The 57,671-nt window shown below is 65.5% G+C and carries 41 protein-coding genes and 1 pseudogene (2 of these 42 only partly in view); 11 read left to right on the top strand and 31 right to left on the bottom strand.

All coding sequences use genetic code 11. The features are described 5' to 3' along the window. Positions 1-1,713 carry the 3' portion of a tannase/feruloyl esterase family alpha/beta hydrolase gene (locus tag OKW35_RS26090; RefSeq protein ID WP_429553559.1) on the top strand. The gene continues 48 nt to the left of window position 1, outside the view, so the window shows 1,713 of its 1,761 coding nt (coding positions 49-1,761); the start codon falls outside the window, past its left edge; its stop codon occupies positions 1,711-1,713. Between the two features lie 33 nt (positions 1,714-1,746). On the opposite strand, the gene OKW35_RS26085 is transcribed toward OKW35_RS26090, so the two are convergent. The 22 genes from OKW35_RS26085 to tssA form a co-directional block, all read right to left on the bottom strand. Next, the gene (locus OKW35_RS26085; protein ID WP_429553558.1) at positions 1,747-3,204 is read right to left on the bottom strand and encodes a serine/threonine-protein kinase; all 1,458 of its coding nucleotides are present in this window, start codon (positions 3,202-3,204) and stop codon (positions 1,747-1,749) included. Between the two features lie 40 nt (positions 3,205-3,244). Next, positions 3,245-4,123: a c-type heme family protein gene (locus OKW35_RS26080; RefSeq protein ID WP_184066283.1), complete on the bottom strand. Its 879-nt coding sequence runs from the start codon at positions 4,121-4,123 to the stop codon at positions 3,245-3,247. Positions 4,124-4,209: 86 nt separating this feature from the next. Further along, a complete protein-coding gene (locus OKW35_RS26075) occupies positions 4,210-5,199 on the bottom strand; it encodes a hypothetical protein (RefSeq protein ID WP_429402935.1) in 990 nt (329 codons plus the stop codon). 165 nt (positions 5,200-5,364) lie between these two features. Further along, positions 5,365-5,916 (bottom strand): hypothetical protein, encoded by a 552-nt coding sequence (locus tag OKW35_RS26070; protein WP_429402933.1) that lies wholly within the window; start codon positions 5,914-5,916, stop codon positions 5,365-5,367. Between the two features lie 53 nt (positions 5,917-5,969). Continuing rightward, positions 5,970-6,896 carry a hypothetical protein gene (locus OKW35_RS26065; protein WP_429402932.1) on the bottom strand — a complete coding sequence of 309 codons (927 nt, stop codon included), beginning with the start codon at positions 6,894-6,896 and terminating at the stop codon, positions 5,970-5,972. Between the two features lie 21 nt (positions 6,897-6,917). Next, positions 6,918-7,523, bottom strand: a complete 606-nt coding sequence (locus OKW35_RS26060; RefSeq protein ID WP_429553557.1) for an OmpA family protein — start codon at positions 7,521-7,523, stop codon at positions 6,918-6,920. A 160-nt stretch (positions 7,524-7,683) separates the two neighbouring features. Further along, a complete protein-coding gene (gene tagF / locus OKW35_RS26055; protein ID WP_184066297.1) occupies positions 7,684-8,400 on the bottom strand; it encodes a type VI secretion system-associated protein TagF in 717 nt (238 codons plus the stop codon). Then, positions 8,397-11,942, bottom strand: a complete 3,546-nt coding sequence (tssM, locus tag OKW35_RS26050; RefSeq protein ID WP_429553556.1) for a type VI secretion system membrane subunit TssM — start codon at positions 11,940-11,942, stop codon at positions 8,397-8,399. Before tssM ends, tagF begins: the two co-directional genes overlap by 4 nt. Before the next feature lie 46 nt (positions 11,943-11,988). Further along, positions 11,989-13,278, bottom strand: coding sequence for a type VI secretion system protein TssL, long form (tssL, locus tag OKW35_RS26045; RefSeq protein ID WP_429553555.1), 1,290 nt, complete (start codon positions 13,276-13,278; stop codon positions 11,989-11,991). Positions 13,279-13,301: 23 nt separating this feature from the next. Next, a complete protein-coding gene (gene tssK, locus OKW35_RS26040) occupies positions 13,302-14,636 on the bottom strand; it encodes a type VI secretion system baseplate subunit TssK (RefSeq protein ID WP_429402929.1) in 1,335 nt (444 codons plus the stop codon). 20 nt (positions 14,637-14,656) lie between these two features. Further along, positions 14,657-16,402: a type VI secretion system-associated FHA domain protein TagH gene (gene tagH, locus OKW35_RS26035; RefSeq protein ID WP_429553554.1), complete on the bottom strand. Its 1,746-nt coding sequence runs from the start codon at positions 16,400-16,402 to the stop codon at positions 14,657-14,659. 31 nt (positions 16,403-16,433) lie between these two features. Then, positions 16,434-18,425 carry a type VI secretion system Vgr family protein gene (locus tag OKW35_RS26030; protein ID WP_429553553.1) on the bottom strand — a complete coding sequence of 664 codons (1,992 nt, stop codon included), beginning with the start codon at positions 18,423-18,425 and terminating at the stop codon, positions 16,434-16,436. A gap of 1 nt (position 18,426) precedes the next feature. Continuing rightward, entirely contained in the window at positions 18,427-18,816 is a 390-nt protein-coding gene (locus tag OKW35_RS26025) for a DUF4280 domain-containing protein (RefSeq protein WP_018422989.1), read from the bottom strand. A gap of 23 nt (positions 18,817-18,839) precedes the next feature. Next, positions 18,840-21,626, bottom strand: coding sequence for a type VI secretion system ATPase TssH (gene tssH / locus OKW35_RS26020; RefSeq protein ID WP_429353335.1), 2,787 nt, complete (start codon positions 21,624-21,626; stop codon positions 18,840-18,842). 4 nt (positions 21,627-21,630) lie between these two features. Next, positions 21,631-22,710, bottom strand: coding sequence for a type VI secretion system baseplate subunit TssG (gene tssG / locus OKW35_RS26015; protein WP_429348781.1), 1,080 nt, complete (start codon positions 22,708-22,710; stop codon positions 21,631-21,633). After that, positions 22,695-24,590 carry a type VI secretion system baseplate subunit TssF gene (gene tssF / locus OKW35_RS26010; protein ID WP_429553552.1) on the bottom strand — a complete coding sequence of 632 codons (1,896 nt, stop codon included), beginning with the start codon at positions 24,588-24,590 and terminating at the stop codon, positions 22,695-22,697. Before tssF ends, tssG begins: the two co-directional genes overlap by 16 nt. A 4-nt stretch (positions 24,591-24,594) precedes the next feature. Continuing rightward, positions 24,595-25,107, bottom strand: coding sequence for a type VI secretion system baseplate subunit TssE (tssE, locus tag OKW35_RS26005; protein ID WP_429553551.1), 513 nt, complete (start codon positions 25,105-25,107; stop codon positions 24,595-24,597). After that, positions 25,100-25,936, bottom strand: a complete 837-nt coding sequence (locus tag OKW35_RS26000) for a type VI secretion system accessory protein TagJ (protein WP_429402924.1) — start codon at positions 25,934-25,936, stop codon at positions 25,100-25,102. Before OKW35_RS26000 ends, tssE begins: the two co-directional genes overlap by 8 nt. Before the next feature lie 95 nt (positions 25,937-26,031). Continuing rightward, positions 26,032-26,520 (bottom strand): Hcp family type VI secretion system effector, encoded by a 489-nt coding sequence (locus OKW35_RS25995; protein WP_184066354.1) that lies wholly within the window; start codon positions 26,518-26,520, stop codon positions 26,032-26,034. 45 nt (positions 26,521-26,565) lie between these two features. Next, positions 26,566-28,062, bottom strand: coding sequence for a type VI secretion system contractile sheath large subunit (gene tssC / locus OKW35_RS25990; protein WP_184066364.1), 1,497 nt, complete (start codon positions 28,060-28,062; stop codon positions 26,566-26,568). A 25-nt stretch (positions 28,063-28,087) separates the two neighbouring features. Further along, the gene (tssB, locus tag OKW35_RS25985; protein WP_018422997.1) at positions 28,088-28,594 is read right to left on the bottom strand and encodes a type VI secretion system contractile sheath small subunit; all 507 of its coding nucleotides are present in this window, start codon (positions 28,592-28,594) and stop codon (positions 28,088-28,090) included. A gap of 87 nt (positions 28,595-28,681) precedes the next feature. Then, positions 28,682-29,713: a type VI secretion system protein TssA gene (gene tssA, locus OKW35_RS25980; RefSeq protein WP_429553550.1), complete on the bottom strand. Its 1,032-nt coding sequence runs from the start codon at positions 29,711-29,713 to the stop codon at positions 28,682-28,684. Between the two features lie 784 nt (positions 29,714-30,497). Between tssA and OKW35_RS25975 the strand changes: the two genes are divergently transcribed. Genes OKW35_RS25975 through OKW35_RS25965 form a run of 3 tightly spaced genes read left to right on the top strand, consistent with a single transcriptional unit; the run spans position 30,498 to position 32,938 of the window. After that, the gene (locus tag OKW35_RS25975; protein WP_429553549.1) at positions 30,498-31,274 is read left to right on the top strand and encodes a hypothetical protein; all 777 of its coding nucleotides are present in this window, start codon (positions 30,498-30,500) and stop codon (positions 31,272-31,274) included. Positions 31,275-31,308: 34 nt separating this feature from the next. After that, positions 31,309-32,103 carry a PP2C family protein-serine/threonine phosphatase gene (locus OKW35_RS25970; protein ID WP_187616313.1) on the top strand — a complete coding sequence of 265 codons (795 nt, stop codon included), beginning with the start codon at positions 31,309-31,311 and terminating at the stop codon, positions 32,101-32,103. Between the two features lie 34 nt (positions 32,104-32,137). Then, on the top strand, positions 32,138-32,938 hold the full coding sequence (locus OKW35_RS25965) for a glycosyltransferase family 2 protein (RefSeq protein WP_429553548.1): 801 nt from the start codon (positions 32,138-32,140) through the stop codon (positions 32,936-32,938). On the opposite strand, the gene OKW35_RS25960 is transcribed toward OKW35_RS25965, so the two are convergent. The 3 genes from OKW35_RS25960 to OKW35_RS25950 all read right to left on the bottom strand — a co-directional run bounded on the left by OKW35_RS25960 (position 32,935) and on the right by OKW35_RS25950 (position 41,534). Further along, complete coding sequence (locus tag OKW35_RS25960; protein ID WP_429553547.1) at positions 32,935-37,494, bottom strand: beta strand repeat-containing protein; 4,560 nt, start codon at positions 37,492-37,494, stop codon at positions 32,935-32,937. The two genes, OKW35_RS25965 and OKW35_RS25960, sit on opposite strands and share 4 nt — an antisense overlap. 81 nt (positions 37,495-37,575) lie before the next feature. Then, complete coding sequence (locus OKW35_RS25955; RefSeq protein ID WP_429553546.1) at positions 37,576-39,249, bottom strand: ShlB/FhaC/HecB family hemolysin secretion/activation protein; 1,674 nt, start codon at positions 39,247-39,249, stop codon at positions 37,576-37,578. Between the two features lie 20 nt (positions 39,250-39,269). Further along, on the bottom strand, positions 39,270-41,534 hold the full coding sequence (locus tag OKW35_RS25950; RefSeq protein WP_429553545.1) for a CHAT domain-containing protein: 2,265 nt from the start codon (positions 41,532-41,534) through the stop codon (positions 39,270-39,272). Between the two features lie 277 nt (positions 41,535-41,811). On the opposite strand from OKW35_RS25950, the gene OKW35_RS25945 reads away from it, so the two are divergent. The 3 genes from OKW35_RS25945 to OKW35_RS25935 all read left to right on the top strand — a co-directional run bounded on the left by OKW35_RS25945 (position 41,812) and on the right by OKW35_RS25935 (position 46,143). Then, on the top strand, positions 41,812-43,773 hold the full coding sequence (locus OKW35_RS25945) for a protein kinase domain-containing protein (protein ID WP_429553544.1): 1,962 nt from the start codon (positions 41,812-41,814) through the stop codon (positions 43,771-43,773). A gap of 37 nt (positions 43,774-43,810) precedes the next feature. Further along, a complete protein-coding gene (gene mltA, locus OKW35_RS25940) occupies positions 43,811-45,463 on the top strand; it encodes a murein transglycosylase A (RefSeq protein ID WP_429553543.1) in 1,653 nt (550 codons plus the stop codon). Between the two features lie 86 nt (positions 45,464-45,549). Beyond that, entirely contained in the window at positions 45,550-46,143 is a 594-nt protein-coding gene (locus OKW35_RS25935; protein ID WP_429553857.1) for a ParB-like protein, read from the top strand. A 199-nt stretch (positions 46,144-46,342) separates the two neighbouring features. Here OKW35_RS25935 and OKW35_RS25930 read toward each other — a convergent pair. Beyond that, positions 46,343-46,728: pseudogene (locus tag OKW35_RS25930) on the bottom strand (type VI secretion system baseplate subunit TssG); the annotation flags it as partial. Between the two features lie 721 nt (positions 46,729-47,449). Next, positions 47,450-47,746, bottom strand: a complete 297-nt coding sequence (locus OKW35_RS25925) for a hypothetical protein (RefSeq protein WP_090806660.1) — start codon at positions 47,744-47,746, stop codon at positions 47,450-47,452. Between the two features lie 771 nt (positions 47,747-48,517). On the opposite strand from OKW35_RS25925, the gene OKW35_RS25920 reads away from it, so the two are divergent. From OKW35_RS25920 to OKW35_RS25910, 3 genes are all read left to right on the top strand, one after another. Then, positions 48,518-49,810, top strand: coding sequence for a cation:proton antiporter (locus tag OKW35_RS25920; RefSeq protein ID WP_184064721.1), 1,293 nt, complete (start codon positions 48,518-48,520; stop codon positions 49,808-49,810). A 411-nt stretch (positions 49,811-50,221) separates the two neighbouring features. Beyond that, positions 50,222-50,500, top strand: a complete 279-nt coding sequence (locus tag OKW35_RS25915; RefSeq protein WP_018423012.1) for a DUF1488 family protein — start codon at positions 50,222-50,224, stop codon at positions 50,498-50,500. Between the two features lie 17 nt (positions 50,501-50,517). Further along, positions 50,518-51,309, top strand: a complete 792-nt coding sequence (locus tag OKW35_RS25910) for a phosphate/phosphite/phosphonate ABC transporter substrate-binding protein (protein WP_429553542.1) — start codon at positions 50,518-50,520, stop codon at positions 51,307-51,309. Between the two features lie 33 nt (positions 51,310-51,342). Here OKW35_RS25910 and OKW35_RS25905 read toward each other — a convergent pair whose 3' ends face one another. Genes OKW35_RS25905 through OKW35_RS25890 form a run of 4 tightly spaced genes read right to left on the bottom strand, consistent with a single transcriptional unit; the run spans position 51,343 to position 57,141 of the window. Further along, positions 51,343-53,412 carry an acetyl/propionyl/methylcrotonyl-CoA carboxylase subunit alpha gene (locus tag OKW35_RS25905; RefSeq protein WP_429553541.1) on the bottom strand — a complete coding sequence of 690 codons (2,070 nt, stop codon included), beginning with the start codon at positions 53,410-53,412 and terminating at the stop codon, positions 51,343-51,345. 52 nt (positions 53,413-53,464) lie between these two features. Beyond that, complete coding sequence (locus OKW35_RS25900) at positions 53,465-54,250, bottom strand: enoyl-CoA hydratase/isomerase family protein (RefSeq protein WP_429353317.1); 786 nt, start codon at positions 54,248-54,250, stop codon at positions 53,465-53,467. Positions 54,251-54,299: 49 nt separating this feature from the next. Then, positions 54,300-55,907 (bottom strand): carboxyl transferase domain-containing protein, encoded by a 1,608-nt coding sequence (locus OKW35_RS25895; protein WP_187610722.1) that lies wholly within the window; start codon positions 55,905-55,907, stop codon positions 54,300-54,302. Between the two features lie 52 nt (positions 55,908-55,959). Then, positions 55,960-57,141, bottom strand: a complete 1,182-nt coding sequence (locus OKW35_RS25890; protein WP_184064705.1) for an isovaleryl-CoA dehydrogenase — start codon at positions 57,139-57,141, stop codon at positions 55,960-55,962. 247 nt (positions 57,142-57,388) lie between these two features. Here OKW35_RS25890 and OKW35_RS25885 point away from each other — a divergent pair, with 247 nt between their 5' ends. After that, a protein-coding gene (locus OKW35_RS25885) for a TetR/AcrR family transcriptional regulator (RefSeq protein WP_184064702.1) crosses the window boundary here: on the top strand, positions 57,389-57,671 show its beginning. It continues 500 nt past the right edge of the window; the window shows 283 of its 783 coding nt (coding positions 1-283); the start codon lies at positions 57,389-57,391; the stop codon falls past the right edge of the window.

Raw genomic sequence — 57,671 nt, 5'->3', positions numbered from 1 at the left:
TGGGTGGGGGCGTGCTGTGTGCTGGCGCTGTGCGCCATGTGGAGCCACGGCGCGTACGCGGGTTCGTCAGCAGGACAATGCCAGGGCGAGGCATGCAAAAGGCACGAGCCACCACCCCGATCGAAACTCAGCTGTCCGAATCTGAATGGATTGACCATCCGCGCCCGTGAGATCGGTCTGCCGACGACAGGCGCCGTCGTCACCTCGACGACCCAGGTGGCGGCGAGCGGCAGCGGCGCGACGGCTACCGGATCGTACTGCCTCGTGGCCGGCGCGATTCATCCGGTCGATCCATCCGCGCCGGACATCCTGTTCAACGTCGCGTTGCCGGACCAGTGGAACGGCAAGATCCTGATGCTCGGCGGCGGGGGTTTCGACGGCTCGATTCCCGCCATCACAGGTAATGTGCCGAGCGCGCCGGCGGCTCTGCCGGGACCGTTGTCGCGCGGCTACGCGGTGTTCGCGAGCGATTCCGGGCACGAGGCGAGCAACGGTTCGGTGAACGGCGCGTTCTCCGTCAACGCCGAGGCCTACGACAACTTCATGGGCGAAGCGCTGAAGAAAACGCATGACGCCTCGCTCGTGATCATCGACGCGCATTACGGCACACATCCGTCCAGGGCGTATTTCGCGGGCGGCTCAACTGGCGGGCGCGAGGCGCTGACCGTCGCGCAGCGCTGGCCGCGCGACTGGGACGGCATCATCGCGTTCTATCCCGCGTACGACTTTACGACGCTGAGCCTGCAGCAATTGCGCGTGACCGAAGGCTTCGCAGCGCCCGGCGCGTATCTCGACACAGCGCAGCGCGCGCTGCTGCTCAACGCGGTCATGCAGGGCTGCGACGGACTCGACGGCGTGGTCGACGGTCTCATCAGCAACGTGCAGGCGTGCAATGCGACGTTCAACCCGGCGACGGCCAGCGTCGACGGCAAGCCTTTGCGTTGCGCCGGCGGTATCGCGCGCGGCGACACGTGCCTGTCGGACCGGCAGATCGCGGCGCTGAACACGATGAACACGCCGCTCGTGTTTGCGTACCCGCTCGAAAGCGGCGAAACGCTGTATCCCGGCTATAACGTGTATGGCGCCGATCTCGGGGTGGGCAGCAGTTCACCGCTCGAAGGCACCGTCACGACGCTCGCGCTCGGCACGACGCAGCCGTCGTATCCGCTGCAAAGCACCGCGATGTTCGACGGCCAGATCGCCGACGACTTCGTCCGCTACACGGTGATGGACAACCCGGACGCAGACTCGCTGCAGTACAACCCCGCGATTGCCGGTCGATGGTCCGGCCGCGTCAGCATGCTGTCGGGGCTTGACGCGACCGATGCGAACCTGACGCCCTTCATGCGGCACGGCGGCAAGCTGCTGATGGCGCACGGCACCGTCGATCAGACCGTCAGCACGCGGGCAACCGAGATTTACTATCAGCGCATGCTGGTGACGATGGGCTTTGGCGCGGTCGGCTCGTTCGCGCGCTTCTATGAGATTCCGGGGCTGCAGCACGCGGTCGGCACCGAGTTCAATGCGTCGTGGGACTCGCTGACGACGCTGGAGAACTGGGTCGAGCACGGCACACCGCCGGCGCATCAGGTGGTCACCGATACGGAGGGTGTGCCGGGACGCACGCGGCCGCTATGCCAGTATCCGGCGTGGCCCAGCTATAACGGCGCGGGCGACGTGAATAGCGCGAGCTCGTTTACCTGCGTGCAGTGAAGCCGGTCAGGGAGAGGCTTGCCGGTCGCGGCGCTAACTGGATGAATCGACATCGTGCCGGAATCGACGGCGTTGCGCGGGGTCGGTGATGCAGTCCTCGACCCGCTGGACGAACTCGTCGAAATTCGCGGCGTGCCGCGCCTCGCGACTGGCGATCATCTTCGCGATCGGGCCCAGATAGACGGCCAGTTTAACGGCGACGGCATCGATGCCGGCCTGATCGATCGCACTGTCTGGTGTCGTGCCTGCGGCGCTCGCGGGCGATACAGCCGATACCTTTGCGGCAGCCGTCGCGACGCGTGAGCCCGGCGATGACGAGGTCATCATCGACATATCGGGCAAGCCAGCCGTCAGCCGCGCGAAGGCCTGCTCGAATTCGAGCCGCGCCGTGTCCGGCAACGCCGCCGCCAGCTGCGCGCCGAGCGTCGGCAGGTCGTTCGTCTGGGTGGCCGCGCGTCGCACCAGCAGGCTCGCGAGCGGGCCCATCTGGGTCGCGAGTTGGCGTTCGATGCGCGCGAGCATCTCGGCCGGCCAACTCGGCGGCGCCGAAGGCACGGGCACAGGTGCGGGGCCGACGCCCGTCGCATGCGCTGGCAAGGAGGCGGACGCTGACCAATACGCGGACGGCGTCACGATAGTCCGGTCATCGTCGGCCGCCGCCAGTGAGACGGCCAACGACCTCAAGCTCGCGAGCCATTGCGCGGCCGAACCGAAGCGGTCGTCCGGCCGCCTCGCGAGTGCTTTCGCGACCATCGCGTCGAGCGCCGGCGGCAACGCGGAGACGATTTCCGATGGCCGGGCCGGCGCATCTTTGATGATCTTCTGCCTGATCGTGGCCGGCGAGCCGACGAACGGCTGGCGGCCGGTCAGCATCCGGTACAGCACGACGCCGGCTGAGAACAGGTCCGCGCGGGCATCCACCGATTCGCCCTCGAACTGCTCGGGCGACATGTAGCTCGGCGTGCCGATCATCCACCCGGACGAGGTTGCGGATGAGCCGATGCGCGCGACGCCAAAATCGGCGACCTTCAGAAGCCCCGCCGCCGTGACGAGCAGATTCGCGGGCTTGATATCGCGGTGCACGACGCCGGCCTCATGCGCATACGCGAGCGCGGCGAGCAGTTGCGTGAGCCAGTGGAAAGCGTCCGACAGAGGCAACGCGTGGCCCGGCACCAGCAATGTATCGAGGCCATGCCCGGCGACGTACTCCATCACGATATAAGCCGTATCGCCGTCTTCGCCGAAATCGTGGACCGTGACGATGTTCGGATGCGCGAGCCGACCGGCCGCGCGTGCCTCGTTGCGAAAACGCAGCAGCATGTCGCCACTCGTGTCCTCGCCGGCGAGCAGTTCGCGACGCACGGTTTTCAGCGCCACCGGTCTTTCCAGGTGCGGGTCGAACGCGAGATAGACGACGCCCATGGCGCCCGTCCCCAGCACGCGGTCGATGCGGTACTTGCCAATGCGCGTAGGCGTTGCTTCGTTGCTCATTCGGGTTCCGGTCGAGGGGCGCCTGGCCGATCACGCCAGCTTACGCCCCCAGCATCCGCAGCGCTTCGACGAGACTCGTTTTCATGCGGTTGAACGAGACCGCGAGCGAGGCGATTTCGTCGCCGCCGCGCGTCGAAAACGATGCGGTGTCGAGCTTGCCGAGGCTGACTTCGTCGGCCGCGCGCGACAAAGCCTTGAGCCGCTTCGTCACGAGGAAATGCACCATCAGGTTCAGCGCGATCAGCACGCATCCGAACACCGCGGCGAACGACAGCATGAACGTGCGCCAAACGCTGTGCGCCTGTCCCAGCGGCAGCGACATCGGCACGGACACGACCTGCGCGCCGATCGTTTCATGCAGGGGCCAGTTGAAGCCGTTCGCCGGCCCGTATTTGTCGATCATCGTGCGCGGCGCCGCGCTGGGCGTGCTGTGGCATTCGAGGCACGCGGCCGAGTCGATGCGGGTGGGCCGCGCGATGTACAGGCTGGGGCCCGACGGCGTCGCGCGTTCGCCAATCAGTTCGGGCAATTCGGGGTGGTCATGCAGGCGCCGGATCACATCGGTCTCCCAGTCCGTGGCGCGGTCGCGCGGGTTGGTCGGATCGAGCATCGCGCTCTTGTACGAGAAGCCCGGAAACTTCTTCTGGATCGCGAGCAGGCTCTCGACGGCGGAATACGCGGGAATCGACTGCGGGACGAACGCGTATTTGATCTGCGTGGAAAGCAGCGGCGTCACCTGATCGGACGTGTAGTTCTGCGCTGCGGTAGCGGCTTCGATCATCAGGCTCGCTTCGCGCACGGTTGTCTGCACCGCGTTTTCCTGCAACACCCGGTCGGCCACGAAACCCGCCGCGGCGAATCCGGCGGCGAACACGACGAGGAAGGCGAGATTGAATTTCAGAGTCAACGACAGGTTCATGGCTGCTCCACGCGAATGGTGTGCAAGGGCGTCAACGCCTGGTGGTGCATGGTACGTCAATGCGCGTCGGCGTCGTCCGGCGTAGGTTAGTTCCGGTATAGCCAACTGGGGACGGATTCGGGACGCACCGCCGGCGGCGCTTGCGCGGGCCTTTTGTGTGGCTCGCTCGCCGGGCGTGGCGGCGGCGGATGCAAAATCGGCCGCCATTCCGGCAAAACGTCCAGATGGGCGTCGACCTGCGCGCGAAAGGCCGCTGTTTTCAGGCGCGGCACGAAGCGTTTGACGAAGGTGCCGCGCTCGCTGACGCTGCTCGTGAGCCAGTCGGAGACGTCGGCGTAATCGACGGCGCGCAGTGGCGCGGCAAGTTCGTGCCTGCTCGCGAGCCGTCCCGCCATCCCGACCAGCGCGTCCCGAAAGCCTGGCGGCATCGTGCCGATGAACTCCGCGGATGGCCGGGCTTGCGCGCGCAGGGGCCCGTCGGCAAGTCGCTCGAGGTACTGGCCCGCGTGCAGGATTTGCCTGGGCGCCTGGGCAGGGGCGCGAACGACGACGATCGCGTCATCCCCGGACTCCGCGAAGATTGCGGCGCGCTCGCCGGTGGTCATCGCGACGACCGACCACGGACCATTGCCTGAAGGTTTGATGTCGAGGCCGTGAAGTTCGATCGACAGCGGCGGTTGCGCGCCTGCGCTCACCTTGCAGCCAACCTTGAGCCAGCCGCTCAGCATCGTGATTCGCAGCGGTCTCGCCGCGGCGTTTTGCGACGTCGACGGCGTTTTGAGCAGTATTTGCGTTTGCGGCCCGAGCGCGATCAGCGTCCCCGCGCCGTCTTCGAGTTGCGCGGATTTGCCGGCGTCGGTTTCGATGATGTCGTCGTCGCGCAGCCTGGCGCCCTCGCCCGTCCGATACAGCGAGGCGCCGCGAATCACCGACACGGGACTCTCGGCGAACGAGACGACGACGTCCGCGTGGACGAGCGGCACCGCCGACGCAAACAGCGCCAGCGCGCCGCCCGCGCGTGCGCGCAGGAAGGCTGACGCCAGCATGACGAGGAAACGGTGAGCGGATGGCATCATCGGGGTCCGTTACGTCGGTGTCTGCGGTACTGTTTATCGTAGACGGTCCGATTCGTCGAGGGGTTCACCGACGAAGGCCGACACACGGCGTATTTCCCCAATCGCGGCGCGCGGCTTTCAAAAAGACGCGCATCGCGTTGTTTTTTGCGGACCGCCGCGCTTGCCTCAATTCGCAAACGTCGCCAGCTTGAACGTGCATGCAGTCGCCCCCGGCATCAGAAGCCCCTGCTCCACGCCAACGGGCACCTGACTATTGCCCGGCCCGTACAGCCAGTAGGTGAAGTAAAGCGCTCCCGCATGGCTGACCGCCAGTCGTTCCAACGCCTGGAACGGCCCCGAATTGATCTTGCCCAGCTGCGGCACGAGGTTGATATCGGTCGAACCGCCGAGCGTGTGCGGAATGGCGTGCCCCCGGTGATAGGTCCCGCCGTTGGCGAGCGGATGTCCGCGCATCCGCGTCGCGATTTCCTTGCGCGCCACCGTACTCTTTCCCTGACTGATTCCCCACGCTGCAATGAGGCGCTCGGTCGTCATATCAAACAGATATGAAAACTGGCCGACGGAACTTTCGAGCAATTCGCACGATGCCACGCGCCGAACATAATCATCAGCCCACAGGGCGACCAGCAGCGGGGCCACCTCGTCGCTAAACGCAGCGGTCGCATGCGCGTGCGACAGGCGCGGCAAAATGCGGTTGAGTTCTGCGTAATCCGTCATGCGTCACCTCGACAGCGTGTGTCGCGCGATTCGCGCGGCTCGCTTCGTCCTTGCTATCCGCTCGCTCTCGCGACCGCCTCCTGCAAGCGCCGCCGCACCTTGCCGACATCGACGCCGCCAGGTCCCGGCGTGTCGCTGATCGGCATATAGCGCGCAGGCGTATGCAGCAAATAGGCCTGCATCTCATCGATCACGATCCGGTCGCTCGGGTCGTAGCCGAGATTCTCCAGTTGCCGGGTCAACTCCGCGCGTTCCTCGAAGCTCAATACCTGCCACCAGAACGCGCGGCACGCATGTGCGTATGCGCCGTCCGAAAAGTACCGCCAATGGCCTAATTCGTGACTGAGGATCGCGGCCCTGACGGTGGCGTCGATCATCTCGCCGCCTGGCGCGCGACCCAGCCCGGGAATGGTGATCAGAAAATCGTGTGCGTTCGTCGCTTTCGAGATCCCCTGCTCCTCGCGAATCAAACGCCATCGCACGAGAATCGTCTGCAACGTGCGCTCGCCCTGGTTCAGCACCACGCCCTGCTCGCGCGCGAGTTCGAAAAAATGCGCCAACTCCTCCGTGCTGAAGTTGTTGCCCGCCGTCAGCCCGGCGGGGTCGGTGCCAAAGCGCCGCGCGTGAGCCGCGATGGCCGCCGCCGACACCACGCGGTCGCGCGGCATATCGCGGCGTTCGAGCAATGCCACCACGCGCGCGAACATCGCACCCTGTTGCTCGAGGCTGGCCGCCTGCATCACATGGAGGCCGGGTTGGTCCGTCACGGTGAACAGTTGCAGGCGCGCATCGGGGGCCAACGCGGCGGCGAGCCGGGCAAGCGGCAAGCGCACCGCTCCGGTATCGTCGCCGACGGCCGCGGGTCTGTCGGCGGCGTTGTTCGAGTCCTGCGGACCCGCGGCCAGCGCGATCGTGGTGACGCACGCGAACAGCAGCGCCGCGCCCGTCGCCACGTTGCAATACACGCGATAACGTGTCATCGGCGGCAACCTCGAAAGCGCCTAATCCGTGACCGTGACGATCGTCACCCGACGGTTCTCGGGCGCCGTCGGATTGCGCTTGTTCAACGGATCGGAAGAACCTTTGCCGAGCGACGATAGCCGCTCCGCCGAGATACCGTCTTTCTGCGTCAGATATTCGACCACCGCGGCCGCACGGTCTTCGGAGAGCTTCATGTTGGCATCGGGCGACCCGCGAGGATCGGCATGCCCTTCGACGCGAAACCGGTACGCCGCGAGTTTCTCCGACTGCAATGCACCGGCGACCTTGTCGAGCGCGGCCTTCGCGCTGTCGGTGAGCGTGGCCGAATTGGTGGCGAACGTGATCAGGATTTGCGCGGCGGGTTTTCTCGCGGGCGCGGGGGGCGGCGCGGCGGACGGCGGCTTGTTCGACAGCACGAAGCCGCGCGTCACGACGTTCTCGCCCGACTCGCTCGACTGGTCGGGCTCGAGCGCGCGCGTCACCGACTGCTCGTTGATGTCCTGCTCGTTCAGGACCGGTTCGGCTGCGCGCGAGGCCGTGCACAGCAATGCGAGCAAGCACAGCGTGGCGGACAGAACGCCGCCCGGAATGCGTCGTGCGGAAGACGGATGGGTCAGGCGTGACATACGGCGATCTCCGCAGAATGGAGTTGCGGTGAGGCCGCCAGCGCCCCTTTACGGACCGTCGGCGAACACCGGCGGGAACCGGCGTATGACAGCCTCATCCTTTAAAGACGAATGATGGGAAGTCAATTTGAAACGCTTACCCTTACCCGCGGCGGCGACCTCAGTGATGCCGTTGCTGTGCGCCCGGGTTCGAAATCACGTCGATCACCGAATCCCACTCTTGCGTGCCGACGTCGAGCAGACTCGCGAACTGCAAGCCGGTCGTCGTGCCCGCGGAAACTCTCGCCGAAGCCGGCACGGCCGGTGATCCGTCGCTCCACCAGAGCGCGTGTCCCATGGCGACGGTCTGTTCGAGCAAGGCGGCGAATCCGCCGTCGGCTGCATCAGGGATGGCGAGCCGCCACGGCATCGATGCGCGATCCCGATTGAACAGGCTCTCGGCTCGCAATGCCGCGTCGAAAGCATCGAGGGCGAATTCCTGCGTCAGTGTCGACAATGCGAGCGCCACCAAGCGGTCATACCATCCTTGCGCATCGGCCAGTCGCCGTGCGAGTTCGGCGCCTTCGATCGCCTCAGCGATCGTGAACGGAAAATAGCGTCCCACACGGTCCACGCCCGGCGTCAGAACGCCCGCCCACGCGCTCGGGCCATACAGACCCGCGCCCAGCGCGAAACACCACACCGGGGCATTCAGATACAGTTCCAGCCACTGCGCGCCAAAGCGCTGCCGAGAGAGCAACATACCTTCCTGCAAGCGCTCATCCCAACGCGTGACGAACTCGACTGGCAAGCGCCGTCCCACGAAGTCGCCATGCGTGCGCACCTTGCCGAAGAAGCCGGGCCCGGATGTCGGCTCCTGCGCAAGCTCGCCGCTCATAGCCGATCCGGACAGCGGAACTGCTCGAGCATGGCACGGCGAAACGGATTCACGATGCTGCTGGCTGCCAGTTCGAACTCCGCGCGCCGGCCATCCGAGTCGAAGCTCAGGCGAAAGCGGTCGGGTTGCGCGGTGGGTTGCAGACGCGCATCGTCCATCAGATGCAGCAGTGCCCACGGTCCGTCGGCACGCGCCGCCGGTGTGCTGCCCGGCGGCGTGAACTCGACGTGCGCCTGGCCGGTGCCCTTGCCGCTCGGCCACTGGAACACCATCGATTGCGGCGTGTCGGGTTTGACGACCATTTGCTGCCCATCGATGTCGAGCGTGAACTGGGTAATCGATGGATCGATGCTGAGCGGCTTCACCGTGAAGCGCACCGACACGTCTCGGCCGCCGGCCCGGAAGAACGCGTCGCGGATCTGCGCGGCGCGCTGGAACTGGCCGAGCACGTCGACCGGGATGCCGAGCGTATCGACGCCGCTGCGCCATTTCCACTGCGGTCCCGACATGTCGACCATCGTTGCCAGATTCTTCTGGAAGAAATCGTCGATCAGGCCGCCTGGGCTCAGCAGCCTGCCGAAATCGTCGGGCGCGACGTCGCGCGTCGAGCCGCGCACGAGAGGATAGCGACCGTCGAGCGCCTGCCGGCACAGTTGCGCCACGTTCGCCTGCCACAACGCGTTCAGGCGCGCCCGCTCGCCGCCCACCATCAGCGACCCCGCCCCGCTCGCGACGCTGGTGGCCACCGTCGCGAGCGGCGGCGGCGCCCCCTGGGCCACCAGCTTGAGCTTGTTCAACGCATCGCCGGGCGGCGGCGGCAAGCCCTGACGGCGCGCCGAGTCCGCGGCCTCCAGATAGGTCGCGGCGTCCTTCAGCGCGGCGAGTTGCGCGTCCAGCGGAGCCGGGCCCGGTGCGCCGGGTTTGCCGGCCAGTTCGTGCAGCGCCTGGAAATGCGCGTCGACCGGATTGAGTTCGGCCGGCGCGGGCAGTGCCGCGTCTTCCGGCTGGTTGCCGAGCGCGCTCTCGAGGCGCTTTTTGGCCGCATCGAGCTTGTTGGTCAACGCGGCAACGCCCTGCTCCGTCAGCGAACCGCCCGTTCTGGTGCTGCCCAGCGTGGTTTCCTGCGCCGCGGCCAGCATCAGCGAGCGCAGCGGCGAGTCGGGCGCCGCGAGCACATTCGCCACGCGTGCCCCCTGCTGCACGCCGTCGAACGGCACCACGTCGATATCGTTGAGCAACGCGTCCCACTGGCGGATGTACTCGTCGTAGTAAAGCCGGGTGATGCCCGCCTTCAGATCCTCGATACCGTTCGGCGTCAATACCGATTCCTGACGGCCGAGCACCCAATCGTCCTTCGCGATATCGATCACCGCCGCGTCGCGCAACTGGCCGAACTTCTGATAGCCGGCCCGCGTGTACGCGCCTGAAACACCGCGCGTCAACGGCGCGCCGCTCTTGCGCACGAGCACCAGCGCGGCATTGCGCCCCGCCGCGTTGGCGACGCTGAACTCCGGCAGTCTGCTCTGTTCGAGATCGCGTTTGACGCGGTTGAACAGACGCTGCGTCAGCGGCATTTTGGCGAGCGTCGCGCGCGCCTGCGCGATCAGATCCTTGTCGAGCGGCAGCGACGCATCGAAGCGCGCCGGCTGGAACAGCGCGGCGAGATGGCCGTCGAGATCGTTGCGCTGATCGTCGCTGGCATCGCGCAACGGCCCGCGGCGCCAATCGACATCGGCCCACAAGCGCACCGAGTCGGCGTCGAAGTGCAGTGAATCGCCCAGCATCAGATAGGCGCGCAAGACTTCATACTGGAAGTCGGGATTGTTCGCGTCACCGCGGCGCAGTTCTTCTTCCATGCGGCTCACGACCAGAGGCAACAGCGTCTGACGCAACAGCCGCCGATAACTGGTCTGCGCTTCGAGGCCGAGCTTGTCGCCCTGATAAAGGCCGAGGCGCGACAGCCACGGCACGCTCCTGTCGCGGTCCGCGTAACCGCCGGGAAGGTCGCGCGCGGCATTGAGCAGCGGCAGCAGCGCAAGCGGGTTGTCGCCCGGCTGGGTGGTCTGCGCGAGCTTCTGCAACTCGGCAACGTGCTGTCGAACATCGGCGACGTAAGCGCGATTGCGTTGATAGCTGACGAAGAACAGAACCAGCGCCAGCACCGTGACGATGCCGATCGCCGCCAGCGCGGCGCGCTGAAACCAGGCGCGGCGCCGCTCCAGCTTCTGGTTCACGCCCGCGAGTCCGGCTTCCTCGAAGATCACGCCGCGCAGCAGCCGCGTGATGAAGTAAGCGCGCCCGCTCGCCGGGTCGGGCAACACGACCTGTTGCTGGAAGCCGAGCGCCGAGGCGACCGCGCTCATCACGCGATCGATCGGCCGGCCTTCCTGGGTGCCGCTCGTGAAATACACGCCGCGCAGCAACGCGGACTCCTCGAAGCGCGAGGTACTGAAGGTTTCGTCGAGAAAGCTTTTCAGTACGGCTTGCAGACCCGCGAACTGCTGCGGAAATCCATAGACGAGCGCACGCCGGCGCACATCGGTCTCGCGCTGCATACGGTTCAACACGCGGGCTTGCAGCTGCTTTTCCAGCACGTGGAATTCGGCGGGAAATGCGGCCAGTGCGTCGTCCGGCGAGCCTCGCTCGGTGAACGGGAACGTCATGCCCCAGACCTGTTCGCGCTCGTCGCGGCCGAGGTCGTCGAAGAATTCCGCGAAACCCGCGAGCAGATCGCATTTGGTCACGATCACGTAGACCGGAAAACGCATGCCGAGCTTGCCGTACAGTTCCCTGAGACGCTCGCGCACGGCTTGCGCCTGCTGCGCGCGTTGCGGGTCGGACAGTTGCAGCAGGTCGCGCGTCGACAAGGCCACGATGACGCCATTCAGCGGCCGGCGTGGCCGATACTTGCGCAGCAGTTGCAGGAAGCCGGCCCACGCGGCCTGGTCGGCTTCGGCGAAACTATCCTGGGTGGTGAAGCGGCCCGCGGTATCGAGCAGCACCGCATCGTCGGTGAACCACCAGTCGCAATTGCGCGTGCCGCCCACGCCGCCGATCGACTGCTTGCCGAGCCGCTCGGCGAGCGGAAACTTGAGTCCGGAGTTCAACAGCGCGGTGGTTTTGCCCGTGCCGGGCGCGCCGACGAACATGTACCACGGCAACTGGTACACGTACTGACTACCGAAGCGCCCCTTGACCCGCGCCTTGCGCAAGGTCGCCATGGCGGCTTCGAAACGCTGCTTCAACGCGGCGATGTCGGCCTCGGATTCTTTCTTGCCGGGCGCGGGCTCGGCCGGTCCCTCTGCCACCACGCGAGTGAACTGGATGTTGGCGAGACGCACCGCGATCCAGCGCACGCTCCAGTACACCGCCCACACCAGCAGCAACACGATGATCACGGCCCAGCGGCTGCTGTTGCTTTCGAGCGGCTCATGACCCGCGTACGCGACGAGCGGCCCCTCGACCCACACGATCAGCGACAGTGCGAGCACGCCGAGCAACGACAGCACGATGGCTCGTCTGAGCCAGCCAAAGATTTTCATACCCGGCTCCTCTGTGCCACCCGCGACGGACTCATCCCGTAGGCCTTCACGATGCCGCTCCCGGCGCCAGCACCGTGATATCGACGCGGCGGTTGCGCGCGCGATTCGCGGCGGTGTCGTTCGGTGCGATCGGCTCGGCGTCGCCGCGCCCTTCGGCGCTGAAGCGGGCGGGGTTGCCGGCCCGCGACACGAGCATGTCGCGCACCGCTTCGGCGCGCGCCTGCGACAGATGCCAGTTCGACGGGAAGCGCGCGGACAAGACTCGCTGGCTGTCCGTGTGACCCGCGACCACCACGTTGCCCGGCACTTCCTTCAACGCGTCGCCGATACGCTGGATGAGCGGGACGAAACCCGCGGCGAGATCGGCGCTGCCCGAGCCGAACAGGCCGTCGCCATTGATCGTGACGACGGTCCTGTCGGGCAACTCCGAGACACGCACGAGGCCTTGGGCAATTTCAGGCGCGAGGAACTGCGATAGCTTCGGCGCAGGTTTGGGCGCGGCCGCCAGTTTCGACGCAAGCACGGGAGCCGGCGCGACGCGGATGCCGTGCAGCGCTTCGAACACGCGGTCGGACATGTCGTTGAGCCTGAAGCTCAACACCAGATTGACGATCACCAGCACGAGGCAGGCGATTGCCGCCGCCACCCACAACGGCACGAGTTGCAGCAACGGCTTGCGTTCGACCTTGACCGGCAGCCAGTGCGGCGACAGATCGCGTTCGGCCGCGCCGCGCTGGCCGCGAATCATCTGTTCGAGGCGTTCGCGGATCGTGTCGAGTTGCGTGCGGCCACCATCGATCAGACGGTAACGTCCTTCGAAACCGAGGCCGAGAATCACGTAGATCAATTCGAGCACATCGATATTGCCCGCGAGGTTCTGCGCGAGACGCTGCAGGATCAGGAAAAAGCGCTCGCCACCCGAGGCCTCGTTGTGGAATGTCACCAGCAAGCTGCGGCTGCCCCACAAGCCCGCCCCCCATGGCGTGCTGGCGATCGCTTCGTCGAGGAACGTGCACAGGCAATAGCGCGAGGCGCCGAGCTTCTCGTCATCGATGCCGTTGGCGCGGCCTTGCGTCTCGAAGCTGCGCACCATTTGCATCAGCTGGTTGCGCAGGTCTTCCACATTCGGATGGGTCGGCAACTGCCGCAACGGCAGCGCCAGTTCGATCAGCGGGTTGGCCGCGCGCAACAGCGGATTCAGACCGCCGCCGCCGGGCAGCATCGGCGCGGGCGTTGCCGCGGCCGCCATGAACGCCGCCCGCGCGCCGCCCGGTGTCGGAATCAGAATCGTCGCGCCGGGATCGTCGGCGGGGCCACGCGGTTCGTCTGGACTCACGATGAACTTCCTCAATCAATGCATCAGCGGCGAATTGCCCAGAACTCCATCGTCAGTCCGGGAAAGTCACCGGCGACGTGCAACGCCATGCCCGCGGAATTCGCGAACTGTTTCCACAGTTCGTTGCCGCGATCGAGTTCGAAGTAGGTAAAGCCCGCATGGAACGGCAGTTGCCGGGGCGCCACGGGCAACGCGCGCAGGCCGACGCCCGGCAATTGCAGATTGACGAGATCGCGAATGCGTTCGATCGGGCCGATCTTCACCTGTGGCGCGAAGCCGGTCAGGATGTGCTCGGCCGGCATTTGCGCGCGTACCGCGAGCACGAAGGTGGCGCCGGCAAACAGCGTCTTGTCCGGCACGATCGCCACGCGCAAGCCGAACTTGCGCTCTTCGAGCGGGATCGCCACGGCGTGCGGGTCCATCACCATGCTCAGCGACGCGCGAATGTCGTCGATCACCGGTGCGAAGGTTTCGCGCAACCACTCATGGCGATACACCGGATACGCCGGCGGCCGCTTCGACGCCTGGCTGAAGGTCGCCAGCTCGCCGGCCAACTGCACCGCCGCCTGGTACAGCGCCTCGGGATGCAGACCGGTCATCGTCGAGAGATGCGCGGCCAGCGGCTCGTGGCGATTGATCAACTGCAGCAACAGGAAATCGGCCACTTCCGCGACACCCGTCACGCCGGGCTGTGCAAGGCGTCCGGCCAGCGCTTCACCGCGTTGATGCAGAAGGCCCACGAGGTCGTCGACGAACGCCGCGAGACGGCGCGCCACCCGATAGTCGAGACACGGCGGGCTGTAGTCGTTTTCGAGCACGACGCGGTTGTCGGGCAGACGCTCGAGCACGCGCGCGACGCCGAGCGCGGTGTAGGCATTCGCCACTTCGGGGGCGAGCGCGAGACGCACGCGCAGTTTGCCGATCTGCAGCAACGCCGCGCCGGCATTCGGATCGTTGCTGTCGCTGACGTCGAATTCGGTGACACGGTGTCGCGCGAAGTTCTCCTCGCTGGCGTCGTTGCCGGTTTCGGCGACACCCGGCCTGCGCACCGGCAACGCCAGTTGGACCAGCATGTTGCGGGTGCCTTCGGGAATCTCCAGCGGCTCGGGCAAGTCATCGTCGGCGGGCAGATCGAACGGTGTGCCGTCCGGCATCACGCCGGAGCACGACAGCAGCGCGAGCTTGCCGAGCTTGAGCAGCGACTCGTCGATCTCCAGCGCGGTAAAGCCCCAACTGTACGGACGCAGGCCGGCGGCGCGCGTCTCCAGTTGCCGCTGCAGATAGCGGTCGTGCTGCTGCAAATGCTGGGGCTGCAGAAACATCCCCTCCGACCAGATGACTTTGCTGTTCCAGGACATGTTGTCTCGTTCAAACGTTTCTAGGTGGGATCGGCGGGATGCTTCGGCTGACGCTCGCGGGCCGCGCGCAGTTCGTCGATCTGGGCCTCGTATGCGTCATTGAACGCCTGACCGAAGAGCTTCTGGAAATCATCGTCGGCTTCGCGCGCGACGGCGCCCTGCAATACGACGAACAGATCCCACAGTTTCGCCTTGCGGTTGGACAGCACTTTTTCGAGCGCACCGGAGTCTTTCAGCTGCGCTTCGATCGAAGCGGGCTCGAAGCGTCCGAGCACGTGGGCGAGCGCCGCGCGCATGCCGGCGAGCACCGCGAGCTCGTGCGCCTCGATATCGTCGAAGGCGCGCCTGAGCGCCTCGTCGGGCGGCAGATAGCCGGCCGAGCGGCCAGTCAGCATCTGCGCCAGCGCGCTGTCGACGTCCGGGAAAAACTTGAGCGGATTGTTGTCGCGCGCGACGATCATCGTCGTGTCGAGACGGGCTTCGCGTTTGGTCATCGAGCGCGCGCGCAGCACGCCCATCGTGCCGCGCAGCGCGTCGCGCAGCATCGTGCCGATCAGACGCGCGAACTCCGCTTCGGGCAGGTTCGGCGCGCGCGACGGATCGAGGCCGAGGCCTTCGAGCAGCGCCTGCAGGGTGGCTGGGTTCTGGCTCGCGAAAGTGGCGGCGGCCGGGTGGCGAACCGGGGCCGGCTGGGCGGTCGGCGCCGGCACGGCAGGCGCTGACGTGATTGGGCCCGCGGACGGAGCCGGCTGCTGAAGCTGCTGCGCCACAGGCTCCAAAGCGGGCTGCGCAGCGGACGACGGCCCCGGCGCCGCGCCAGGCACAGCCACCCGCGCGGTGGCGGCCTGCGGCGCGACCACCGGCACGACCACCGGCACCACGGGAGCCAAAGGGGTCGGTGGCGCAAACTGCGTCGCCGGCGTTGTCGGTATCCCGAACAGATCATCGAACGGTGTCGCCGCCGACCCTGCCGCGCCGGGATCGAGCAATCCCGGCGGCAAGCCGGTCGGGCCGCCCAAAGGCGCGGCCGCCGGCGCGGGCGCAGTGGGCCACCCCGGCAACTCGTGCGCAGGATGCGGCGCGGCCGGCGAGCCGCTGCCCGGCTGCCCGGGCGTTTCCCATTGCGCCAACGCATCCGCGAGCGGGTCGTAGTCCGCCGGAATACCCCCCGTGGGTGTGGCAGGCCGGCCGGGATCGGGCCGGGACGCTTGCGGCGCCGAAAACGCCTGCAACTCCGGCGACACATGATCGCTTTCCGAGCCCGCAAAGCCCGGACCCGACGAGACCCGCTGCGGTTCACCGAAGCCCGGCTGCCCGAGCGGATCGAGCGCGCCCATCTGCAACGCGTCGCCTTGCGAATCGGCCGGCAACGGTCCACTGAGCACCTGCGCGGCACTCAGCGGATCACGCCCGCCCGTCAGACCGCGCACGCCGGCCGCCTGCTCGCCGATCGACACCTCGAGCAGATACGGACCGATCAGCAGACGGTCGCCGTCCGCGAGCCGCGCCTCGCGCGTGCCGCCCAACGCGCGCTGATTCAGCACGCTCGGATTGCTGCCCAGATCGCACAGCAGATAATCGCCGCCGCGAAACTCGACGCGCGCGTGAACGCGCGAGATCGCGCGTTGTTGATCGGGCAGCACCAGCGTGCAGTCGTTGGCCCGGCCAATCGTGCCGCCGGCGGGGCCGAACGCGATCGCGATCGGCTCGGCCAGCGTCTCGTCGTTGAATCGCGCAACCCGCAGCGAAAGAATCGGATAGTTCACTTGGCTCCCCACGAGCGATCAGGTGCATCACTCACGATTTGATTTTTTTGGTTCCGTCGTCGGCGTCTTTGGGCGCGCTCGGCGCGGTCGGTGACGAGCCGCTGCCGGAGCCCGCCGAGCCGCCCGAATTGAGCAGGATCGGTGTGCCCGACACCGCCACGCTGACCGGCCCGACCACCACGAAGGCGCCGCCCGCCTTCAGCGTAATGCTCGCGCCCGCTTCGATCACGATGTTCATGCCCGCCTTGATGTGGATATTCATGCCGGCGTCGATCGCATAGTCCATGCCGACCTTTTCCTGCAACTTCTGCCCGACCTTCAGCGACGCGTTGCCATCGACCTGGGCGTTCTGGTCGCCCGTCACGGCGTCGTGGCGCGCGCCGGTGATCGCCACGAACTCGTTGCCGGTCACTTTCAGATGCCGGTCGTTGCCGACGTTACTCAGCATGTCGTTCTTGACCCAGGTCTCGTGGTCCTTCTCGGCGTGGAAGAACAGTTGCTCGCTGCCCTTGTCGTCGTCGAAACGCATTTCGTTGAACCCGCTGCCGCCCTTGGTCGAATTGCTCTTCAGCGTCGAGAACATCTGATTGGCCGGCAGTTCGTACGGCGGCATCGTGTTCGCGTTGTAGACGCAACCGGTCACGAGCGGCCGGTTCGGATCGCCCTCGATGAACTCGACGACCACCTCCTGACCGATCCGCGGCAAGAAGAACGTGCCCCAGCGTTTGCCGGCCCAGCTCTGCGACACTCGCACCCAGCACCGCTTCATGCGCGCGTCGGCATCGGCCGGCGGAGCGAACTGCTCCCAATGAAACTGCACCTTGATGCGGCCATATTTATCGGTGAGGATTTCTTCGCCGTCCGGGCCGACCACCATGGCGGTCTGCGGGCCCGCCACGACCGGCTGCGGCGTCAGCCGCTCGGAGCGGAAGTGGTTTTCCTTGCGCAACGCGCTGAACGCGCAGTCGAAGAGCGGCAGCGAAGGATCGTGGCGCACCGTCGACACATAGACATCCGAATTGATCTCGTACGCGGCGCTGACCACCAGATACTCGTGGTTCTGCGCATCGCAGGCGTGATTCTCGAGCTTGAACTGCCCGCCCGGCCAGATGCCGCGCGCGCTCGATCGGCCCGAAATGCTGTCGTTGCGCGCCTGACGGATCTCGATGCCGACCTTCGCATAGCGGTCGCCATCGCTCGACTGCGCGTGGCCGCTCAGATGTTCCTGCATCGCGTACACCGGCGGATCGTAGACTTTCGGCCGCGTCGCGCGCGACAGCAGGCCTTGCTGGTTGCTCAAGGTGGGCTTTTCGAAATCGTAGTCGTTGACTTCGTACTTGCCGGTCTGCAATTCCGCGCCCGAACTCCACGCATACACGCATTCCTTCTCGTTCGAAGGCTCGTACCACGCATCGTACGAAATCGACGCATAGTGTTCGATCGGTCCGTGAACGTCGCTCGAATCGGTCAACACCAGCGTGTGCTTGCCCCCTTTGTGCTCGAAGTAGTAGTACATGCCCTCGTGCTCCATCAGGCGGCTCACGAAGGCGAAATCGGTCTCCCGGTATTGCGCGCAGTGCTGCAGCGGCGGATAGGTCGCCTGGCATTTATTGCTGACGTCGATGTTGTAGTCCTGCAGCACGCCGGTCACGATATCGAGCACGCTCTTTTCATGGAAAAAGCGGCTGTGCGACGCGCGCGTGAGCAGCCACAGCCGCGGACGCACCACCGCTTCATAGCGCGCCATGCGGTTGCGGGTGTTGTCGCCCGGTGCGACGATCCGGAACGCCGTGACGATCCCGTTGAATTGCCGCTCGCCGTCCTCTGGCAACGACAGCGCAATCGAGATGTCATGCCCGAGCAGATCGCCGGCCTGCAGATCGTTGCGCTTGCCAAGCAGATCGAGCCGCCATTCGCTCAGGCGCCCCAACTCCTCGGTGCCGCTCAGATGCAGAAACAGCAGGTCCTCGCCGGCAGGCGCGCAACTGACGGTGACGTGTCGGTTCGGGTTTTGCGTGGTCATGTCACGGAATCATCGTCTTGACTGTCGCCGGATTGACGATCGTGACCACGCCGCCCCAGTTGCACATGCAGGTCGACACGTTGTCGAGCGACGGCTGGTTGCCGAGCAGCACGGTCGGCGCGCCCGGCGTCCACGGCGTCATGGTGGCCGGAATGCACGGCATCGGCGTCAGCACGCCCAACGCCGCCGCCGTCGCGGCGGCGACGGTCGGATTGGCGGGCGAGCTGCACACGCCGAACGGCATGATGTTGACGAGCGGAATGTGATCCATGATGTTGGCCGCGGGCGGCCCTTCGCCCATCACCCGGTTGACCGGCAACACCACGAGCGTCGAAGGCGCCGCGCCGAACGAACATTGCAGCGTCGCGCCCATGCTGACTTGTTGCGGCATAAGAAGGCATCCTCCGCTTTCGATCAATCGAACGTATAGAGAAATTCACCGTCGCGCGCGCCGATCTGCACTTTCGTGACCGGGCTGCCGTTCATCATGCGCGTCAGAAACTCGGTGCTGATACGCGGCAACAGCGTGTTGGTCAGGATTGCGTCGATCATGCGTCCGCCGCTTTCGAGTTCGGTGCAGCGGCTGCCGATCAGCTTCACGACGTCGTCGTCGTAACTGAACGGAATCTTGTGCGACACGCGGATGCGTTTCTCGATCCGGCCGAGCTGCAGCCGGATGATCGCGCCGAGCATCTCGTCGGACAGCGGAAAGTACGGAATGACCACGACGCGCCCGAGCAAGGCCGGCGGAAACACCTTCAGCAACGGCTCGCGCAGCGCTTTCGCAATACCCTCCGGCTCCGGCATCAGCTCCGGGTCCTTGCACAGGCTCGTGATCAGATCCGTGCCGACATTGGTGGTCAACAGGATCAGCGTGTTCTTGAAGTCGATCACGCGGCCCTCGCCGTCTTCCATCCAGCCCTTGTCGAACACCTGGAAGAACAGCTCGTGGACGTCGGGATGCGCCTTCTCGACCTCGTCGAGCAGCACCACGCTGTATGGACGGCGGCGCACCGCCTCGGTCAGCACGCCGCCTTCGCCGTAGCCGACGTAGCCGGGCGGCGCACCCTTCAGCGACGACACCGTATGCGCTTCCTGATACTCGCTCATGTTGATCGTGATGACGTTCTGCTCGCCGCCATACAGCACCTCGGCGAGCGCCAGCGCGGTCTCGGTCTTGCCGACTCCGGAGGTGCCGGCGAGCATGAACACGCCGATCGGCTTGTTCGGATTGTCGAGACCCGCGCGCGAAGTCTGGATGCGCCGCGCGATCATCTCCGTCGCATGAGCCTGGCCGATGATGCGCCGGTTCAGGTTCTCCGCGAGCTTCAGGACGTTTTCGATTTCGTTGCGGACCATCCGGCCCACCGGTATGCCGGTCCAGTCCTGCACGACGGAGGCGACCGCCTGCTGGTCGACGGTCGGCAGGATCAGCGGATCTTCGCCTTGATGCTGCGCGAGCTGCGCCTGCAACTCGCGCAGTTCGGCGAGCCGCGCTTCGCGCGTCGCGGTGTCGCTGGCGGGGTTGTCAGTCGCGCCGGTGGCCGCTGTTTCGTCTACCGTTCCGTTCGCAGCTTCGTTCGCTTCGTTCGCTTCGTTCGTGCGGCTGGCTTGCGCCGCGCCTTCCACCTTGCCGGTCTCGCCGCGCAGTTGCGCGCGCAGCGCGAGAATCCGCGTCACCAGTTGTTTTTCTGCCTGCCAGCGGGTGTCGAGCGTGGCGAGACGCGCCTGTTCGGCGGCGAGCTTTTCCGCCGCGGCGGCTTCACGCTCCCGCGTGTCGACGCCCACCGCGTTTTCCCGGCCGATGATCGCCAGTTCGGTTTCGAGCGCGACGATCCGCTTGCGCGAATCGTCGACCGCTGCGGGCGTCGCATGCTGGCTGACCGCCACGCGCGCGCAGGCGGTGTCGAGCAGGCTGACCGCCTTGTCGGGCAACTGCCGCGCCGGAATATAGCGATGCGAAAGACGTACCGCGGCTTCGAGCGCTTCGTCGAGCACCTGCACCTTGTGGTGCTGCTCCATCGTCGAGGTGACGCCCCGCATCATCAGGATCGCGCGGGTCTCGTCCGGCTCGCTGACCTGCACGACCTGGAAGCGCCGCGTCAGTGCGGGGTCCTTCTCGATGTGCTTCTTGTATTCGGCCCACGTGGTCGCGGCCACCGTGCGCAGCGTGCCGCGCGCGAGCGCCGGCTTCAGCAGATTCGCCGCGTCGCCGGTGCCGGCCGCCCCGCCCGCGCCGACCAGCGTGTGCGCTTCGTCGATGAACAGGATGATCGGCTTTTCCGAGGCCTGCACTTCCTCGATCACCTGCCGCAAGCGGTTCTCGAACTCGCCCTTCATGCTCGCGCCCGCCTGCAACAGACCGACGTCGAGCGTGCGCAACTGCACGTCGTGCAGCGACGGCGGCACGTCGCCCGCCGCGATGCGCTGCGCGAAGCCTTCGACCACCGCGGTTTTGCCGACGCCCGCTTCGCCCGTCAGGATCGGGTTGTTCTGGCGGCGGCGCATCAGGATGTCGATCACCTGGCGAATTTCCTCGTCGCGCCCGACGATCGGGTCGAGCTTGCCATTGCGCGCCTGTTCGGTCAGATCGGTGGTGAAGCGCCGCAGCGCTTCCTGCTTGCCCAGCGCGGCGGCCGGCACCGGGCCGCCCGTGGTGTCCGCGTCGCCGCCTTCGCGCTGCGCGCCGCCCGCCCGAAAACCATCGCTCGCGCTCAGCGCCGCTTCCGGCGACTCGCGCAGCAGGCCGTGAAATTCGTCGACGAGCGAATCGAGCTTGATGCGCTCGAACTGACGCGAGATGCCGTAGAGCCCGTTGCGCAGCGACGGCGTCTTCAAGAGGCCGACCACCAGATGGCCGGTGCGCACCTGCGACTCGCCGAACATCAGCGAGCCGAACACCCAGCCACGTTCGACCGCCTCCTCGACTTGCGACGAGATGTCGGTCACCGAAGCCGAACCGCGCGGCAGACGGTCGAGCGCTTCGGTCAGATCGCGCGCCAACGCGGAAGGCTCGAGCCCGTAGTGTTTGACGATGCGGTGCAGGTCGGAGTCCTGCAGTTGCAGGATCTGGTGGAACCAGTGCGACAGCTCGATATAAGGATTGCCGCGCAACTTGCAAAACACGTTCGCGCTCTCGATTGCGCGGAATCCGAGCTTGTTCAGCTTGCCGAACAACGCTGCCCGTTTGATCTCGGCCATTTTTCTATTCCCTCGATGATGTCGATGGCGGCGCCCCCGCGGACGCCTCGCGGGCCGCCACGGCAATCCGTGAACGGCCGTCCGGGCCGGTCGGCCGCAACACCAGCTGCCGCTGATCGCCGCGCGCCGGGTGGCCGAGCGTCCACGTGGTGTAACCGAGCCGCGTGTGGCGCCCGAGCTTCAGGCGTGGCACGTCCTCCTGTTTCAGCACCAGCCGGAGATCCCAATCGAGCCCGTCGCGCGCGTAATTGCGCACCCAGTCGACGAGGCGCTTCAGACTCTCGCCGCCCGGCAGGAAGCGCTCGTAATCAGCGCGGCTCAACGGTCCGATGACGATGCGGAATTTATGCTGGCAATCCCAGACGCGCGCGCCGAGCAGCGTCGACACGCCGAGCGCGGCCGAACCGTCCGGTGCGCCCAGGCGCAACAACGAATTCGCGGGCAGCGTCATCCAATGGCCGACCCACTGTTCGATGTCGACCGGCAGGTTGAAAAAACGCGCCAGCACGAGTTTCAAACCGGCGGCCGGACGGGTCGGGCCGCCCAGCAATCCGGCGAAGTGCAGTTTGGCGAAATCGGGCACCGCGTCGCGCTCGCGCAGCGTCGGCTCGCCCAGCCCGAACACGCTGCCGACATAAAAGGAAAAGCGATCGCGCCCCGGACGGTCGAGACTCACGGCCGGTTGCGCATTGGCCCACGCGCGATAGAACAGCGACACCATCCGGTGGTGGAAGACATCGAGAAAGCGCGCGAAGGTCGGATCGTTCGCGTTGCGGGCGCGGTCGCGAGCGTACTCGGTCAGATGGGTGGGCAACGGACCGTGCGGCCCGAGCAGGCCGAAGAACTTGACCGCGAGGCGCGCGGCGTGATGCTCGCCGGCCGGGGTGAAGTCACCGAGCGTCGTCGGATGGAAAACCAGTTCGGGCTCCTGCACGAAACGGATCGCATCGTCGCGCGGCTGCATCGACTCGCCGACGCGCGGCTTGTCCGCATACGCATTCTCCAGCAGCCGCACGACCTGGAAGAAGTCGAAGCGGCGCGCATCGTCTTCGAGCCGGCGCAACAGTGTCAGAGCGTCCGGCATTGTCCGACCCTCGCTGGCCAGCGCATGATCTCGCCGCGCGACAGCGTCTTCACGACGGTCTCGGTGAACGAGTTGATCGATACGTATTGCGCGAAATATTGCGCGAGCACGGCACCGAGCAGAAACGCGCCGGCGCCTTCGAACGCGGCTTCGTCGAGCGTCAGCGTCACTTCGAGACCGCGGCCGAATACGATCGGTCCCGCGCCCGGCAAGCGTCGCGTCACCGAGCGCGAATCGATCGAGCGCACGCCTTCGATCAGCCGCTGACTCGCGATCTCGTCGGCGGGACAGTAGAGACTCAGCAGATCGCGCAGCGCGCGGGCGCCCTCCTGTGCATCGTTATCGAGCAGCGACGAGTAGTTCAACGACAGGTGACTCAACAGCCGCCACGCCACGGCCCCGTGCGCATACGACGGCAGCGGCCGGCTCGGGCCGCTCACGCAGCGCACGCTCTGCACCGGCGCTTCGACATCGAGCGTGAAATCGGCGGGGCCGACGCCGACCGGCATCGTCAGTGGCAGGTCGCGATTCGTGCACAGCACCTGCAAGCCGAGTTGCCGCAGGTCAGCGCGAAACGGCGCATTGCTCGCGTCCACCAGCGCGATGAACATCTCGCTGCCGAGGTAGCTCGTGCGCGGGCCGCGCTCATGCTGACGCGCCGACGGCAGACGTTTTTCGCGGCGCACCTGGTAGTACGCGCCGGCGCGATAGGTGGCGCCGAGATCGCGCGCGTGATAGAACGGCTCGAAGCGCTGCTCGCCGCCGGCGCCCGCGCTATAGCCGGTCGCACTCTCGATCTGATAGATCTCGAAGTCCATCGGCCGGGTGCGATCGGCCACCACGTGATATTCGAACTGTTCGTCCGACAGCGCGATGCGATCGGTACGCCGCGGAAAGAGATTGATCGCGGGCGTGCAATGCAGCGCGAAATTATTGGCATCGAGCGATTGTTCGAGCAGCGGATCACCGCGTTTGAGCAACACGATGACTTCGATTTCGGTGTCCGCGCAACGCCGCAACGCCGCGTGCAAACCGTCGATGGCGAGAAACATGAAGCGCTGCGGAAACGCGAAATACTCCTGCAACAGCCGGTAGCCCTGGAACGACTGCCGGCTGACCGGCAGCAATGCTTGATCGTCGGCAAACCCGAGCGGCCGCAGCGCGCTCGCCGGCAACTGCACATGCCAGGACGCCGGACGTTTGGCCGGCATCACGACGACGCCGCTCACCGAACCGAGCAGACGCTCGTGGATACGCGTGGCCATCCCGTCCGCGCCGCGCAGATACAGCGTTAGCCGGTCGAGTTTCAGCTGGTTGATTCTCAGACCAGCGGTGGCGCGTAGGCGCAGCCTGAGGCCGGCCTTGACAGCGGCGCCCGCCGCCATGCTCGCCGGCAGCGCGCTGTCGATGCCACCGAGCGAGCCCGCGTGCGTAAAAAACCGCGCTTCCGTGATGTCGAGCGGCCAAAGCGTCAGTTCGTGCGCGCTGCGGTATTCGCAGCGCGTCGAGCCGTTCTTGTCGAGCACGCTGCGCAGCGTACTGCCGCGTGGAACCCGCACGCCGTCCGCGAGATTGGAGCTGGTCAGGTCCGGCTGGATCTGCACCACGGCCATCGACGGCGTGGGCGCGAGGTAATGCGGGTACACCAGCTCCGCGAGATGCTGGGTGAAGCGCGGAAACTCGTCGTCGATCTTCAGTTGCACGCGCGCCGCGAGGAAACTGAAGCCTTCGAGCAGACGCTCCACGTAGGGGTCCGCGCATTCGAGGTTTTCCAGTCCGAGGCGCCCGGCGATCTTCGGAAATTCGCGCGCGAACTCGCCGCCCATCTCGCGAAGATGCTGCAGTTCCTGGCTGTAGTATTTGATCAGGTCTGGATTCATGGCTTCAGCGCGGCCCGCCCTGGTCGATCACGCGGATTTCGCCGACTTCCAGGTCGAGTTCGGTCCTGAAGTAGAGCCGCTCCGGATACGGCTGCGCCCACAGATCGCCCTCCACCAGAAACGACACGGTGTTGTGGCGCCCGGTCGTCTCTTCGAGTTGCATCGAACTGACCCGCACGGTGTCGCGCAGAATGCGCGGCTCGAACGCCCAGATCGCATCGCGCACGAGCCGCTCGAGCCGCGACGGATCGAGGCCTGAGGCGGTCTTGCCGGCAATGTCCGGCAGGCCGAAATTGATCACGGATGTCGCGACATACGGATAGCCGCTCAGATCCTGCACCGACGCGAGGCCATTCGCGTTCAGCAGCCAACCGAGGTCGCGCTGCACGCTCTCGCGCAGCGCACGCATCGACAGAACGCGCCGCTCGCGCGCTTCCTGCTTCGCCTCCGGTTCGAGATCGGTCAGCCGGTCGAGCAGCGACGGTTGCAGGCGATCACGCGCGGTCAGTTCAGCCATGATCCGGAGCGGCCGCGCCGTCCTGTTCGGCAGGCGCGTCGCCGCTCGTCAGTTCGATGGTGCGCACGTCGAAGAGCGCGTAGTCGTTCGCATCGGAGGCGAACATACGCTGTCCCACCGGCCGCGCGAGCACGGGATCGTCACCGATCCATTCGGTCAGGCGCGCGAGCCACAACGCTCGATTCGGCTCGGCGAGCGTGCCCGGATAGCGGGCGGGAATCAGACCGGCGGCCTGGCCGTCGTTGGCCCACGTGAAAACGGCCGGCATCCAGACGCGGTCGCGCAGGTCGGACGGCGGCTCGATTTCGATCCGTTTGATGCGCGAAAAAGGAATCCAGTAATAGCGGCCGTTCAGCACGGCTTCGAGAGTCGGGCCGAGCCGGTTGTCGGCGTCGGCGAGCCACCTGAACGGTTCGCCATTCAATGCGCCGGCGCTGGCGGGCGCCTCGTCGAGCGCCCGCGCGCGCGCGGCGGCCGCCGCGCCGCTATCGCCCGCGGTGTCGAGCCGCAATGCCTCGAGGAGCAACGCAAGCCAGCCGGTCGGCTCGCCGAAGATCAGCGGCGCGCGCTCGCCTTTGAATACCGCTTCGCGCAGCGCCTCGCATTGCAACGCTTCACGATAGGTTTGCACCATCGGCAACGCGGCCGCGTCGAGTTCGCCGACGACGTTCAGTTGCGTCAATGCGCGATCCCAGGCGCCCGTCACCGCGAGCAACTGGAATAGAAAGACGCGATAGGCGGCTTTCGACGGTTCCTTGCGAACCTGTTTTTGCAATTCGCGCAGACATCCGTCGAGATCGCCTTCGCGCAAGCATTCTTCTGCGTTCATGCCGGTTCGCTCCGGTCTGGCTCGAGTCGTCCCACCCGCCGCCGCACTGCGACGGCAGGACCGCCGCAGTGCAGTCGCCCTTTGCGCTCAGCCGATCAGGTAGTGGCGTTGGCGGGGATGTTCCACTTCACTTCGACCACCCCGCCTTCCTTCTCGCCCTTCGCGTTTTGCGGCTGGTACTCGACATGGAATTTTTCGAAGTTGAGCGTGACGTTCTCGGTAAAGCGTTCTTCGCCGCCCGAGCCGCCGGTCGAATAGGAGCTGACCAGCACGCCGTTCAACGTGATCTTGTAGTACTCGAGCGGATTGTCCCCACCTGCCTTGCGCACCGTCAGCAACGCCGTGTCGATGTGCGTGCCTTTGCTGCAGGCTGCCATGATTGGCGGACTCGCCTTGTCGCTGTATTTGGTAAATGAGAGGTCCTGCACCGACACCTTGCCGGCGCCGCCGCCCGTGCCCATGTGCATCGTGCCGCTCTGGCTCATGCCCCAGCTCCACGCGAGCACTTCGATTTCTTCCTTGTGGGTCTTGTCCTGAGACTCGCCCTTGATATCGCCCAGCTTCATGAACATGTCGATGGCCATCTTCTTCTCCGCTCAAAGCAATTCGTCACTGAATGGGGATTTCCGTCATGCCGCCTTGGCGGACGGAAGCTTCGAAACCAACCGTAGCGATACGGTCAGGCCTTCCAACTGGTAGTGCGGACGCAGGAAAAACTTCGACGTGTAATAACCGGGATTGCCTTCGACTTCCTCGACGACCACCTCGGCGGCCGCGAGCGGGCGTCGTGCCTTGGACTCTTCCGTCGAGTGCGCCGGATCGCCGTCGACGTACTGAAGGATCCAGTTCTGCAGCCAGCGCTGCATGTCGTCCCTTTCCTTGAAACTGCCGATCTTGTCGCGCACGATGCACTTCAGGTAGTGAGCGAAGCGGCTGCAGGCGAACAGGTAGGGCAGACGCGCGGCCAGGTTCGCGTTCGCGGTGGCATCGGGGTCTTCGAACTCGGCGGGCTTGTGCAGCGACTGCGCGCCGATGAAGGCAGCGAAATCGGAGTTCTTCTTGTGCACGAGCGGCATGAAGCCGTTCTTCGCGAGTTCGGCTTCGCGGCGATCGCTAATGGCGATTTCGGTCGGGCACTTCATGTCGATGCCGCCGTCGTCGGTGGGGAACGCATGCACCGGCAGGTTCTCGACGGCGCCCCCCGACTCGATGCCGCGAATCCGCGAACACCAGCCGTACATCTTGAACGAGCGGTTGATATTGGTCGCCATCGCATAGGCGGCATTGGCCCATGCGTATTTGCCGCTGTCCGCGCCGGCCGTGTCTTCCTCGAAATCGAATTCCTCGACCGGATTGGTCTTGGCGCCATACGGCGCGCGCGCGAGAAAACGCGGCATCGCGAGACCGACGTAGCGCGCATCCTCGGATTCGCGCAGCGAGCGCCACGCCGCATGCTCGGGAGTCTGGAAGATTTTCGTCAGGTCGCGCGGATTGGCCAGCTCCTGCCACGAATCCATCAGCATCACCGCGGGATCGGCGCCGGCGATGAACGGCGCATGCGCGGCGGCCGAGATCTTTGATATCTGCGTCAGCAGATCGACGTCGGGCCCGCCGTTGTCGAAGTAATAATCAGCCACCAGCGCGCCATACGGCTCGCCGCCGAACTGGCCGTATTCCTCTTCGTAGAGCTTCTTGAAGATCGGGCTTTGATCCCACGCGGTGCCCTTGTACTTCTTGAGCGTCTTGTACAGATCGCCCTTCGATACGTTCATCACGCGGATCTTCAACGTCTCGTCCGTCTCGGTGTTGTTGACCAGATAGTGCAAGCCGCGCCACGCGCTCTCGACTTTCTGAAACTCTTCCGAGTGGATGATCTGATTGATCTGGGCGGTCAGCTTCTCGTCGATCTGCGCGATCAGCGATTCGATCGTCGCGAGCACATCGCCCGAAATCACGTTCGTATCGCGCAGCGCCTGTTCGGCGAGCGTGCGCACCGCCGTCTCGACGGCTTCCTTCGCCTTCTCGCTCTTCGGCTTGAATTCCTTTTGCAGCAGATTCGCGAAATCGCTCGTTTCAAGCGACGCCTCGCCGGGTTGCGCTTGCCCTTCGGTGCTAGGTTCAGCCATGGTCAGACTCCCCTGTAGATCACGCTCATTGCTGCGGCTTCGGTGCGGACGCCAACGACTGCAGCAACGCGGGATCGTTGAGCAGTTTCGCGATCAGCTCCTCGGCGCCGGTCTTGCCGTCCATATAGGTCAGCAGGTTTTGCAACTGGCCGCGCGCCTCCAGCAGCTTCGACAACGCGTCCACCTTGCGCGCGACCGCCGCGGGCGAAAAGTCGTCCATGCTCTCGAAGGTCATGTCGACCGCGAGGTTGCCCTGACCGGTCAGCACGTTCGGCACCTGCACGGCGACGCGCGGTTTCATCGACTTCAGACGCTCGTCGAAGTTGTCGACGTCGATCTCGAGAAACTTTCGATCCGCCACCGGCGCGAGCGGGTCCGCCGGCTGACCGGAGAGATCGGCCAGCACGCCCATGACGAAGGGCAGATTGACCTTTTTCTCCGACCCGTAGACTTCGACGTCATATTCGATCTGAACTCGCGGCGCTCGATTGCGCGCGATGAATTTCTGGCTGCTTTCCTTGGCCACGACCATTCCCCTGGTTGACGCCGCACGGCCGCGAGCAGCGTGGCGCATGACTGGCGTTGCTAGAAGCGAAAAAGCCCATCCCCGCCTGACTGCTTACTCGTTTTCGATACCGCCGGCCTGCCTGGCCTGGCGCACGCCTTCTGGCGCGAGGTCCTGCAGAATTTCCATGAAGTTCCTGTCGACCAGCCGGCGCGCGCGCAGCAGCAGCAGCGGCAACGGGCTGGAGGGTTCGTGACGCTCGTAGTACGCGCAGATCTTGTCGATCATGCGGATCACGTCCTGACGGTCCGTGATGTCGCCGGACAGCGGCACGGGTGCCGGCGCCGCGCCGGCGCTTTCGCCCGGGGCCACGTCGCCGTTCGGCGATGCTTGCGGCGCTCCGCCCGGGACGTCGAGACGCTCGCCGAGAAAGTCGGCTGCACGGCGCAGCAGCCTCGATAGCGGCGACAGATCGATGGAGCGCGCCGCGCCGACACGCTCGGTCAATACCGTCTCGATGCGCATCGCGCTATGCGTGGCCGCGAGCAAGGCCGTGTGCGCTTCGGCGGCGTCTTCGTGGGCGTCGGCGATCACCGCGTCGATCGAGCTCAGCGACGCCGCCTCGACGCCCTTGGGCAGCGGCACTTCGCCGGTCGCATATTCGATGTCGCGCAAGCTGACGCCACCGTGCGCGCGCGACGACGCGAGCGGTGCGTCGCGCACGTCCACCAGCATGCCGGACGGTTCGACGAGGGCGGCGAGCGCGTTGACGCGGGCGGTCGGATCGTTGTCGTCGTCGGGATCGAGCTGTGGATAGACATGGTCCCAGCGCTGTTCGAGCAGGCCTTCGACGAGCGCGAGGCCCTCGGCGAAGCCGGCGAAACGACGGCGATTGAGTAGCGCGCGCGCCAGGTGTACCGCGACGCGCAAGTCGCGGCCTTTTGCGAGCAGATCGAGCGACAGCGCTTCGGCCACTTTCCAGTCAGGCGGCGTGGCGGCGACCATGGTCTCGCCGAACTGCACCTCCGGCTTGCCGTGGACGACCTGCTCGAGCGCAAGGAAGTCAGGGTCGTACTCGAGGTCGTCCCCGCATGGACTGGCAGCTGATATGTCGGCAAGCATTTCGCCCGCGAGAAGCGTGGCCATGTCTGGTATCGGTCTCGGATGAGTAGTCTCGACGCACCGTAAGTGACCGGTACGGGTTGCCCTTGCCCGCCGGGAATCAACGTTCCCGGAAATACGTGTTAACTCTGATTAGATTGCCTTCGCCAGCTATTGCGATGTTTTTAGCGAGCGTTGTCCTTTCTCGGCGGCAATCCGATATGAGAATAGCACGCAGCCCGGAAAATCAAAGCCGGATAGCAATAGAAACGGATTTTGTTTAATTAAGCGAAACAGTATATGTAATACCATTCAACTCCATAAACACTTAAGAAGTTTTAACCTTTTCGTTCCGGCACCATTACAATCACAAGCTCGGACAGTCGTCTTACGACCTCACCAGCGCGCCCTTTCAGGACGGTCGATTGGCGGGATCGCCCAACATCTGGGTAAACGAATCAGGTGCCCGGATTTTTTAAAAAATTTGACCTTGCCGGATTGCCGGTAAGCGCTTACGTTGCGTTTAGGGTTAGTCCTGATAGCGATAGAACCCGTCGCCAGAGCGGTGAATAACATATTAAGTTTTACCCTTGTAATAAATAAAACGTGCCAATAGACTAAGTCTGTTTTCCAATCACGCGCCGGTTGCACGGCGGAATTGCCGGTATTGCAAGCGTTTGGCATACGCAATCTGCCCGATATGGCGGCAAAGCGAGTGCCGGATTCATTGGGGACAGAAAACCGGCGCACCACACACGCGGCGAAATGGGTAGTGTCAGCAGCCGGGCTCCGCCCTTAAGAAGCGGGGCTCACCACCTCGGGGTGAAAAGTGGCAGATATCCAAAGCGCTGCAATTGCCGACCACGCTGGAGAAAGCGCACTGCCCGACCTGTGGCAACGCCGCACCTGCCTCAGCCACGACGAAATGGCGTCGATCTATACGATCGTGCGCCGCGCGCTGACCGGCTACCATCCGTCGGAATTGCAGGCGCTGGGCGAGGACAAGGAAGAACTGATCTCGCAGTTCCTCTATCTCAAGGTGTTCCGCCTCGATACCGCGCCGACGGCATTGCCCACTTTCCCGCTGCACAGCGCGCCTTCGACCAGCCATGCCGTGTGCGCCTATTTCCGCCGCTATCTGATCGACTGTCTGCGCAGCGCGAGCCATCAGCGCAACGTGTCGCTCGACGAAGGCGACGTGATGCTCGAAATCGACCGGCAAACGGCTTTTCATCCCGATCCGATCGGCTCGGTCCTGTTGCAATACGGTCTGCACGAAGCCGAGGTACGCGAATCCGCGTCGCATTTCATCGCTTCGCTCGACGACGCCGAGCGCATGCTGCTCGCCGGCAGTCTCGGCTGGCTGTCGAACGAGAAAGGCGGTCTGTCGCAGGTGGCCGCGCGTTACGGCATCGCGTCGTATCACTACCGGGCGCGCAAGCTTGGCGTCACGCTGAAAAAAGGCTCGATACCCGCCGACTTCGCCCGCACGCAAATCGGCCAATGGATCGAGCACAGCCTCGGCATCGACATCTCGCCGGGCAATCGCATCGTCATCCTGCTGGTTCTGGGCATTCTGTCCGCGCAGTCGCACGCGCAGGAATGAGCTCGACAGACCGCGAGCATATGAGAGGTCAACGGTGCAACTTGCCACCGCAAGCCTGACCGATCGGGGCGACCGCCCGCGCAACGAAGATTCGTTCGGCGACTGGTCGAGCGAACGGCTCTACTATTGCGTCGTCGCCGACGGCGCCGGCGGACACGGCGGCGGCGACACCGCCTCGCGCCTCGTCGTCGCTTCGGTGCTGGCGGATTTGCGCTACCTGACCGTTGCCGAATTGCCGCCGACGGGCGACCGGCTGATCAGCGCGCTCACGCATGCCAATGAGAACATCGTCGAAGAACAGTTGCGCGGCAAAGGCAATGAAAAAGACATGCGCTCGACGGCCGTGGTGCTCGCCATCGACCGCGAATGCGCGACGGCCGCGTGGGCCCATTGCGGCGACACCCGCCTCTACTGTTTCCGCCACGGCGAGATCTGCGCGCGCACGCGCGACCACAGCATGGTTCAGCAGATGGTCGACGCGCGGCTGCTCGCCGAGGAGGAGATGCGTCATCATCCGCGCCGCAACGTGCTGTATGCGGCGCTGGGCACGCGCGACGCACTCTCCATTGCGGGCGTCGACGGTACTTTCCCGCTGCATGACGGCGACGCTTTCCTGATCTGCACGGACGGCCTGTGGGAGTACGCCGATGACGCCGGCATCGCCGACGCGCTGGCCCATGCGGCGACACCCGGCGCCTGGCTCGACGCGCTCGCGCAACAGGTGCGCGCGAGCGCCAGCACGAATCACGACAACTTCACGGCGTTCGCGGTGTGGATCGGCGACGACGCCCAGGCGACGCAATTGATGCCCGGCCCGGCACAGGCGTAACGCGGCGGATCAGCATCGGAACGGGGCTCGCATCATGCCGATCTCGATCATCATTCCCTGTCTGCAGATGGCGGCAACGCTTGGCCGCGCACTGGAAAGCTGCCTGATCCAGCCGGAGGCCGCGCAAATCATCGTCGTCGACGATGGCTCGACCGATGCTTCGATCGAAGTCGCGCAACATTACGGCCGCCTCGACGCGCGCGTGGAAGTACTGCGCATGTACGTGAATGGCGGCGTCGCCGCCGCGCGCAACTGGGCCGCGATGCACGCGACCGAGGATCTGCTCGGATTCATCGACGCCGACGACGAATATCTGCCCGGCGCGCTGGCCGCGGCGAGTGGCTATCTGCAGCGTTGTCCGGGCGAGGCATCGGTGCGGCTCGATGTCGACTATGCGGGCTTTCCGCGCGCGATCGTCGAGCATCCCGATTTCGATAAATATGCCGCAATCCTCAGCAACACCGTGCCGAGCAGTCTCGTGATCCGGCGGGCGGTGTATCGCGCGCTGGGCGGGTTTCCGCTCGACGCGTTCTTTCGTCGCGTCGGCGGTGAAGACGGCGCGTTTTCGTGGGCATTGAGCAGGCTGTTCGGCAACCGGCGGCTGATCGACGCGAAGCGGGTGCGCCAGCATTACCACCCGGCCATCCACGCTGAACGATTCTTCCGGATTCACCTCGGGATGGAGCAGCCCGTCCATCAGGAGGTCGTTGAAGCATGGCGGCGCTCGCAACGGTTCGTCGCGAGCGCCGAGGCCGCCATCGCGCAACTGCGCGCGCTGCATTCGCCCGCAGGCGCCGCGCCACCCGGCCCGCCCGCTTCGCCCGGCTCCCGCTAGAAGTCACCGCAGCCGTGCTGGGTGTTGGTCAGCAGGCAGCTGTTCAGGTTCGGCTGCGAACGCACCCGCTTCCATTCGACCGCGAGGATGTCCTGTTTCTCGCCAGGCGGCGTCGTGCTGAAGAGCGGCTGGTTCGAGCCGATGCAGATGTTGGTGCCCTGCAGATTGTTTTCGTAGACGAACGTCTGCTCCTGGCTGCTGAAAAACGTCTGCAGACCGCTTTGCGCGACCGGATTGGGGATTGGGCCCTGCGGGTTCGAGATCGTGCTCGGAAACGGAGTCACCGTCAGCGTGCCCGGCACTTCGTTGACGATATAGCCCACGCTGGAGGTGAAGTTGGGGTCGATCGGATAACCGCCCGCCGGTGAAGTCAGAGTGGCCGTGGTCGTCTGCGAGCCGCTCAACGTGCCCGCGGCGGTATCGCCGTTGATCAGACCGGCCGTCGTGTAGGTGAACGCCGGGTTCGGCGCCCCAACGTAGCGCGTCGCGCCATCCGCGTTGACCGTGACCGTCGGCCGTGCGACATAGACGAAATGATTGCCGGTGGTGGGCACCGTGCCGCCCCAACTACAGCCCGAGCCAAACAGGCAGCCGTAGAAATTGGGCTGCGCGGTGTTCGGCTGCACGCTGCCGCGTGTCTCGCCGTTCCAGGTGCTGGCCCAGACTCGCCATGCATTGCCGGCGCCAAGTGTGCCGGAGTTCGCATCGACGAACACGCCGTTCTCCATCACCAGATCGATCGAGCCGCCCGCGCTCAGATTCGTATTCGGAGCCGTCGCGGACGGCGTGCTCGCACCCAGCCCGATATTGCCGGTCGTAGCGGTCGCGACGAGGCTGCCGGTCAGCGTGGAGTTCGTCACGCTCATCGGGCTCAACTGGCTCGCGGCGGAGTCGAACGTCTGGCTCGTCAGCGGGCCGATCACGAAGCCATGCGAGTTCGAGAAGTCGACGCTCCCCGCGTTGGCCATCGCCAGCACGCCGACGTCGTTTTGCGGATCGGTCAGCGTGAAGGTACCGGGGCCGGCGAGAATCAGCCCGGCGGCCTGGATGCCGCCAGGGTCCGTGACGGGACCGGCCGACAGCAGCATCAAGGTATGGCCCGGAGTCGAAATGCCGTACGTCAGCGCGATCCCTTGACTGCCCGCGCCCGGGTTGGACAGCGTGAGATTGTTCGCGAAGCCCGGACGTGGCGGCACGCAAGTCGAGCCGCCCGATACGCACTGCCCGTCGACGGTGATGCGCCCGGTTTGCGTGCTGGACCCGAGCACGATGCTGGGAATCGACGCGAAGGTCGAGAAAGTCGGGGCGTCGATGCTGAGACCGCCGCCCGTGCCGAGCAGCGTGATCGGCGTCGCGTTCTGAGCGGTGATCGTGAAGCTCGACGGGTCCACCGACGCCGGCATGATCGACAGCACGCCGCCCGGCGACGACAGCGTCGCCTGCGTGATGGCGAGGCTGCTCGCCGTGCCGTCGTTGAATGCGCGCAACACGATCGAAGCGGGATTCGTCGTCGAGATCGTCACGTTGTCGGCGGTGGCATTGGCGACCGCGCTCGTCACGCCGCCGCCGGTGACAATGGAGGTCGGATTGATCAGCCCAAACTCGCTCTGCTCGGTCTCGGGCACCGCAAGGCCGATCGCGACGCCCGGATCGGACGTCGTGGTCGAACCGGCGATGCCGATCGTGGTGGTACGCGTCCCGGTCGCGCTGATCGCGCCATTGGCGATCAGCACGCCATAGTCGTTCTGCAGGTTCGGACTGCTGCCGGCCGGGCCGCTCACTGCGCCGCGGATATCGATCGCCCCGCCGTTGGTCAACGTGATCGTCGTGCCGTCGGTGATCAGCACACCCTGCACGAACGGACCGGTGCCGCTGCCGAACAGGCTCACCGTGCCCGTGCCGGTCGTCACCGATACGGGGGCTGTCTGGATGCAGTCCACACATAGCGTGTTCTCGAACATCAGCCCGATCACCGAGTCGCCGTTGACCGCGGCTCCCACGCTTTGTCCGGTGAACTTGAGGTTGCCGCTCGTCGACTGGACCGACGACCCATGCATGTCTAGGCCGATGCTGACGTTCATGTTCGACGACACGCTGCCGGCGGCGGAAATGTCGCCGCTGCCGGTGCTCAACGTGGTGCCATAAAAATAGACGCCGTCCGCGAAGGTGCCGCCGGCGGCGGTGCCGGTGACATTGCCCGTCACGCCGATCGAGCCGGTCGTGTTAGAGATCGTGGTGTTCTGAATCTCGACGCCGAAGCCCCCTTGCGCGCTTTGCGCCACGCTACCGTTGATCGTGATCGCGCCGCCCGAACTGCTGAGCCCGGGCTGCAGCGCGGGACCCTCGCCCACCGTGGCGCCGCCGCTCAGGAACACGCCCATCGCGCTGCTGCCAGAAGAACTGCCGTTCACGCTCAGTGCCCCGCTCGTCGTGCTGGCTGAAGTGCCGGATAGAAGCACGCCAATGCCCTGATCCTCGATATTCGAACTGCCGGCGCCGCTGATGGTGAGCGCGCCGCTGCCGGTTTGAATCGTATTGTCACCTTGGGCGATCACGCCGTCGTTGCCTCCGCCGCCGGCGGTAGCCGTGCCGGTGATGCGAAGCGCGCCGCTCGTCGTCGAGAGCGAGCTGGTGCCGTTGATCGCCACACCGTTGGCGTTCGGGCCCAGCGCGACACCCGACAGCGAGAACACGCCGCCCTCCGTGGAAATGGTCGACGAGTCGATGAAAATGCCCGACGACGACGTGACCAGATAGCCAATCGCCACGCCATTGATCGGGAACGTGCCGGTGACCGTCAGATCGCCGCCCGCGGTGTCGATGTTCGAGTTCTGGATCAGGACCGGGCTCGCGCCACCGCTTCCCAACGTCACGCTGCCGCCGTTGGTCTTCACCGTGACGCCCTGGAACGAGACCAGACTGAGCGGACTCGTGCCGCCCACGTTCGCATCGAATACGAGGCTGAGCGGCCCCGCGCTCGACGTGATGGTGTTGTTGACCAGCACCGATCCCGTCGCGCTCAGCTTCAGCGTGGCGGGAAGCGTGCCGGTCGTGAGGTTGAGCGGCGCGTCGACGACGATGTCGCCCGCGCCGAAGTTGGGATCGGTCCCTGTCAGTACTGTCACCGACGTACCGAGGCTCAGCGGACCGGTGAGCGCCGTGTTCAGGATGAACGTGCTGCCCGTGATCGGCCCGAACGTCATCGTGTTGGAATCGGTTGCGGTCTGCGTTGGGACCGGCGCCGCGGTGACATCCGGCACCTGCGTCACGATGTCGACCTCGAACGGATCGAGCAGCCACCTGCCGCCCTGCCCCTTCGCCGCCGATGCGTCGACGCTCATGCCGGTCGTGTCGAGCGTGTGGCCGGACGTTTCGATCAAGCCGCCGTCGCCGCCCTGCGGCCCGCCCTTCGCGGTCAACGTGCCGTAAATGCGGCTGGCCGTTTCACTGTAAGCCACGACGTTGCCGCCATTGCCGTCGACGAGCGCATCCGCGTGGAGGCTGGCGGTCGGCGACATCCAGATCGCATTGGCATTGCGAACGGAGGGGTCCGCACCCGCCGGGCCGCCGCCGAAGTGGACGGTTCCGCCGCCCGCGGCGCCGCTCGCATCGACGTACGCTCCGGCCAGCAGCGCCACGTCGTAGCCGGTCACGTCGATCCTGCCGCCGGTTTGCCCCGCGCCGCCGCTGGCGTCGAGCGTCCCGCTCACCTGTGTCACGCCGTTCGTGCCGCCGTCGAGCAGAATGCGGCCGTCGTGTTCGCTCAGGCTCTGTGCGCGCACGATGCCTTGCTGGTTGATGACGGTGCCCGCCAGCGCGTCGGCCGTCTGTGCGCTCATCACCACGGTGCCGCCGTCGGCGGCCAGCGTGCCGGTATTGCCGATCAGCGCGTGCGCCGCGCCCTGGTTGATCTTCAGGGTGGTCAAACCGTCGCCGGCAAAGTCGACGGTGATGTCGTTGCCCGCGCCCAGCGCGACGCTGCCCAGTTTTGCGCTGACCGTGCCGCTATTGCTGACCGTGCCGCCGAGCAACGCGATGGTGCCGCCCGCGGCGGCCGTCAGCGACCCCGCGTTGCTGAGCGCCGCCGCGGACGCGCCAACGAAATGGAAGTTGCCGGCGAGGAAATCGGCATTGGAGATATTGAGTGTCGAGGCGATCATCGACCCCACGTTCACCGATGATCCCGGCGCAAAGATCACCCCCGCCGGATTGACGAGAAACACCTTGCCGTTGGCCTGCAGGCGTCCGGCGATCACGCTGGGGTCGTTGCCCGTCACGCGGTTGAGCAGCGCGGCGGAAGCCGACGGCAGCGAGATCCTGACCGCTTCGCCGCTACCGATCGAAAACGTGTTCCAGTTGACGATCGCATTGGACGAGCCCTGCGTGATATGCATCTGTCCCGCGCCCGGCGAGTTGATGCTGACCGTGCCGGCCACCACCTGGGCGCCGGTCGGATTCGCGAGCGCGAGCGGCATATACGACGCCGCGAACAACGCGGCGACCGCGCCGGCGATCGTGCTCACATGCCCCGGTCGCACATTGCATCGCTTGTTCATCGCACACCTCGGCACAGATTGCTGCTGCTTGTCGTTGCGTTTCGTCTCGTTTCGTTGCGTCTCGTTGCGTTTCGCTGCCTGCTAGAACGTCTTGGTCAGTTGCACATAAAAGCGCGGCAGCCTGTCGTTGCCGGTCGTATCGGGCCCGGTCGTGCGCCATGCGACCGTGCCCTGCAGCGCAATGCCGCCCGGCGCGGCCCAGAACGCGCCGAGACCTGCGCCACTGCGCGTGATCACGTTCGACCCTTGGCCCGGACGCGGCGTGGCGTTGTACCACCCGGTACCGAAGTCGAAGAACGTGAACACGGTCGCCCGCGCATCGATCGCGAAGCGCCCTTCGAGGGTGGCGACGAACCCCTCGTCGACCAGTGCCTCGGACGGCGAATAAGCGCGCACCGCGTGCGGGCCGCCGAGCAGGAAGCGCGACGAACTGTCGAGCGTGGTTCCGGCCCACTGGCCAGACACGCCGGCGAATACGCTGAGCCGCTCGGTGATCGCGTTCAGGCGGTTGGCGAAGAAAGTGGCGCGCACTTCGGTGCCTTGCGTGTCGCGCCCGAGCGGCGAGGCGTCGAGCGCCTCGGCTTGCGCGTTGCGGAAATGCAGACTGCCGATCAACAGCTCGACATCCGCGCTATTGAAGCCGCCGCCGAACAGCGCGTCGCGGCTTTCATAGCTCAGGCCGATACTGCCCTCCACCAGCGATCTGGGATTGTGTTGATCGACGATGCCGACGTTGTCGATCAGGTCGCGATACTCCAGATTGACGCGCCCCAACAGGCTCTGATTGCGGGTGCGCACGAGCGGATGCGTGAGCGTGAAGTCCACCACGGTCGCCTCGCCCTGCGCATCGAGCGACGCGAATTCCTGGCCGAGCGCATAGTTGAGCCGCGACACCGCGACCCCGACGCGCGTGCCTTGCTCATTGATCGGCGCTTCGTAGCCGACGCGCCCGTAAAGGGTGTCGCCGCGTTCGCTGCCGAGCAGCCGCAGGTCCAGGTTGTCGCCGATCATGAACGGCGAGTTCAGACGCGCGAGCGCGCCGAGCCGCCAGGTACCGCTGGACTCCGCGCCGAAGTTGTCGACATCGAGCGCAAAGGTCCAGCGTTTGGCCGGCGCGACGTTGACGGTCAGATCGACCGTGCCCGGCTCCTCGCCCGCTTCGATTGCCGAGGAGACCTGAATACCCGGCAGATCGGACAGCAGCAGCATGGTCCGTTCGAGTTCGTGTTGCTGCAGCGGCTTGCCCAACGGAATCTGCGCGACCCGCGCGCGCAACAGATCTTCGCGGATCGGCGTGCCAGCCGCGACGTCGAGCCGCACATGGCCGACGCGCCCTTCGAGCACGCTCATTTCGACGTTGCCGGACGTGACGTCCTGCGGCGGGATCACCACCTGGGCGAGCAGATAGCCGTGATCGCGATAAATCTGCGTGATGCGCGCGGCAATCTCTTCGAGCCCGGCGAAACTGGTTTGCTTGCCGAGCTTGTCCTGAACGGGCGCAAGCAGCGCGTCGCTGGCGATCGTGTCGTTGCCCTTCAACGTAATGCTCTTCAGCAGGAAGGTCGGGCCGGGCGCCGTCACGGGCGCCGCCGGCGGCGGCACGGCGGGTAACGCCTGAGTGCCGCCCGGCGGCGCCGGCCGGGTCTCGCGCGGCGCCGTCTGGTTCAGGATGCTGCCCGCGTTCGGCAGCGTCTGGCCCCACGCGAGCGCACTACTGCAGGACACCGCCGCGGCGATCAGTCGGAGTCTGTTCATCGGTCTAGGGTCTGTTTGGTTCATCCCTGCTGCTGACGCGCGATGGTCAAACGCCAGCCACCCATCAGATCGAATGGCGCCCAGAAGAACGGATGCGCGAAGCGCGGCGTGTGCAGAACCGCCAGTTGCGCGGTGCGCATCGCGTCGATCGCGTCATGGCCTTGCGCGAGTTGCGCGTAGAAAGTGCGCATCGTCAGCGCGCTCGATTCGTCCGCGACCGGCCACATCGACACGATCAGGCTGGTGGCGCCGGCATAGAAGAACGCCCGCGTGAAGCCGAGAATTTCGTCGCCGCGCGCGATCCGGCCAAGCCCCGTCTCGCAGGCCGACAGCGTGACGAGCGAGACGTCGTTGAGCTTCAGGTTGTAGATGTCTTTCGCCAGCAGCGCGTCCGGGCCGTCGGCCGGCTGCGTCGCGGGCGCGAGCAGGATGCTTGAGTGCAACGGATCGATCGTGTCGGCCTGGGCGTGCGTCGCCACGTGCAACACGCGTCCGGCGGGCGCGTTGTCGCGAAAGCTCAGGCGCGTGGCGTCGCTATGCAGAAACACCTCGTTGCGCGCGAACAGCGGCGCGATGCCCTGCACTTCCGCCTCGGCCCCTGGCAGCGCATAGGCAGGTGTGATGGTCGGATTGCCGAACGCGACCAGATCGCTCGCGATCTTCTGCTGGCGTTGCGCGAGTTGTACCGCGACGCTCGCCGATGGTTCGAGCGCGATCGCATGGCGTTCGATCAGAAAGCCGTCGGCATCGTGCAGCGCCTGAAACGGCAGATAGTGCAGCGCGCCGTGCGGCACGATGATGAGCCGCTCGTTGGCGCGCAAGCCGAGCGGCGCGATCAGCAACGCATCGAGCTTGTCGCCATAGGTCAGCGCGGCCGGTCGCCGGCGCACGATCGCATTGCGCAGGTCGGTCACGGCGGCCTCCATGTCCGCGCGCGCGATCGGCAAGGTGTGGCCGGTCAGGCCATCGTTGCGCACCACCCAGACGATCAGCTCGTTGGGCAGGCTGTGAAATTCGACGATCGCCTCGTTGGGCCGGAGCGCGCCGCGCGTCGCGGCAAGACTCGGCACCTGCCCGTTCAATTGACGGTCGTCGACGCCGGCGTCGACGCGGTTGCGCACGACGTCGAGCAGCGCACGCGCCCGGCTGCGTTCGGACAGACTCCAGGCGCTCTCGTAGTCGCCGGCTTCGACCGTCAGCGCGATGGCCTCTTCGAATACCGTTTGCGTGTCGCCGAACAGTGCCGTCTTGAACTCGTCGCTGCGAAACCGCGCGCGGATTTTCTCGGAGTCGTCGACGGCCAGCAGGTAGGCTTCGCGCGCATGCGGCTTGTCGCCGAGCGCGAGGTCGGCGCGGCCGATTCCTTCGTGGGCCCACAGGCGGTCGTAGTTGGCGTCGCTGGAATTGCCGCTTTGGCTCAACAGCGCTTCGAACGCGTGTTTCGCATCCTCGGGCTTGCCTTCGGCCAGCAGCAGATTGCCTTCGATGCGCCGGTAGGCGGGCGCGAGTTCCGCGGTGGCCGGTGCGCCGACGGCATCGAAGGTTTGGCGCGCGCCAGGCGTATCGCCCTCGGCGAGCTGCGCGTTGATGATCGACATCAGCACCAGCGGTTTGTAACGCGGCGAGGCGGTCGTGAGCGCGTCTTCGTAGGCGGCCAGCGCCTGCTGCGGCTTGCCCCGGCGCAACGCGACATCGCCGAGCACCTTGTTGGCCGGAGCAAAGACCTGCTCGGGCGCCTTCGGCGTCGAAGCGAGCGCATCGCGGGCGTAGCGTTCGGCGTTGTCGAGGTCGCCGGCATAGCTGTAGGCGATCGCGAGATCGCGTTTGGACAGGGCCGCCAGATCCGCATTGTTGGTCTGCCCGGCCACCACCAGGGCGCGCGCCGCGGCATCGACGCTGTCGCGGAAGTCGCCGCGCTCGGCAGCCGCGACGGACATGCTGCAATAGTCGTAGGCAGGGAGTTTGACGCGGTCTCGCGACAGCAGCAGACGTCCCTCGGACGTCAACGTGTTGATCGTTTCGGCGTCGCGCTCGCGTTCATCGGCCTGACGAAAGCCGAACGACTCGGGCGCGAGGGCCACGGCGCTCGCGGGCCGCGCCGCGGCGGCGGACGTGCCAGCGGCCAGCGTATTGCCCGCCGCGCCCAGCAGCATCGAGCCCATGACGAGCGCGCCCGTGATCCACGCCGCGTCGATCCGGTGCGCCCATGCGACGACCGCGCGCCGCGAGTCGCGTCGCACGACGCGGTGTGCCATCCCGCTCGATAAGCCTTGGCGCTCGTTCACTTCAACTTCCTGCAAGAAGGCAAAAGGAAGCGGCTGGGATGGAATGCGCGTACAACCCGCAAGCTGCACGCAGCGGTTGACTAACACCGTATAGACGAATCCGGCCGGCCGATTTTGAAACCGGCGGCCGCACGCGGACCATCGCTCAGGCACGCGCGCCCGCCTGATTTCAAAAAATGACCCGCTCGTTCGTCTTAAAGACGGACGCGCCTGCGCGTGAGGGTGGCGCTCGCGTGTGCCGGGCTCTGCCGTCGTACCCTCCAGGGAGCCAAAGCCGATGAGCAGCCCCGACGACAAAACCGTGATCGTGCAACGGGCGTCCGGACCGGACGGCCAGCAGAACCCCGCCGAAGCGGCGGACGCCGATCGCACAGTCGTCACGCGCCCCGCCGCGCAGGGTTCGAACGCGCAACATGCGCTGCCCGCCGGCACACGGCTCGGCGAGTTCGAGATCGTCGATCTGATTGGCGAAGGCGGCTTCGGTATCGTCTATCTCGCCTACGACACCCAGCTAGGACGTCACGTCGCGCTGAAGGAATACATTCCCGCTGCGCTGGCCTCGCGCGTCGGCGCGGCCGAAGTGTCGGTCCGCTCGGAACGTCATGAAGACACCTTTCGCGCCGGCCTGAAAAGCTTCATCAACGAGGCTCGGCTGCTCGCCCGCTTCGATCATCATTCGCTCGTCAAGGTGTACCGGTTCTGGGAGGCCAACGGCACCGCGTACATGGTGATGCCGTACTACGAGGGCGTGACGCTGCGCGACGGCTTGCGCCGCATGAGCGCCCCACCCGATGAAGCATGGCTGCGCGCCCTGCTCGCGCCGCTGCTCGAAGCGCTGGCGGTATTGCATGCGGCGCAGTGCTATCACCGCGACATTGCGCCGGACAACATCATGCTGCTCAAGGGCAGCGGCCGCCCCGTGCTGCTGGACTTCGGCGCGGCGCGGCGCGTGATCGGCGACATGACCCAGGCCTTGACGGTGATCCTGAAGCCCGGCTATGCGCCCGTCGAGCAATATGCCGAAGTGGCCGCCTTGAAACAGGGGCCGTGGACCGATGTGTACGCACTCGCCGCGGTCATCTATTTCGCGATTCAGGGCAAGACACCGCCGCCCTCGGTCGGCAGACTGATGAGCGACACGTATGTGCCGCTCGCCACGGCGGCGGCCGGCCGCTATAGCGAGCGGTTCCTGCGCGCGATCGACCATGCGCTCGCGGTCCGCCCCGAACAGCGCCCGCAAAGCGTTCAGGCGCTGGCGAACGAACTGGGCATTGCCATCGATACGCGTGATGACGCCGATGCGGCGATCGAACCCACGACTCGCGCTTCCGTCGAGACAGCGGGTACCAATGCGCCGGGAACAACGACGGCCGCGACAGTCGAGGCGAAGCGCAATGAGCCAGGCACAGCGGCCATTCCTGCGGCTGGCGGTAGTCAAAAGAAACGCACGGGCTTGATCGCAGCCGGTGCCGTTTGCGTCGTGGCGCTCGCGGCGGTCGGTACGTGGTTAGCCATGCGTTCGCCACCGGCCGCGAGCCCGGCTGTCACGGCAAGCACGGATGCGCGCGACACGGCTGCGCCGACGCCTGGAAATGCCGCTCAAAGCCCGGCAGCCGTTGCTGCTGTTGCCCCGGTTGCCCCGGTTGCTCCTGCCTCGCCCGCCACGGTTGCCGCGCCCGCCACACCACCCGCGCAGGCCGACAACCTCGCGCCCTTCACCCCCGCGAGCGAACTCGAGCGAATCGTGACGCTGGCCGATCCATCGATTCAGGTCACCGCCACACCGCGCAGCACGTCCGCCACGATCGGCAAGGATTATCTGCAGTTCAAACTCGACAGCAACCGCGCGGGCTACGTGTATGTGTTCATGGTCGATCCGGACGGTCAGTACCTGATGCTGTTTCCGAACGGACTCGATCGCAACAACCGGATCGCCGCCGGTCAGACGCTGTCGTTGCCGCGCGCCAGCTGGCCGATGCTGGCGGGCAACCCGCCTGGTCCCAACCACTTTCTGACGCTGGTATCGACGACGCCGCGCGATTTTTCCGACGGTGGATTGAAGTCCGCGGCGCCGTTCCAGTCATTCCCCGCTGATGCCCAGCAGCAAGCGGCCGCGCGTCGCGGCCCGCGCTACTCGCCGTTCGCGGGCAAGCCGCGTTGCCCGGCAGGCACGGCGGATTGCGCCGGCGCGTTCGGCGCCGCCACGTTCACCATCGATGCCGTCAAGCCGACAGGCTAGCGCGCGCGACGTTCGCGATGGTCCGCAAGGAGGCCGCATGCAAAGGGCTCAGCTTCTCCTGCTTGCGCTGACAGCCACGCTCGCGGCTTGCGCGAGCAACACGCCCGCGACCAGCGTCATCCTGGGGGACACGAGCCATACCGCGACATCGCCGGTCGAGCAGGCGACGCCGACGGCGCAAGCATCGCCACCCGCGCCGCCGACGATGCCTGGGCCGACGCCGGCTCCCGTAACGACACACGCGACGGTCTCGGGCACGTCCACCGGCTCGAATAACCCGCGTCCCAAGACTGCGTTGAGCGGCGGCTTCGCCACGCGCCACGCTTACTACGAGCCGATCGCCTTCGCCGACCTGCCCGGGTGGGACACGGACGACGTCACCGCGTCATGGGAAGCGTTTCGCCGCAGCTGCACCGTGCTCGGCGCGCGCAGCGGCTGGTCGGAACCGTGCAATGCCGCGCGAGCGGTGGACGTTGGCGACGTCGCGGCGATCCGGCGATTCTTCGAAACATATTTCAACGCGTACCAGATCCGCAATCCCGACCGCTCGCTCGACGGTACGATGACCGGCTACTACGAGCCGCTGCTCAATGGCAGCCAGCAGTACGGCGGCGCCTACCTTTATCCGGTCTATGGCACGCCGGCCGACATGCTCTACCTCGACGCGCGGCGCCTGCCGGACCGCGCGCGAGGTGACGTGAGCGCGGCTCGCATCGATGGACGTAACGTGATCCCGCTCAGCGATACGACGAGTGGCGACCTCAAAGGCGTCTACGCGCTGGACCTGCGCGATAGCGTGCCGGATATCCGCGACAAGAAGATTCGCCTGCGGCTCGATGGCGGGCGCATCGTACCGTACTACACCCGCGCCGAGATCGAGCGCGGCGCACTGAAGGCGCCGATCCTCGCCTATGTCGACGACCCCGTGATGTTGTACTCGATGCAGCTGCAAGGCGCGGGCAAGGTCCGCATGAGCGACGGCTCGATTCGCCGCTTCGCCTATGCGGAACAGAACGGCCGGCCGTTCCTGCCGTCGCTCACGCACAGCGGCAACGCGACGGCCGGCGCGCGCAAGCTCGTCGTGCGCGGCATGGAGATCGAGGTCGACATCAGCGACGACGGCGCGCCCGCTACGAGCAACGAAGTCAACGCGGCGCTCGCCGACGGTGACGATGGCGAACCCACGTCGCCGTTGCTACGCGGTTTCACCCTGGCGACGACCACGCCGAAACCTCATCCCGTGTATGCGGTTTCGGATCCGAGCTATGTGTTTTTTCGTGTGATCCCCGATTCGCCGAACGGTCCGCTGGGCGCGTTGGGCGTGCCGCTGTCGGCGGGCCGCTCGGTGGCCGTCGATCCGCGCACCACGCCGCTCGGCGCGCCGGTATTCGTGTCCACGCGTGACGACCCTCAGGCACCCGGCGCGATCAACCGCCTGATGCTCGCGCAGGATTCGGGCGGTGCGATTCAGGGCGCCGTCAGAGCCGACTACTTCTACGGCTTCGGTCAAACCGCGCAGACCCAGGCGAGCCACACCAAAGAGCGGCTGCGCATGTGGGTGCTGCTGCCCAAGGGATTGCGCATCGCCGCGCAGCAGACGTCGTTGAAAACGCGCGGCGGCGGACCTGCCGCGTCTGATGCGGATTGTCTGGTCAGCGACCCGGTGCTGTGTGTGGACGATGCGCCGTAGACGTCTGGCGGAAAGTGGGCGACGCCTCGCCCTGGGGCATGAAATTTGCGGGAGCCGCGTCAACGCATCGAGACAAGGAGACTGACATGGACACGCGGCAAATCGAAGAGCTCCGTCCCACACAAATGACCCACGGCGCGCGCGAGGTCCGCGAAAAAGCCCGCCAATACCGGTCCCTGAGCAACCATGACCTAAAGATGGCGATCGCCGAAAAGCCGATACCGGTCGTCTGCGGACCCAACGGCATACCGTTCGCGATCGATCATCACCATGTGGCGGCGGCGCTGTGGCAGGTGGGCGTGCGCGCGGTTCCGGTCGTGCTGGTGCGGGATCTTTCGTCGTACACGTGGGCATCGTTCTGGCTCAGCATGGAAAACCAACGATGGACCTTTCCGTATGACGCGCAAGGCGTGCGCCGGCCGTTTGCCGAATTGGCGGAGCACGTGTGGGAAATGAAGGACGATGAATACCGAAGCCTCGCGGCAGCGGTCCGCGATGCCGGCGGCTATGAAAAAACCAGTGTCCCGCTGGAAGAATTTCGCTGGGCCGACTTCTTTCGCGCGACGTTGCCGCGGCCCGATAGCGACGAGAAGTTCACAGCCTTGCTCAAGGAAGCCTTGAAGCTGGCCAGGAGCGACTCTGCATTGGGGCTACCGGGCTATCTCGGTCGCACGGATTGAGTCGGCGGCCCACTTAATCGTGGGCCGCACTGCCCGCCGGCACTAGAAACTGATCCATCAACGAGATCTTCAACGGCTTGTCCGCATCGAGCTTCTTCTTCCCTATCACATACTTCCAACCATCCCCGCTACCCGGATTGCGATAGAACGCGACGACCGCCACATAGTTCGTGTCGGCCCGCATCGGCTGCGACAGGCTTGCCGACGCACCCGCGAGCCCTTCAGGTGTGCGCGTTCGCTGGATCAGCAGACCGAGCAGCGCGAGCATCCGCGAATCGGACAAGCCGGCGCGTTGCGGCTTGTCGCCCCAGCCAAAGGCGGCGAGGCACAGCAGATTGCGCGAATGCGCATCGCTGCCGCCCGCGCGAAAGCTTTCCGGATAGCGGTACTTCTTCCACGCCCGATACAGCAGCGTGACGAAACGATGATTGAACTGATCGAGAAAGGCCTCGACGGCATCGCCGCGTCGACGCCGTAAAGACCCATGAACGTCGTGCGCACGGTCGGCGCCGCGGCATTGACCAGAGAATCCAGATCAGCATCGAATTCGACTCCGGCGATCTCGCCCGCCGGAAAGCCTGTGCGCGCGTGCTAGTCGAATCCGACGCTACGATTCAGATTTATTCGCGAATTCGCCGGTCGATTCGACCGCGACATTTGTTCACAGTTGCTCGGCGGATAACTGGCTATAGTAGGCAAGGTCGATCACGGGTCCGATCGACCTTCCCAGACAGGCATTGAGTCTGTCCTTCGGCAGCCTCGATCACGCCTCGTGTTCGAGGCTTTTTTCCTTGCTGCCCCGTTAGCAAGCGATCACGTGGCCAGTGTGCCGTCCGCCGCATTCATGCGCGCGGGCCGTTCGTGAGGATCGGGACTATCGGTCTGAGTCGTCCCCACGACGGAGACAATAACGGCAAACAGAAAGAATTTTAGAATAAGCATCATTTGTTCCGCTTGCTTTTTCACCCGCATTTGACACAGCCGACATAAATCGCGAGCTAAACATGCTCTTTTCGTGCGGATGTGGCAGTGCATTACCGAGCGCCCGCAATGTCGACTGACAAAAAAAATCCCGCACAGGGGGGCGGGATTAAAACAACAGGACGCTGAGGAGACGAGCACGCCCTGCCTGGGACCCACACGCACCGCGGGGATACGCGTGGTTATTTCGACGCTCGCCACGACCGACAACCGTAGTCGACGGTCAACGATCGCGAGCGCTTTGAAATGCCGGGACCGCTTGGGCACCCCTGTGCGCGATCACGCTGCCGCGTGGCACCACGGCGCCGAGCGCCCCGTGTGGAACTCAGGCCGCCTTGCGCGCGAACCCATCGCCCATCACGCTCACCACGTCGTCGACGACCCGAGTGGCGGCCGCGAATCCAGCCGCCAGCACTTCCCGCAGATCGGTCGACGAACGACCGGGCACCGAAGCTACCCGGAAAGCGGTCGACCACTCGTCGCCGATCAGCCGCGTCTTCAACGTGACGCTCGCCACGTACGCGCGCCGCGCCGTGGCACTGCCGACACGGGTGGACATATCGGTCGCGCGCAACGCGTTGACCACGATGTCGAATCCCCGATAACGATAGGTTTGCTCCATGCTCTTCTCCGTCTTCACCCATTGCTACATAACAGCATTTCGCTATGTATCGATGCTGCATCATTCTCGACTCGCATTTGTCAACAATTGTCATATCCCGGGCAATTCCCGGTTAGGGCTTTCCCTGCTCTCGACCTGCCAATTCTGGCGTCAACGATGCTCAATGACGAGCAAAACAGTTTTACTGTGAGATTAGATATATGCCTTACAGATTTTGGAACAATAAATTACAAGGCTCCATGCAATGTGAAGTCGTCGGACCGGCAAATTCGGATTACAGATTCATACCGTTTATTCAGATTCGATTGAATAGCCTCGACGAATCAAGCCCCGCGAACCATCTCGAAATAAAAAGCTATATCCCAAAATAAAGACCGGAACTCCTCCGGCGCTTCAGTAGTCCGAACACTGCCATTGCCCATCGTGGCGCCCTCTGGCGAGCCTGGCTCCGCCCGGTTCGCCGTCATCCGCTCATGGTCCAATAAAAAGCACGCTGCGTCTGGCCGCATCGTCCGCTGCGTTTGAATAAAGCGTCCGTCCCGGTACGTCGCTCGATCGCCAGCGGCAAAGATCGTGTCATTACAGACCGCAGATCGCTTATCGGATTGAATGAGCCTGAATAAGGAATAGCTGGTGAAACATCTCGCTGGTTCAATATCGCAATTGTGTCGGCATTCTCTGCCTGCCTGTTTTATGCCTTGTCGCGCGAGTTACCTCGGTGCCACCGTGATCACGCGTTCGCGCCGCCGCGAAGCGGGGGGAGCGTGCACGATGAGCGTCTTCCAGATTGCCGGTGCGCTGTTCGCCATCGTCGCGCTGTTCGGCGTCCTCAATTATCGATTCATCAGGTTGCCCGACACGCTCGGCATCACCGCGGTCGGGCTCGTCGTCTGCGTCGGCATTTCTGCGCTCGGGTTCTACTATCCGGCGATGGCGATCGCCGCGCGCAAGATCGTCGTGCAGATCGATTTTGCCGACATCGTGTTTCACGGCCTGCTAAGTCTGCTGCTGTTCGCCGGCGCGCTGCACGTCGATCTGTCGAAGATGCGCACGCAGCGGCGCGCGGTGCTGATGCTCGCGACGATCGGCGTATTGATTTCGATCGCGGTGGTCGGCTTCGGCTTTTACTACGCGGCGCAATGGCTCGGCCAGCCGGTGAGCCTGCTGTGGTGTCTCGTGTTCGGCGCGCTGATCTCGCCGACCGATCCGATCGCGGTACTCAGCGTGCTCAAGCGCGCGGCGGCGCCCGAAAGCCTCGAAACCAAGATTACCGGCGAATCGCTGTTCAACGACGGCACGGCCGTCGTCGCATTCGTCACGCTAGTCGGACTCGCGACCGGCGCGAACGAGTTTTCCGCGGGCGCGATCGCATTCGATCTGCTGCGCGAAGTCGCCGGAGCGCTCGTGCTCGGCGCGGCGCTCGGCTTCGGCGCGTCGCTGCTGCTGCGAGGTATCGACAGCTATCCAGTCGAAATCCTGATCACACTCGCGCTCGCGACCGGCGGCTATAGTCTCGCCGAAGCGCTGCACGTGTCAGCGCCTCTCGCGGTCGTGATCATGGGGCTCGTGATCGGCAATCACGGCGCGTCGACGTCGATGTCGGAGAAGACGCGCGAGCATCTGTTCAACTTCTGGGACCTGCTCGACGAGTTGCTCAATCTCGTGCTGTTCGGGCTGATCGGACTCGAAATCATTGCGCTGTCGCTGCGCGTCGAGATCGTTTGGCTCGGGCTCGCGGCGATTCCGGTCGTGCTGTTCGCGCGCGGCGTCAGCGTCGCGATTCCGCTGCTCGCGCTGCAGAACTTCCGGCGGCTCAGTCCGCATTCGGCTGTCGTGCTGACGTGGGGCGGACTGCGCGGCGGCATCTCGATTGCGCTCGCGCTGTCGCTGCCGGAGTTTCACGGACGCGAAATGTTCATCGGCGTCACGTATCTCGTCGTGGTATTCAGCCTGCTGATTCAGGCGACGACATTGGGCCCGCTGATCCGTCGGCTCAATATCCCGGCCGCCCACGCAACCCGGCCAGCCCCGCCGGACTCATCGCCTGCACAAAACGCGCGCTAATCGTAAAGTGGATACCTACGCCGATCTGCACCGCGAGGTTGGTGAGAAAATCCAAACACAGTCCGAGACCGGCGCGAGCGGCTCTCGCGTCGATTTCGAGATTGGATTGGAGCGCCCGATTTAAGCGTTTTCTGAGCAGTGCCGCCGCGATTCTGACCCGGGGCGGCCCACCAGCAGGCGAGACCGATGGCGAGTCGAACCGCCGCCGCCTCCCTCCGGCCACGGTTCACGCCGCGGCCCTGGCTCGGACTTCAACGAGTCCGCCGCCAGTTTCTGGCTTACTTTCCGCCAGTTTCCGGACCGTCGCGCCTGCCGCGGCGCCGGGCATTTGGCCGTCAATGCCGGTTCTCCCACATACCTGGCAGGCGCGGTTTGTCATCCTGTCGATTCAGGCGTCCGAAGGAGTTCGCCATGTCGGTCTATGTCGATGAAGGGTTCCGGCCCTGTGTGACGGAATGCGCGACGGTCGCGTTCCGCGTGTGCTGCGACGATCGTGCGCAGATTTTTGAAGTTAGCGCCGACGCGCTGGTCGAGTTCTGTGGCGCCGTGAGCCGTCGCAAGCAGGACCTGTTGGTCGCGTTCGAGGATGCGCAGGACGAGATCCTCTCCGTAGCCGCGCAGCGATGGCAGTTCACGCCGAGCGAGCCGGTGCGGCTCGGTCTCGATGAATTCAAATTGGTCAGACATTAGGCGCGAGAAACGCCTTCATGAGCTGGATCGCCGCCCTGCCGATGTACAACGTGACACCCGCGCTCGACCTCGAATGGCGCGAGTGGCTCGACGACGTGCTGCGCCGGGTCAAGCCCGCGTGCCGCATCGTCGAGCCGGACGAGGAACTGCACGGCTTCTGGCGGCGCCCGAATCTGCTGATTTCCCAGACCTGCGGTTATCCGCTGATGCAGGGGCTGCACGCGCAGGTGCAATTGGTCGCGACACCCTGTTTCGATGCGCCCGGCTGCGACGGAGCGCATTACTCGAGCGTACTGGTCACGCGCGCCGACGCGCGCTTCGACTCACTCGCCTCGTGCCGCGGCGCACGCGCCGCCTACAACCAGGACGATTCGAACAGCGGCATGAACGCATTTCGTCACGCGGTCGCACCGCTAGCGCGCGCCGGCATGTTCTTCGGCGCGGTGCTGCGCACGGGCTCGCATGTCGGCTCGCTGCGCGCGGTCGCGGACAATCGCGCGGACGTCACCGCGATCGACTGCGTGACCTTCGCCTTCGTTTGCGACGTGCTGCCGGAACTCGCGGGGCGCGTGCGCGCGGTCGGCATGACCGCCGCCTCGCCGGGCTTGCCGCTGATCGCCGCGGCCAATGTGCCGCCGGCCACGATCGCCGCGTTGCGCGACGCGTTGAACGAGGCGCTGAGCGTCCGCCCCGAGCGCGCAAAACGCCTGCGTTTAAGGGGCTTTTCGACGTTGCCGCTGACCGACTACGCGCGCATCGGCGAGCTGGAAAGCGAAGCGTGCGCCGCGGGCTACGCGCGGCTCGCTTGATTCACCTACTCGCTCTTCTGCCACTCGACGCGCTTATTCACCCGCCTGCTGCACCTCCAGCACCAGCAGTTGCGCGCCGTCGGTGACCTGATCGCCGACCGCATACAGCACCTCGGCGACCGTGCCCGCCGCCGGGGCGCCGATCGTATGCTCCATCTTCATCGCTTCCATCACGATCAGCGGCGCGCCCTTCTCGACCACCGCGCCTGGTTCGACCAGCACCGCAATCACTTTGCCCGGCATCGGCGCGGTCAGACGGCCTTCGCCGTGCTCGGCATCCGCGGCATGCGCGAGCAGGTTCTGCCATTCGAATGCGAGCGTCTCGCCATGGCAGAACACGTGGAACCTGTCGCCGTCGACGAATACACGCCCCGTCACGCGCGCATCGCCGATCGTCGCGCGGAATTCATGGGCGCCCGCGCCGACCGACCATGTGAAGTCCTCGCGCACGCCGTCGTGTTCGAGTGTTTGCACGAGCGCTTGCGTGTCCCCGTTGCGCGCGAAAACGACCGTGAACGCGTCGGGGCTGTCGTCGTTGGCGCCGTCGTCGATCACGCGCCAGCCGAGCGTTTGCGTGTAGCCGCTATTGAGCCGCCAGTGCGACAGCGCGTCCCACGGCGACGCGCCGTGCGCGGTGCCGCCCTCGCGCGTCAACAACGCGGCGCACGCGAGCGCGAGCGCTTCCTTGAACGGCTTCTGTGCCGGCGCGAACAGCACGTCGTGATGACGCTCGATCAAACCGGTGTCGAGCTCGCCGCTCGCGAACGGCTCGCTCACGACGATGCGCCGCAGAAACTCGACGTTCGTATGCGGCCCGACCACCTCGCAGGCATGCAGCGCACGCGCGAGGCGCGCCAATGCCTCCTCGCGCGTCGCGCCGTGCACGATCAGCTTGGCGATCATCGGATCGTAGAACGGCGTGATCGTGTCACCCTCGCGCACGCCGCTGTCGATACGCACCGGCGCCTTGCGGCCCGGCTCGCCGAGCCCGGCCGCGTCGATCGCGAACTCGACGCCTTCGGGCATGCGCAGATGCTTGAGCGTGCCGGTGGACGGCAGGAAGCCGCGCGCCGGATGCTCTGCGTAGATGCGCGCCTCGATCGCGTGGCCGTCGAGCTTCAACTGCTGCTGGGTGAGCGGCAAACTCTCGCCCGCGGCAACGCGCAACTGCCATTCGACGAGGTCCTGCCCCGTCACCATCTCGGTGACGGGATGCTCGACCTGCAGCCGCGTGTTCATCTCCATGAAATAGAACTCGCCGGTCGGCGTCATGATGAACTCGACCGTACCCGCGCCAACGTAGTTGACCGCGCGCGCGGCGGCCACGGCCGCTTCGCCCATCGCGCGCTTGACCTCGGCCGACAGCCCCGGCGCGGGCGCTTCCTCGAGCACTTTCTGATGACGCCGCTGCACCGAACAGTCGCGGTCGAACAGATAAACGGCGCCGCCGTGCCGATCGGCGAACACCTGGACCTCGACGTGACGCGGCCGGGTCAGATACTTCTCGATCAGCACGCGATCGTTGCCGAAGCTGCTCGCCGCCTCGCGCTTGCACGACAGCAGCGCGGCCGCGAAGTCCGCGCTGCGCTCGACCACGCGCATGCCCTTGCCGCCGCCGCCTGCGCTCGCCTTCAGCAGCACCGGATAGCCGATCGTGTCCGCCTCGCGCTGCAACAGCTGCGGCTCCTGGTCGTCGCCGTGATAGCCGGGCACGAGCGGCACCGCGGCCGCGTGCATCAGCGCTTTCGCGGCGGCCTTCGAGCCCATCGCGGCAATCGCTCCGACCGGCGGTCCGATAAAGACGATGCCGGCCGTCTCGCACGCATGCGCGAAGTCTTCGTTTTCCGAAAGAAAGCCGTAGCCCGGATGCACGGCCTGCGCGCCGGTCGCGCGCGCGGCTTCGATGATCCGCTCGATGCGCAGATAGCTTTGCGCCGCCGTCGAACCGCCGATATGCACCGCTTCGTCGCAGGCGGCGACGTGTTTCGCGTTGGCGTCGGCGTCCGAATAGACGGCCACGCTCGCGATGCCGAGCCGCTTGCAGGTCGCCGCGACGCGGCACGCAATTTCACCCCGGTTGGCGATCAGGATCTTGTTGAACATGAGTGTCTCGATGAAATGGGCGGTACGGGGCGATGGTTGTTAGCGAAGCATGTCAGTTGCGCCAGCCCGGCGTGCGCTTTTCGAGGAACGACGCCACGCCTTCGCGGCCCTCTGCGCCGGCCCGCGTTTTCGCAATCCGCACGGCGGTGTCCTCGATCAGCGCGTCGCTCAACTCGCGGCCCGCGATGTCCTGCACGAGCCGCTTGCAGGCGCGCACCGCTTGCGGGCCGTTCGCGCACAGCGTCTGCGCGAGCTGCGCGACCATCGCATCGAGCTGCTCGGCGCTCACCGCTTCGCTGACCAAACCCAGCCGCAACGCGCTCGCGCAGTCGAACGCCTCGGCGGTGAGGAAGTAGCGCCGCGACGCCTGCTCGCCGAGCGCACGAATCACGTATGGCGCGATCGTCGCGGGAATCAGCCCGAGCCGCGCTTCGGACAGGCAGAAGTGTGCGCTTTCGACCGCGACGACGATGTCGCACGCGGCAATCAGGCCCATGCCGCCCGCGTATGCGTCGCCGCTCACGCGCGCGATCACCGGCTTGTTGCAGCGATATACCGCCGACAGCATGCCGGCGAGCCGCATCGCATCGGCGCGGTTCTCGTCGTCCGAGTAGCCGGCCATTTTCTTCATCCAGTTCAGATCGGCGCCCGCGCAGAACGCCTTGCCGTTCGCGGCGAGCACGACCGCGCGCACGTCGTCGCGCGTGTCGAGCGCGGTGAATGCGGCGGTCAGCTCGGCGATCATCGTTTCGTTGAACGCGTTGCGCACGTCCGGACGATTGAGCGTGACCGTCGCGATCTGGCCGGCAAGCTCGACCTTCAGCGTTTCGTATTGCATGCGTAACACTCCTTTGCCTTACGCGGTCGCATCGCGGTGACGCGGGCCATCACATTCTGAACACGCCGAAACGCGTGTCTTCGATCGGCGCGTTCATCGCCGCCGACAAACCCAGCCCAAGCACGTCGCGAGTTTGCGCGGGGTCGATCACGCCGTCGTCCCACAACCGCGCGCTCGCGTAGTACGGATGGCCCTGACGCTCGTATTGCTCGCGGATCGGCTGCTTGAACGCCTCTTCTTCCTCCGCGCTCCAGTTGCCGCCCTTCGCTTCGATGCCGTCGCGCTTGACGGTGGCGAGCACCGACGCGGCCTGCTCGCCGCCCATCACCGAGATGCGCGCGTTCGGCCACATCCACAGGAAGCGCGGCGAATACGCGCGGCCGCACATGCCGTAGTTGCCCGCGCCGAACGAGCCGCCGATGATCACCGTGAACTTCGGCACCTTCGCGGTCGCCACTGCGGTGACCATCTTCGCGCCGTTCCTCGCGATGCCTTCGTTTTCGTACTTGCGGCCGACCATGAAGCCGGTGATGTTCTGCAGGAACACGAGCGGAATCTTGCGCTGGCAGCACAGCTCGATGAAGTGCGTACCCTTCAGCGCCGACTCGGAAAACAGAATGCCGTTGTTCGCGACGATACCGACCGGATGCCCCCAGATATGCGCGAAGCCGCAGACGAGCGTGGTGCCGTAGCGCGCCTTGAATTCGTCGAACGCGGAATCGTCGACGATACGCGCGATCACTTCGCGGATATCGAACGGCTTGCGCGTGTCGACCGGAATCACGCCGTAGATGCTCTGGGTGTCGTAGCGCGGCGGCTTCGGCTCCTGCAATACGAGCGGCGCCGGCTTCACGCGGTTCAGATGGCCGACGATGCTGCGCGCGATCCCGAGCGCATGCGCATCGTTCTGCGCAAGATGATCGACGACGCCCGACAGACGCGTATGCACGTCGCCGCCGCCGAGATCTTCGGCGCTGACCACTTCGCCGGTCGCGGCTTTGACGAGCGGTGGGCCGCCGAGAAAAATCGTCCCCTGGTTCTTGACGATGATCGACTCGTCGCTCATCGCCGGCACATACGCGCCGCCCGCGGTGCACGAGCCCATCACGACCGCGATCTGCGGAATACCCGCGGCCGACAGATTCGCCTGGTTGTAGAAGATGCGGCCGAAGTGATCGCGATCGGGAAATACGTCGTCCTGATTCGGCAGATTCGCGCCACCCGAGTCGACGAGGTACACGCACGGCAAGCGGTTTTCGCTGGCGATTTCCTGCGCGCGCACGTGCTTCTTCACGGTGACCGGATAGTAGGTGCCGCCCTTCACGGTCGCGTCGTTGCAGACGATCACGCACTCCTGTCCCGCGATGCGGCCGATGCCGGTGATCACGCCGGCGCCCGGCGCGTCGTCGTTATACATGCCGTACGCGGCGAGTTGCGACAGTTCGAGAAACGGCGTGCCCGGATCGAGCAGTTGCGCGATCCGCTCGCGCGGCAGCAGCTTGCCGCGGCTCGTGTGCTTGTCGCGCGCGGCCTGGCCGCCGCCCTGCGCGAGTTGCTCGATCTTCGCGCGCAGATCGGCGACGAGCGCTTCGAGCGCCGCCGCGTTCGCGCGAAAGTCGTCCGAGCGTGGGTTCAGTTTCGATTCGATGATCGGCATGACGTCGCTTCTCCAAAGTGCGGCGTATTGAGGGGGCTCACGCGCGCTTGCATCACAGCGTTTCGGCAAACAGCTCCCGGCCGATCAGCATGCGACGAATTTCGCTCGTGCCCGCGCCAATTTCATAGAGCTTCGCATCGCGCCACAGACGACCGACCGGATACTCGTTGATATAGCCATTGCCGCCGAGAATCTGGATCGCCTCGCCAGCCATCCAGGTCGCCTTTTCGGCCGTGTACAGAATCACGCCCGCGCAGTCCTTGCGGAGCTGGCGCACATGGTCGTTGCCGAGCGTGTCGAGTTGGCGGCCCACCGCGTACAGATACGCGCGGCATGCCTGCAGCGTCGTGTACAGATCGGCGACTTTGCCCTGGATCAGCTGGAATTCGCCGATCGACTGGCCGAACTGCTTGCGGTCGTGGATATACGGCACGACCGCGTCCATCACCGCGACCATGATGCCGGTCGGGCCGCCCGCGAGCACCGCGCGTTCGTAGTCGAGACCGCTCATCAGCACTTTGACGCCGCCGTTCAATGCCCCAAGGATGTTTTCCTCCGGCACTTCGACGTCCTGGAACACCAGTTCGCCGGTGTGCGAGCCGCGCATGCCGAGCTTGTCGAGCTTCTGCGCGACCGAGAAACCCTTCATGCCCTTCTCGACGATGAACGCGGTAATGCCGCGCGAATTCGCTTCGGGATCGGTCTTTGCATAGACGACCAGGGTGTCGCAGTCGGGGCCGTTGGTGATCCACATCTTGGTGCCGTTCAGCACGTAACGATCGCCCTTCTTCTGGGCGCGCAGCTTCATGCTGACCACGTCCGAGCCCGCGTTCGGCTCGCTCATCGCGAGCGCGCCGACGTGCTCGCCCGACACGAGCTTCGGCAGATACTTGCGCTTCTGCGCGTCGGTGCCGTTGCGATGAATCTGGTTCACGCACAGGTTCGAATGCGCGCCGTACGACAGGCCAACCGATGCCGACGCACGCGAAATTTCCTCCATCGCGACCATGTGCGCGGTATAGCCCATGTTCGCGCCGCCGTACTCTTCGGAAACCGTCATGCCGAGCACGCCGAGGTCGCCGAACTTGCGCCACAGGTCCATCGGGAACTGATCGGTACGATCGATTTCCCCGGCGCGCGGCGCGATTTCTTTGGCGGCGAACGACGCAATGCTGTCGCGCAGCATTTCGATCTCTTCGCCGAGCGGGAACTGCAAACCGGGCAGATTGGGCATTGCGGTGTCTCCTGAGTTCGTGGGCGGCCGCTGGTGGAGCGCGAAGCGGCACGCGAAAGCATGTCAACGCGCATTTCACGCCAGATTGACGTATGCGTCAATAGGTATTTCTGAGTGTTACTCAGAAATTTACAAACCCGCATTAGCTGGCCGATTCGGTGCTACGATCGCGTCCATCGGGCATAGACGCAGCGTTCAAACGCCAGCTCGAGCCCCAATCCACACCAAAAATCTGAATTTTACTCATATGACGGTTGCCGAGAAGGCCGGATTACCTGTCTCGCGTCGCCAGCCGGCCGGACGCAAGTCGCAGCAGCGCGTGAAGGAGATTCTTCAGGCGGGGCGCGACGTGTTCTCCGAAAAGGGCTACGAACGCGCGACGACTGCGGAAATCGCGCAGCGCCTGGGCGTTTCCGAGGCGACGGTGTTCAGCTACTTTCGCGGCAAGCGCGAGTTGTGCGCTCGTGTCATCGGCGATTGGTACGACGAGATCATCGACGCGATCGAAGCGGGCCTGCCGCGCGACGGCA

This window comes from Paraburkholderia sp. MM5477-R1, assembly GCF_050436385.1.
Classification (GTDB): Bacteria; Pseudomonadota; Gammaproteobacteria; order Burkholderiales; family Burkholderiaceae; genus Paraburkholderia; species Paraburkholderia tuberum.
Note: the sequence above shows the minus strand (reverse complement) of the source record. Positions and strands in the feature narration are given on the sequence as shown.

Bases quoted from the DNA above. Each gene is read 5' to 3' on its own strand.
- OKW35_RS25900 (WP_429353317.1), bottom strand. From the start codon at position 54,250: ATGCAATACGAAACGCTGAAGGTCGAGCTTGCCGGCCAGATCGCGACG.
- OKW35_RS26085 (WP_429553558.1), bottom strand. From the start codon at position 3,204: ATGAGCAACGAAGCAACGCCTACGCGCATTGGCAAGTACCGCATCGAC.
- OKW35_RS26080 (WP_184066283.1), bottom strand. From the start codon at position 4,123: ATGAACCTGTCGTTGACTCTGAAATTCAATCTCGCCTTCCTCGTCGTG.
- OKW35_RS26000 (WP_429402924.1), bottom strand. From the start codon at position 25,936: ATGAACGCAGAAGAATGCTTGCGCGAAGGCGATCTCGACGGATGTCTG.
- OKW35_RS25905 (WP_429553541.1), bottom strand. From the start codon at position 53,412: ATGTTCAACAAGATCCTGATCGCCAACCGGGGTGAAATTGCGTGCCGC.
- tssC (WP_184066364.1), bottom strand. From the start codon at position 28,062: ATGGCTGAACCTAGCACCGAAGGGCAAGCGCAACCCGGCGAGGCGTCG.
- OKW35_RS25955 (WP_429553546.1), bottom strand. From the start codon at position 39,249: ATGAACAGACTCCGACTGATCGCCGCGGCGGTGTCCTGCAGTAGTGCG.
- OKW35_RS25895 (WP_187610722.1), bottom strand. From the start codon at position 55,907: ATGCCGATCATCGAATCGAAACTGAACCCACGCTCGGACGACTTTCGC.
- OKW35_RS25910 (WP_429553542.1), top strand. From the start codon at position 50,518: ATGAGCTGGATCGCCGCCCTGCCGATGTACAACGTGACACCCGCGCTC.
- mltA (WP_429553543.1), top strand. From the start codon at position 43,811: ATGCAAAGGGCTCAGCTTCTCCTGCTTGCGCTGACAGCCACGCTCGCG.
- OKW35_RS25960 (WP_429553547.1), bottom strand. From the start codon at position 37,494: ATGAACAAGCGATGCAATGTGCGACCGGGGCATGTGAGCACGATCGCC.
- OKW35_RS25935 (WP_429553857.1), top strand. From the start codon at position 45,550: ATGGACACGCGGCAAATCGAAGAGCTCCGTCCCACACAAATGACCCAC.
- OKW35_RS25920 (WP_184064721.1), top strand. From the start codon at position 48,518: ATGAGCGTCTTCCAGATTGCCGGTGCGCTGTTCGCCATCGTCGCGCTG.
- OKW35_RS26060 (WP_429553557.1), bottom strand. From the start codon at position 7,523: ATGTCACGCCTGACCCATCCGTCTTCCGCACGACGCATTCCGGGCGGC.
- tssH (WP_429353335.1), bottom strand. From the start codon at position 21,626: ATGGCCGAGATCAAACGGGCAGCGTTGTTCGGCAAGCTGAACAAGCTC.
- tssF (WP_429553552.1), bottom strand. From the start codon at position 24,590: ATGAATCCAGACCTGATCAAATACTACAGCCAGGAACTGCAGCATCTT.
- OKW35_RS25965 (WP_429553548.1), top strand. From the start codon at position 32,138: ATGCCGATCTCGATCATCATTCCCTGTCTGCAGATGGCGGCAACGCTT.
- tssG (WP_429348781.1), bottom strand. From the start codon at position 22,710: ATGCCGGACGCTCTGACACTGTTGCGCCGGCTCGAAGACGATGCGCGC.
- tssA (WP_429553550.1), bottom strand. From the start codon at position 29,713: ATGGCCACGCTTCTCGCGGGCGAAATGCTTGCCGACATATCAGCTGCC.
- tssE (WP_429553551.1), bottom strand. From the start codon at position 25,107: ATGGCTGAACTGACCGCGCGTGATCGCCTGCAACCGTCGCTGCTCGAC.
- OKW35_RS26075 (WP_429402935.1), bottom strand. From the start codon at position 5,199: ATGATGCCATCCGCTCACCGTTTCCTCGTCATGCTGGCGTCAGCCTTC.
- OKW35_RS26030 (WP_429553553.1), bottom strand. From the start codon at position 18,425: ATGACCACGCAAAACCCGAACCGACACGTCACCGTCAGTTGCGCGCCT.
- tssK (WP_429402929.1), bottom strand. From the start codon at position 14,636: ATGTCCTGGAACAGCAAAGTCATCTGGTCGGAGGGGATGTTTCTGCAG.
- OKW35_RS25890 (WP_184064705.1), bottom strand. From the start codon at position 57,141: ATGCCCAATCTGCCCGGTTTGCAGTTCCCGCTCGGCGAAGAGATCGAA.
- OKW35_RS26025 (WP_018422989.1), bottom strand. From the start codon at position 18,816: ATGCCGCAACAAGTCAGCATGGGCGCGACGCTGCAATGTTCGTTCGGC.
- OKW35_RS25925 (WP_090806660.1), bottom strand. From the start codon at position 47,746: ATGGAGCAAACCTATCGTTATCGGGGATTCGACATCGTGGTCAACGCG.
- OKW35_RS25995 (WP_184066354.1), bottom strand. From the start codon at position 26,520: ATGGCCATCGACATGTTCATGAAGCTGGGCGATATCAAGGGCGAGTCT.
- OKW35_RS25945 (WP_429553544.1), top strand. From the start codon at position 41,812: ATGAGCAGCCCCGACGACAAAACCGTGATCGTGCAACGGGCGTCCGGA.
- tagF (WP_184066297.1), bottom strand. From the start codon at position 8,400: ATGAGCGGCGAGCTTGCGCAGGAGCCGACATCCGGGCCCGGCTTCTTC.
- OKW35_RS26065 (WP_429402932.1), bottom strand. From the start codon at position 6,896: ATGACACGTTATCGCGTGTATTGCAACGTGGCGACGGGCGCGGCGCTG.
- OKW35_RS26070 (WP_429402933.1), bottom strand. From the start codon at position 5,916: ATGACGGATTACGCAGAACTCAACCGCATTTTGCCGCGCCTGTCGCAC.
- OKW35_RS25915 (WP_018423012.1), top strand. From the start codon at position 50,222: ATGTCGGTCTATGTCGATGAAGGGTTCCGGCCCTGTGTGACGGAATGC.
- tssB (WP_018422997.1), bottom strand. From the start codon at position 28,594: ATGGTCGTGGCCAAGGAAAGCAGCCAGAAATTCATCGCGCGCAATCGA.
- tssM (WP_429553556.1), bottom strand. From the start codon at position 11,942: ATGAAAATCTTTGGCTGGCTCAGACGAGCCATCGTGCTGTCGTTGCTC.